The organism is Priestia sp. SB1 (assembly GCF_038898415.1).
This window is the reverse complement of the sequence record NZ_JBBJSS010000005.1, coordinates 508,184-554,122: the sequence shown is the minus strand read 5'-3', so window position 1 is coordinate 554,122 and position 45,939 is coordinate 508,184. Positions and strand designations below refer to the sequence as shown.

General features: G+C 39.2%; 51 protein-coding genes, 1 pseudogene, 2 riboswitches and 3 other annotated features (1 of these 57 running past the window's edge). Of the genes and pseudogenes, 37 read left to right on the top strand and 15 right to left on the bottom strand.

All coding sequences use genetic code 11. From position 1 onward, the window contains the following. Positions 1–116 precede the first annotated feature (116 nt). Complete coding sequence (locus WKH56_RS21535; RefSeq protein WP_255219782.1) at positions 117–251, bottom strand: hypothetical protein; 135 nt, start codon at positions 249–251, stop codon at positions 117–119. A 318-nt stretch (positions 252–569) separates the two neighbouring features. Between WKH56_RS21535 and WKH56_RS21530 the strand changes: the two genes are divergently transcribed. After that, positions 570–1,250, top strand: coding sequence for an FHA domain-containing protein (locus WKH56_RS21530; protein WP_033580601.1), 681 nt, complete (start codon positions 570–572; stop codon positions 1,248–1,250). A gap of 15 nt (positions 1,251–1,265) precedes the next feature. Here the strand turns inward: WKH56_RS21530 and WKH56_RS21525 are convergent, their stop codons facing one another. The 3 genes from WKH56_RS21525 to WKH56_RS21515 all read right to left on the bottom strand — a co-directional run bounded on the left by WKH56_RS21525 (position 1,266) and on the right by WKH56_RS21515 (position 3,079). Next, the gene (locus WKH56_RS21525; protein ID WP_028414366.1) at positions 1,266–2,033 is read right to left on the bottom strand and encodes a class I SAM-dependent methyltransferase; all 768 of its coding nucleotides are present in this window, start codon (positions 2,031–2,033) and stop codon (positions 1,266–1,268) included. Between the two features lie 188 nt (positions 2,034–2,221). Beyond that, positions 2,222–2,683: a DinB family protein gene (locus tag WKH56_RS21520; protein ID WP_048018983.1), complete on the bottom strand. Its 462-nt coding sequence runs from the start codon at positions 2,681–2,683 to the stop codon at positions 2,222–2,224. Positions 2,684–2,803: 120 nt separating this feature from the next. Then, complete coding sequence (locus WKH56_RS21515; protein WP_013057736.1) at positions 2,804–3,079, bottom strand: AbrB/MazE/SpoVT family DNA-binding domain-containing protein; 276 nt, start codon at positions 3,077–3,079, stop codon at positions 2,804–2,806. Positions 3,080–3,498: 419 nt separating this feature from the next. Here WKH56_RS21515 and rpsN point away from each other — a divergent pair, with 419 nt between their 5' ends. Continuing rightward, a complete protein-coding gene (gene rpsN / locus WKH56_RS21510) occupies positions 3,499–3,768 on the top strand; it encodes a 30S ribosomal protein S14 (RefSeq protein WP_028414364.1) in 270 nt (89 codons plus the stop codon). A 29-nt stretch (positions 3,769–3,797) separates the two neighbouring features. Here the strand turns inward: rpsN and WKH56_RS21505 are convergent, their stop codons facing one another. Further along, positions 3,798–5,549, bottom strand: a complete 1,752-nt coding sequence (locus WKH56_RS21505) for an N-acetylmuramoyl-L-alanine amidase family protein (protein WP_310883930.1) — start codon at positions 5,547–5,549, stop codon at positions 3,798–3,800. 571 nt (positions 5,550–6,120) lie between these two features. Between WKH56_RS21505 and WKH56_RS21500 the strand changes: the two genes are divergently transcribed. Next, on the top strand, positions 6,121–6,654 hold the full coding sequence (locus WKH56_RS21500) for a GrpB family protein (protein WP_310883929.1): 534 nt from the start codon (positions 6,121–6,123) through the stop codon (positions 6,652–6,654). Positions 6,655–6,690: 36 nt separating this feature from the next. Here the strand turns inward: WKH56_RS21500 and WKH56_RS21495 are convergent, their stop codons facing one another. The 4 genes from WKH56_RS21495 to WKH56_RS21480 all read right to left on the bottom strand — a co-directional run bounded on the left by WKH56_RS21495 (position 6,691) and on the right by WKH56_RS21480 (position 9,069). Then, positions 6,691–7,371, bottom strand: a complete 681-nt coding sequence (locus tag WKH56_RS21495) for a DUF4397 domain-containing protein (RefSeq protein ID WP_221832625.1) — start codon at positions 7,369–7,371, stop codon at positions 6,691–6,693. A gap of 115 nt (positions 7,372–7,486) precedes the next feature. After that, on the bottom strand, positions 7,487–7,924 hold the full coding sequence (locus tag WKH56_RS21490) for a hypothetical protein (RefSeq protein WP_310883928.1): 438 nt from the start codon (positions 7,922–7,924) through the stop codon (positions 7,487–7,489). 93 nt (positions 7,925–8,017) lie between these two features. Next, positions 8,018–8,755: an oxygen-insensitive NADPH nitroreductase gene (gene nfsA / locus WKH56_RS21485; protein WP_016764733.1), complete on the bottom strand. Its 738-nt coding sequence runs from the start codon at positions 8,753–8,755 to the stop codon at positions 8,018–8,020. Between the two features lie 29 nt (positions 8,756–8,784). Then, complete coding sequence (locus WKH56_RS21480) at positions 8,785–9,069, bottom strand: putative quinol monooxygenase (RefSeq protein ID WP_013057729.1); 285 nt, start codon at positions 9,067–9,069, stop codon at positions 8,785–8,787. Positions 9,070–9,273: 204 nt separating this feature from the next. On the opposite strand from WKH56_RS21480, the gene WKH56_RS21475 reads away from it, so the two are divergent. Then, entirely contained in the window at positions 9,274–9,588 is a 315-nt protein-coding gene (locus WKH56_RS21475) for an ArsR/SmtB family transcription factor (RefSeq protein WP_013083811.1), read from the top strand. A gap of 19 nt (positions 9,589–9,607) precedes the next feature. Here WKH56_RS21475 and WKH56_RS21470 read toward each other — a convergent pair whose 3' ends face one another. Then, positions 9,608–9,943 carry a CHY zinc finger protein gene (locus WKH56_RS21470; protein ID WP_176343832.1) on the bottom strand — a complete coding sequence of 112 codons (336 nt, stop codon included), beginning with the start codon at positions 9,941–9,943 and terminating at the stop codon, positions 9,608–9,610. Positions 9,944–10,120: 177 nt separating this feature from the next. Between WKH56_RS21470 and WKH56_RS21465 the strand changes: the two genes are divergently transcribed. From WKH56_RS21465 to WKH56_RS21390, 17 genes are all read left to right on the top strand, one after another. Then, entirely contained in the window at positions 10,121–11,188 is a 1,068-nt protein-coding gene (locus WKH56_RS21465) for an undecaprenyldiphospho-muramoylpentapeptide beta-N-acetylglucosaminyltransferase (protein ID WP_029714620.1), read from the top strand. A 199-nt stretch (positions 11,189–11,387) separates the two neighbouring features. After that, positions 11,388–11,530: riboswitch (cyclic di-AMP (ydaO/yuaA leader) on the top strand. A 72-nt stretch (positions 11,531–11,602) separates the two neighbouring features. Then, entirely contained in the window at positions 11,603–11,740 is a 138-nt protein-coding gene (locus tag WKH56_RS21460; RefSeq protein WP_155404449.1) for a hypothetical protein, read from the top strand. A 15-nt stretch (positions 11,741–11,755) separates the two neighbouring features. Next, positions 11,756–11,896: riboswitch (cyclic di-AMP (ydaO/yuaA leader) on the top strand. Between the two features lie 291 nt (positions 11,897–12,187). Beyond that, on the top strand, positions 12,188–12,274 hold the full coding sequence (kdpF, locus tag WKH56_RS35165) for a K(+)-transporting ATPase subunit F (protein WP_080754503.1): 87 nt from the start codon (positions 12,188–12,190) through the stop codon (positions 12,272–12,274). Positions 12,275–12,298: 24 nt separating this feature from the next. After that, on the top strand, positions 12,299–13,960 hold the full coding sequence (gene kdpA / locus WKH56_RS21455) for a potassium-transporting ATPase subunit KdpA (protein WP_310884529.1): 1,662 nt from the start codon (positions 12,299–12,301) through the stop codon (positions 13,958–13,960). 21 nt (positions 13,961–13,981) lie between these two features. Next, positions 13,982–16,057 carry a potassium-transporting ATPase subunit KdpB gene (gene kdpB / locus WKH56_RS21450; RefSeq protein WP_310883927.1) on the top strand — a complete coding sequence of 692 codons (2,076 nt, stop codon included), beginning with the start codon at positions 13,982–13,984 and terminating at the stop codon, positions 16,055–16,057. A gap of 13 nt (positions 16,058–16,070) precedes the next feature. Next, positions 16,071–16,637 carry a potassium-transporting ATPase subunit KdpC gene (gene kdpC / locus WKH56_RS21445; protein ID WP_310883926.1) on the top strand — a complete coding sequence of 189 codons (567 nt, stop codon included), beginning with the start codon at positions 16,071–16,073 and terminating at the stop codon, positions 16,635–16,637. Between the two features lie 53 nt (positions 16,638–16,690). Then, complete coding sequence (gene kdpDN, locus WKH56_RS21440; RefSeq protein ID WP_168760979.1) at positions 16,691–17,839, top strand: KdpD-like non-kinase potassium sensor; 1,149 nt, start codon at positions 16,691–16,693, stop codon at positions 17,837–17,839. Between the two features lie 29 nt (positions 17,840–17,868). After that, entirely contained in the window at positions 17,869–18,303 is a 435-nt protein-coding gene (locus WKH56_RS21435; RefSeq protein WP_048018991.1) for a CBS domain-containing protein, read from the top strand. A gap of 254 nt (positions 18,304–18,557) precedes the next feature. Next, complete coding sequence (gene lepB, locus WKH56_RS21430) at positions 18,558–19,112, top strand: signal peptidase I (RefSeq protein WP_013057720.1); 555 nt, start codon at positions 18,558–18,560, stop codon at positions 19,110–19,112. Positions 19,113–19,202: 90 nt separating this feature from the next. Continuing rightward, positions 19,203–20,297, top strand: coding sequence for an oxidoreductase (locus WKH56_RS21425; RefSeq protein ID WP_168761381.1), 1,095 nt, complete (start codon positions 19,203–19,205; stop codon positions 20,295–20,297). Positions 20,298–20,546: 249 nt separating this feature from the next. Next, a complete protein-coding gene (locus tag WKH56_RS21420; RefSeq protein ID WP_033580612.1) occupies positions 20,547–21,434 on the top strand; it encodes a sulfite exporter TauE/SafE family protein in 888 nt (295 codons plus the stop codon). A 170-nt stretch (positions 21,435–21,604) separates the two neighbouring features. Then, positions 21,605–21,757, top strand: coding sequence for a hypothetical protein (locus WKH56_RS21415; protein WP_198017458.1), 153 nt, complete (start codon positions 21,605–21,607; stop codon positions 21,755–21,757). Positions 21,758–21,871: 114 nt separating this feature from the next. Next, positions 21,872–22,333, top strand: coding sequence for a hypothetical protein (locus tag WKH56_RS21410; protein ID WP_033580613.1), 462 nt, complete (start codon positions 21,872–21,874; stop codon positions 22,331–22,333). A gap of 116 nt (positions 22,334–22,449) precedes the next feature. Beyond that, complete coding sequence (locus tag WKH56_RS21405; protein WP_048018993.1) at positions 22,450–22,908, top strand: hypothetical protein; 459 nt, start codon at positions 22,450–22,452, stop codon at positions 22,906–22,908. Beyond that, on the top strand, positions 22,908–23,228 hold the full coding sequence (locus WKH56_RS21400) for a hypothetical protein (protein ID WP_028412772.1): 321 nt from the start codon (positions 22,908–22,910) through the stop codon (positions 23,226–23,228). Before WKH56_RS21405 ends, WKH56_RS21400 begins: the two co-directional genes overlap by 1 nt. After that, the gene (locus tag WKH56_RS21395; protein WP_048018994.1) at positions 23,228–24,487 is read left to right on the top strand and encodes a glutathionylspermidine synthase family protein; all 1,260 of its coding nucleotides are present in this window, start codon (positions 23,228–23,230) and stop codon (positions 24,485–24,487) included. The genes WKH56_RS21400 and WKH56_RS21395 overlap by 1 nt, the downstream gene beginning before the upstream one ends. A gap of 15 nt (positions 24,488–24,502) precedes the next feature. Further along, the gene (locus WKH56_RS21390; RefSeq protein ID WP_033580616.1) at positions 24,503–24,919 is read left to right on the top strand and encodes a DUF350 domain-containing protein; all 417 of its coding nucleotides are present in this window, start codon (positions 24,503–24,505) and stop codon (positions 24,917–24,919) included. Between the two features lie 18 nt (positions 24,920–24,937). Here WKH56_RS21390 and WKH56_RS21385 read toward each other — a convergent pair whose 3' ends face one another. Beyond that, complete coding sequence (locus WKH56_RS21385; RefSeq protein WP_165351762.1) at positions 24,938–25,084, bottom strand: hypothetical protein; 147 nt, start codon at positions 25,082–25,084, stop codon at positions 24,938–24,940. Between the two features lie 189 nt (positions 25,085–25,273). Between WKH56_RS21385 and WKH56_RS21380 the strand changes: the two genes are divergently transcribed. Next, positions 25,274–25,699: a DUF6843 domain-containing protein gene (locus WKH56_RS21380; RefSeq protein ID WP_033580617.1), complete on the top strand. Its 426-nt coding sequence runs from the start codon at positions 25,274–25,276 to the stop codon at positions 25,697–25,699. Between the two features lie 41 nt (positions 25,700–25,740). Here the strand turns inward: WKH56_RS21380 and WKH56_RS21375 are convergent, their stop codons facing one another. Further along, positions 25,741–26,193, bottom strand: coding sequence for a hypothetical protein (locus WKH56_RS21375; RefSeq protein ID WP_028412776.1), 453 nt, complete (start codon positions 26,191–26,193; stop codon positions 25,741–25,743). Between the two features lie 172 nt (positions 26,194–26,365). On the opposite strand from WKH56_RS21375, the gene WKH56_RS21370 reads away from it, so the two are divergent. Both WKH56_RS21370 and WKH56_RS21365 read left to right on the top strand, forming a co-directional pair. Then, on the top strand, positions 26,366–27,703 hold the full coding sequence (locus WKH56_RS21370) for a sodium-dependent transporter (protein WP_342836671.1): 1,338 nt from the start codon (positions 26,366–26,368) through the stop codon (positions 27,701–27,703). A 304-nt stretch (positions 27,704–28,007) separates the two neighbouring features. Beyond that, entirely contained in the window at positions 28,008–28,409 is a 402-nt protein-coding gene (locus tag WKH56_RS21365; protein WP_224980258.1) for a hypothetical protein, read from the top strand. Between the two features lie 217 nt (positions 28,410–28,626). On the opposite strand, the pseudogene WKH56_RS21360 reads toward WKH56_RS21365, so the two are convergent. Continuing rightward, positions 28,627–30,151: pseudogene (locus tag WKH56_RS21360) on the bottom strand (catalase); the annotation flags it as partial. Positions 30,152–30,604: 453 nt separating this feature from the next. Between WKH56_RS21360 and WKH56_RS21355 the strand changes: the two are divergent. Both WKH56_RS21355 and WKH56_RS21350 read left to right on the top strand, forming a co-directional pair. Continuing rightward, entirely contained in the window at positions 30,605–31,780 is a 1,176-nt protein-coding gene (locus WKH56_RS21355; RefSeq protein ID WP_028412780.1) for a C40 family peptidase, read from the top strand. Positions 31,781–31,904: 124 nt separating this feature from the next. Continuing rightward, positions 31,905–32,219, top strand: coding sequence for an MTH1187 family thiamine-binding protein (locus tag WKH56_RS21350; RefSeq protein WP_310883925.1), 315 nt, complete (start codon positions 31,905–31,907; stop codon positions 32,217–32,219). Positions 32,220–32,283: 64 nt separating this feature from the next. Here the strand turns inward: WKH56_RS21350 and WKH56_RS21345 are convergent, their stop codons facing one another. Next, positions 32,284–33,867, bottom strand: coding sequence for a PucR family transcriptional regulator (locus tag WKH56_RS21345; protein ID WP_310883924.1), 1,584 nt, complete (start codon positions 33,865–33,867; stop codon positions 32,284–32,286). 306 nt (positions 33,868–34,173) lie between these two features. Between WKH56_RS21345 and allC the strand changes: the two genes are divergently transcribed. From allC to WKH56_RS21290, 11 genes are all read left to right on the top strand, one after another. Next, positions 34,174–35,415, top strand: a complete 1,242-nt coding sequence (gene allC, locus WKH56_RS21340; RefSeq protein WP_310884528.1) for an allantoate deiminase — start codon at positions 34,174–34,176, stop codon at positions 35,413–35,415. Between the two features lie 12 nt (positions 35,416–35,427). Further along, a complete protein-coding gene (locus WKH56_RS21335; RefSeq protein WP_028412783.1) occupies positions 35,428–36,678 on the top strand; it encodes a pyridoxal-phosphate-dependent aminotransferase family protein in 1,251 nt (416 codons plus the stop codon). A 41-nt stretch (positions 36,679–36,719) separates the two neighbouring features. Continuing rightward, positions 36,720–38,330, top strand: coding sequence for a gamma-glutamyltransferase (gene ggt / locus WKH56_RS21330; RefSeq protein ID WP_047750556.1), 1,611 nt, complete (start codon positions 36,720–36,722; stop codon positions 38,328–38,330). 24 nt (positions 38,331–38,354) lie between these two features. Continuing rightward, the gene (locus tag WKH56_RS21325) at positions 38,355–38,939 is read left to right on the top strand and encodes a chromate transporter (RefSeq protein ID WP_028412785.1); all 585 of its coding nucleotides are present in this window, start codon (positions 38,355–38,357) and stop codon (positions 38,937–38,939) included. Beyond that, positions 38,936–39,466, top strand: a complete 531-nt coding sequence (locus WKH56_RS21320) for a chromate transporter (RefSeq protein ID WP_014459451.1) — start codon at positions 38,936–38,938, stop codon at positions 39,464–39,466. The genes WKH56_RS21325 and WKH56_RS21320 overlap by 4 nt, the downstream gene beginning before the upstream one ends. A gap of 58 nt (positions 39,467–39,524) precedes the next feature. Next, positions 39,525–39,983, top strand: a complete 459-nt coding sequence (locus WKH56_RS21315; protein WP_310883923.1) for a GNAT family N-acetyltransferase — start codon at positions 39,525–39,527, stop codon at positions 39,981–39,983. A 200-nt stretch (positions 39,984–40,183) separates the two neighbouring features. Then, positions 40,184–40,389 (top strand) — a binding site (T-box leader). Positions 40,390–40,459: 70 nt separating this feature from the next. Then, positions 40,460–40,666, top strand: a binding site (T-box leader). 126 nt (positions 40,667–40,792) lie between these two features. Further along, a complete protein-coding gene (locus tag WKH56_RS21310) occupies positions 40,793–41,866 on the top strand; it encodes a bifunctional 3-deoxy-7-phosphoheptulonate synthase/chorismate mutase (protein ID WP_013057698.1) in 1,074 nt (357 codons plus the stop codon). 6 nt (positions 41,867–41,872) lie between these two features. After that, positions 41,873–42,073: a binding site (T-box leader), on the top strand. A gap of 48 nt (positions 42,074–42,121) precedes the next feature. Beyond that, entirely contained in the window at positions 42,122–43,288 is a 1,167-nt protein-coding gene (aroC, locus tag WKH56_RS21305; protein WP_047750559.1) for a chorismate synthase, read from the top strand. A gap of 20 nt (positions 43,289–43,308) precedes the next feature. Next, complete coding sequence (locus WKH56_RS21300) at positions 43,309–44,166, top strand: prephenate dehydrogenase (protein ID WP_310883922.1); 858 nt, start codon at positions 43,309–43,311, stop codon at positions 44,164–44,166. A gap of 15 nt (positions 44,167–44,181) precedes the next feature. Then, a complete protein-coding gene (gene aroA / locus WKH56_RS21295; protein WP_099000317.1) occupies positions 44,182–45,453 on the top strand; it encodes a 3-phosphoshikimate 1-carboxyvinyltransferase in 1,272 nt (423 codons plus the stop codon). Between the two features lie 135 nt (positions 45,454–45,588). Beyond that, entirely contained in the window at positions 45,589–45,840 is a 252-nt protein-coding gene (locus WKH56_RS21290) for a hypothetical protein (protein ID WP_225518904.1), read from the top strand. A gap of 42 nt (positions 45,841–45,882) precedes the next feature. Here WKH56_RS21290 and WKH56_RS21285 read toward each other — a convergent pair whose 3' ends face one another. Then, positions 45,883–45,939, bottom strand: partial view of an FAD-dependent oxidoreductase gene (locus WKH56_RS21285; RefSeq protein WP_342836659.1) — the 3' end only. 1,488 nt of this gene lie beyond the right edge of the window; the window shows 57 of its 1,545 coding nt (coding positions 1,489–1,545); its start codon lies off the right edge, out of view; the stop codon is at positions 45,883–45,885.

Genomic DNA, 45,939 nt, shown 5'->3' with positions numbered 1-45,939 from the left:
CCCTCTCGAGTTCAGGGCTAAAGCCGTCTAGTGTTGTTTTTATTATTTTCACTGTCTACTTGACAGGGGGCAATTCAACAAAACCATGTCTTTTTTCTTTATTTTATAAAAAAATCTTATATTTTTAACATCATAAACCAATAAACGCTAAAGCTAGCACCTGTTAAAATAAATGATCCAATAATTAACAATACCAGTGCAACGCGTCGTTTAATCGCTTGAATTTCTCTATCTTTTGGCAAACGTCCCATTGGTCTTCCTCCATTATGTAAATATTTCACGTATTTTCCTATTTTACTCCGCTTTAAAAAGAGAGAACATATGTCAAAGTTACTAAAAAACAAATTATTTTACAAAAAAATTGTATCCACGTTACAGCAGGGCAAAGAATACGTATTTTTTCAGTTAGAAAAGGACTGCTCTAAAGGTTTACTTACATGGCAACAACCTTTATCATATAACTGACTATACTATGATGTTATCCAAAGTTGGAAGAAATCTCAATAAATGTGAGTGTTATAATTACATGATAAGAGTCAGAAAATTTTAAAAAAGAGTGTGAACAAACAATGAACGGTATGTTGATTATTCGGAACGGTGCTCCTTTTTATGAAGGAGCTTCCGTGCCTATTCCAAAAGATAAAGCTTGTATTATCGGACGAAGCAGTGAAGAATGGGAGCCTTATCTGGCCTTTCAAAGTGCTTACATTTCACGCAAGCATTTTGAAGTAACGTACGAAAGCAATGCATTTTTCATTACAGACTTGTTTAGTAAACACGGGACAAAAGTAAACGGAGAAGAGTTACAGCCTGGAACCCCTCGTTTCTTGAAAGAGCAGGATGTCATTACCTTAGCAAATGAGGAGGCAGCTTTAGTATTTAGAAATGATGATATGGATGCAACCCTCGATTTAGGACCTTTGCTAAAACAAATAAATAAGCCATTTTACACATTAGATCCAATTTTGCAGAAAGTAAAAGTAAAAGAGGAAACGTATATTCTGTCAGATAAAGAATACGCGTGCTTAGCTTACCTTCTAGAATATAACAATCAATTTGTTTCAAAAGAAGCATTAAAAAAAAGCGTTTGGCCTGAACGAGTAGAGTCAAATGGAGAAATTCTGGTAGCAGCGGAAGAGCTGAATGCGCTGATTTACCGGGTTCGCAAAAAAATAGGAACATATTTAGAAATCGAAGTGATTCGGGGAAAAGGATATTGGCTGCACTTTAACGAAAATGGACGTGAATAGAATCACGTCCATTTTTTAATCTCGTTTTACAGCATGTACACGTATATGTTTAGCTTCTGCTAGCCAAGATCCGTTTTGAAATAGTTTGTCTTGCATTCGATTTTCTAAGCGCGTAATGAGGACATTTTTAGTTTCTGTCGTCACGTGAGCAAAAAGAGGGGCTGCATTTGTTTCGAGCCAATTACGCAAGCCGTTTTCCCCTTTTAACAAGAGGGGCCGGCTGTAGTGTATGGCCGTGGTGACTTGAAAATTCTGTGATTCCAAAAGAGAAGAATATTCAGCTACAGAAGGGAAGTACCATGGGAAATCTACATCGTTATAAGGGATATCAAACGTTTTAAATTGACGAATGATTTCTGTGAAAATTTCGTCCATGTTTCCTTTTCCCCAAAATTCTGCTACAAATCGGCCATTTGGTTTTAAAGCATTGTAAATATTTTTAATGACAAGGTGAGGGGGACGGATGTCGTGTAAAGTTGCATTGGAAAAAACTGCGTCAAATTGTTCGTAATAAGGAAGGTTAAGGGCGTTTAACTGTTCAAAGGATAGAGTCGGGTACTGATGACGAGCCTGTTCAATCATATTTTCAGAGCAATCGATGCCCGTTGCACGGACATGAAGCTTATTGAGCTGCGAAATAAATTCGCCAGTGCCACAGCCAATATCTAAAATATGTTCGCCAGCTTGAGGAGAAAGAAGGTTCATAGCACTTCCTCCAAATGAAGAAACAAACGGAAGATGATACACTTGAGCAATTTTTTGTTGATTAACAGTTTGACTCATGAAGTGATTCCTCCTTTGTAAAAGATGATAACGATCGTTTTATAAGAAGAAACAAGCTTTGAATAGTAGATATGAAGTTATTGATAGAATTATACCATATATCTTACTTATTATGCCGAAAACTCCAAAGAAAAAGCGCACCAAACTTCTAGCTTGGGCGCTTACAAGCACGAACTATTTTCTAACCATTAACCGAACTGAACAAATAGAGGAAGGTCTGTATGACCCATCTCACGTACGTAGACGTATAAATTTCCTTTATGATGAATTTCATGATCAATGGCCATTTGTAAAAGCTGTCTTCCGGCAAGCTTTCTTCCAAACGCTGCAGTTGCGTCGATAGTCTTGTTTAAATCATCTTCGCTAAGTGAGCGTAATACGTCTACTGTTTTTTCCGTATATTCAGCTGCAAGGTCCGATAATGACTTACCGCTAAAATCAGCTTTTTGACCAAGCGGAGATAAATCACCGGATTTTACCACTGATGCAAATGCATAAAAGGATGTTAAAATATGCGTAGATAAGTCAAAAGCGGACATAGATGTCGGGGCAGGCTTGTATTCGTAGTGACCTGCTTCAATTTTGTTGATTAATTCATTAGTTACGTTTCGATGTGCTAAAAAGTGATGAGTAATTTGTTCAACTGTCATGATAAAAGGCTCCTTTATTATGTATTCGCTTCTGAGTATATCATCTGAAAATCAGAAAGCGAAGAAAAAACTTTATCAAACAGAAAAACAGCTGCATATGAGCAGCTGCTTTTCTTTTTATTAGAAATTACGTTGTTTTAACTCTTCAAGCAATAACTCCATACCTTCGCGGCTTAAAGTTAATTTGCCATCTGCGATTGTTACATTGTCAGAAGATACTTCGCCAGTAATCGCACAAGCACCGTTCGGCTCATATTTCTTTAAAATAATTCGATCTGTTTCGACAAAAATTTCAACAGGATCTTTTACATCTATTTCAAGAACACGTCTTAACTCTTTCGGAATTACGATACGACCTAAATCATCTACTTTTCTTACAATACCAGTCGATTTCATTTTTTAATCACCTTTACTTTTATATTTTATTGAGTACACAAAATATTATTTTTGGAATTTCTAAGATGATTATATACTAGATAACCGCTAAATTTGTCGAAGTTATTAATATGTAAATGAACTGTAATATTATTGAAATATTATCTGTAAATACAAATCCTCCTAAAAAATGGAATATGTAGGGCTCTTTGTATGATATAGGAGATGAAGGAATTAATTACATTTGACATACAATTTTATTTATGTTTATACAGCAATCCGGGGGTAAGGGGAGGCTACATGTAAGCGCAGGAGTAAATAAGTTGAAAGAATAAAGAAAATATGATTAAATTTAAAAAGTAACCTTCTCAAAATAATTAAATCGTAATGATTACGTATTTCAAATAAAAAATTGATAAAGCGAAAGGATGACAAAGAGTTTGGCTAAAAAATCAAAAGTTGTAAAAGAACAAAAGCGCCAAGAGATAGTAGCGAAATATGCGCAATTGCGCCAAGAGTTGAAGGAAAAAGGAGATTACGAAGCGTTAAAAAAATTGCCTAGAGATTCTTCACCAACGCGCTTAAATAATCGCTGCCGCGTTACCGGTCGCCCTCGAGGCTATCTTAGAAAATTTGAAATGTCACGCATTGCTTTTAGGGAATTGGCCTACAAAGGACAAATCCCAGGTGTTAAAAAAGCAAGCTGGTAGTATAAAAGCCCTCATAATGAGGGCTTTTATTATTTATTAGCTGCAAAGTATCGAGCAATTCCTTGATAAATACCTGTAGATATTTGCTGCTGATACGCATTAGAAGAAACAATTTGCTCATCGTGAGCATTTGATAAAAAGCCTAATTCAAGAAGTACAGCACGCTGGTTGTTTTCTCGAGTAACATAATAATCTCCAAAACGAACCCCCATATCCTTCATAGAAGGCGCATTTTCAGCCATGCTTTCTTGAATATATTTTGCTAATTCTTTATCTTTGGATTCACTGTAATAAAATGACGCAATGCCGTTTGCAGAAGATGAAGTAGAAGCGTTATAGTGAATGCTGATAAACGCATCTGCATGCTTTGCTTCACTAACGTTCACACGTCCGCTCAGTGAAATAAAGGTATCGTTTGAACGCGTCATAAATACATTTGCTCCCGAATTAGCTAAGCGGCTTGCCACAAGTTTTGCGGTTGTTAACGCTAGTTTTTTCTCAATCGATGACTTGCCTGAAGTACCAGGATCATATCCGCCGTGTCCAGCGTCTACTACAATAATTTTATCTTTTAAAGCAGTAGATGGGGAAGGCAAACTAGCTGAAGTTGTAGAACCAGCTGCAGCTGTTAACCCTTTTGACACCCATGCTGTTTGACTTGCAGAGTACTGAATTTGCACCCAGTCATTCGTTTCGCCTACTTTTTTGAATCGTTCGCCCGCTTTTGCTACACGGATAATGCCCGCGCTTAAGCTCGGCTGACTGCGTAAATTTGAAGCTTTTGTAATTTGAATCGACTGGGCTGTTTGTGAAGACTGTCCGGAATCAGCTTGTAAATACTGACTTGCTACCCAGCCTGTTTGACCTGATGCTGTTTTAATCTGTGACCAGGATCCGCTCTCTTTTACCGCCGTTACTTTGGAACCCCGGGATAAGTTCGTCACGATAGACGCGCTTGTGCTTGCAGAAGAGCGAACGTTTAATGAGCTAGCGTTAACAACAGCTGACTTGGATGTTGTAGAACCCGAGTTACTAGTCGGTGTAGAAGAACCGGAGCCTGCTTGTAGGTACTGACTCGCTACCCAGCCTGTTTGACCTGATGCTGTTTTAATCTGTGACCAGGATCCGCTTTCTTTTACCACCGTTACTTTTGAATTGCGCGGTAAGTTCGTCACGACCGATGCGCTTGTGCTCGCAGAAGAGCGAACATTTAATGAGCTAGCGTTAACAACAGCTGACTTGGATGTCGTAGAACTCGAGTTACTAGTCGGTGTAGAAGAACCGGAGCCTGCTTGTAGGTACTGACTCGCTACCCAGCCTGTTTGACCCGCTGCCGTTTTAATCTGTGACCAAGATCCGCTTTCTTTTACCACCGTTACTTTCGAACCTCGGGATAAGTTCGTCACGATAGACGCGCTTGTGCTCGCAGAAGAGCGAACATTTAATGAACTGGCGTTAACAACGGCTGACTTGGATGTCGAATTTGCCGTAGACGTACTGTTTGTTTGTGTTTTGTTTATGTATTGAGATGAAATCCAAGCTTCTTTACCGTTATACGTAATTTTAGCCCATCCCTTGCTTTCATCTACTATATTAACGGTGTTTCCCTTCGTTACTTTTCCAACGATAGCGCCGCTTGTACTAGGCGTTGCACGTACATTTAACGATGTAGCAGTTACTTTGGCCGATTCAGCTGCATCTGCGTCAATCGAATGCAAAAGCAATGAAGAGCTTAAAAGAACAGAAGAAACGGCTGTGTACATGACATGTTTTTTATTCATTTTTTCCTCCTTGCAAATTACAAATTTCAACATAAGTTAATTAGTATACAAAGCATATATCGGCAAATAGCCCAAAATTTTGAGTTAAATCTACTATTATCTCATAATGCCGATATTATCCATCATACTATATGTCGAATTTCAATTGTATAATGAATTTGAACTATCTGCCATCCTTAACGATAAAATTTTACATTAATGTAAAATATAATTATATCAAAGGTGAAATGTAGGGATATTAAGGGCATTTAAAGGTCTTTAGCCCTTTGTTCACCGATGTTTTGAGGACATGTTTTATACTAGAAAAAATGTAAAATAGTATAAAGCAGCTGAATGTGAATATGATAGAGGAGAGATAGCAAATAAAAGAGTATCTATCTTTTGGAGGAGGAAACATCCACAATTATGAAACATTCAGAATAAAAATAACAAAAATATATAAAATAATATAAAGCCTGGGTATATCGATGGAAAAGCTCATAGCATAAACAAAAAGTAAATAGTTAGAAAATTCTTTCTTTTTATTTTAAAACATGGTACAGTATAAAAAAGTGAAAGGGTGGAAACTGATATGCGAAAGATTGTTCAGTATGAAACAAAGTGGTCGCTTTTGTATCAAATGGAAAAAGAAGCGTTACTTAATACACTAAAAGATTTTTCAGTAGACATCGAACATATTGGAAGCACGTCCGTTCCAGGATTGGCAGGTTCACCAATCGTTGATATTTTAATCGGCGTCAAACGCGAAGAAGACATAAATGAAGTGCGCGCTATATTAAAAAATAAATCTCACGTATACGTAGCGGAAAAGGAGATGTTCGTCTTATTAAAAGAAGGCGTTCCAGCTTCACACTACCCTCCAATTATGACAGCTAAAAATGCCCGTAAGCTCATTCCACATGATGCTAGAAGAAGTCATGTGTACGTAACGGTCAGTGAATCACCTTACTGGAATGAACGAATTGACTTCAGGGAGCAGTTACGCTCGAGCGAACGTGCTAGAAAAAAATATGAAGGTATGAAATACGAGCTTTCAAAACGATTGTGGAACGATATTTCTACCTATGAGTACAAAAAAGAAGAATTCATTCAGCGCAGTCTATAAAAAAACGTCATTTCAATTGAAATGACGTTTTTTTAATTAATTATCTTGTAAAACAATGGTCTCAAGCTTATCAGCAGTATTTACTGCGAGAACCGTATAGTTTTTACCGCTTTGAAGATTTGTTCCAGGAAGATTTAGTATTTCTTTTCCGTCTGCTGTGGAAACAGATAAATCATACGAACCCGGATTTACTACTTGATAACCTGAAATGCTTTTAAAAGACAGATCTTTAAATAAAGGAGCAGCCCCTTTAGGACCTACGTTTACCGCAGGAGCATCAGGAGATAAATGAGCAACACGTAAGCTTGCTTTTCCATCCATCCCTTGCTTATTATTCGTGAAAGCCTGCAGTTCAAGATTTTCGGCTTTATTTACAGCGGCTACTGTATACGATTTTCCACCGTCTACAACAAGAGTAGCTTCGATGATGGAATCTTTTGTTCCTTTTGTCTTCGCTTCGTATACTTCTACTTTATGAGAACCAGCTGACAAAGGCAGGGAGTTGGAGACATCTTTAAACTTTGCTCCTTCTACTAAAGCTTTGTCATCCACAAAAATGTCTACAGCTGGAGCATCCGGTGAAGCATGAACGATACGAACTTCTGCATTTTGAGCTGGTCGCTCATCTGCAGCAGGAGGTGTTTCAGCGGCAAATACTAACATGCGGCTAAGTGCCAAGAAGGCAATCACTGCTACCATTACGAATAGTCGTTTCATCAAGTATCACTCCTTTTTTAGTATACACAGCTTTATGTAAAGAGAAGGACTGTGCAGTTGTTAGCGTATACTAAATAAAATCAACTATTCGTTTGTTTGTTAACTTTTAACGTGTTTACTGAGATTTCTGACGGAAAAATCGAAGAATAGCCAAAATATTGTACAAGGTTGTTAAGAGCCACGTCAATAAGAAGCCTAGGCCAAGTCCGATATTGGCATCTATATACGTATGCGTGAAGTCATCATATACGACGTAGGCAAGAGGAGCAATTGACAGTAAAAGGAGAAGAAAAAACAAAAGTGTTTTCCATCTGCTTAAAGTGAAGGTTAGATAAAAGAAAAGGAAAGCGGAAAACAATAAAAGACCGTCTCGAATAGCCCAAGGTAAAACGCCGATATGTGGATTAGCGAGAAGAAAGGTTGGAACAATTGAAAGGAGGAAAAGGAGAGACAGCAAAGTCACGTGAAGGGTGTTCTTTTTTGTAAAAGCCGGCATCAATAAAAACGCTGCCGTTGCACCTAAAAGAAAATTACAAATTAAAATAAACTCCATCCAAACACCTCATTTATCGAGTATTACTTTTAGTCTATTCAAGACGCTGTTAAAGTAGATAAAAAAAGCTGCGATGAACATCGCAGCTTTTGATCATTCGAATTTAAATCCTTGTTTTTCAAGCATCGCTCGAACTTCTGGATAATAAATGGTTTTGTAAATAGCGGATACAGTTTGTGACCAGTTGCGGTCATCTGCACCGTTTGTTCTCTTTTTCATATACTCTGCCATTTCAGCATCATAGTCTTGAATCAATGACTTTAAGTCATGATTATAGCTTTCACGATGGTGCACAGCAGCTTGTGGCAATCGAGGCTTTTTCGCAGAATGATCTGCCGGATGTCCAACGACAAGACCGCTTACTGGGAATACGTATTCCGGTAAATCTAGGAGCTCAATGACTTCTAGTGGCTTTCTGCGAATTCCGCCGATTGGTACTGTACCTAAACCGAGTGACTCTGCTGCAACTGTTGCTGCTTCTAAAGAAATTCCAGCATCGGTTGCCCCCACTAAAATTGACTCAAGTCCATCGGTTACGCCAAGAGGCGCATCGTTAAGCTCAGCTGCAATCTTAGCACGATTAAAATCTGCACAAAAGATTAAAAATAGAGGAGCTTGGTCAATCCACGCTTGGTTGCCTGCAAGCTCTGAAAGCTTTTTCTTCTTTTCTTTATCTTGGACGCTAATAATAGTTACTTGCTGTCCGTTAATAGAAGAAGCGGCTGACTGAGCAGATTGAATAATTGTATCTAAATGCTCGTCGCTTACTGCTTCGTCTGTATATTGACGGATAGAACGATGATCTTGAATTGTACGAATTGCTTCATTCATGATGCGTCATCCTTTCAAAGAAGTTATTTTTAGCCTTGTAATGTTTTTACATCTAAAGGTGCTACAAGTACGCCAGTTTGAGCAAATGCTACAAAACTTTGGAAATGAGCTGATTTATTGTGTGCTTGAATTGCTTCTTCGCTTTTCCACTCTTCAATCATCATAAATGTGTTAGGTGTAAAAGCATCTTCAAATAGTTGATAGTTGCTGTTTCCTTCTTCTTGTAAAGAATGCTTAATTAGTTCTTGTACGTTTTCTAAAAATTCTTCTCTTTTTGCTGGGTTAACTTTCATTGAAGCTTGTAAATGAATCATGGATGATTCCTCCTTTAATAATGATGGTGCTTTATATTATTTGTTTTGTTTTTAATCTTTCATTCAATTTACGATTAAAATGAAGATAAGTTCGAATATCATCGAACAATGAAACTATAACACCGATTAAATAACAGTGCAAGGAATTTAGTTCGAAAGTTATCGAACATTGATACACAAAAGAAGCTGTGTTATATTTTAAGCATGAGAAAACCTTATCAACCACCGAAATCTGAAATTAAATTAACGCCTATTTTACATGCATTGAGTGATCCTAACCGGCTGCGAATTGTACAGTGTTTAGCGACAAGAAAGGAGCAGACCTGTTCGTATTATCAAAAATTAAATGTATCAAAATCAACGCTATCACATCATATTAAAGTACTTCGCGAAGCTGGAATTATCAAACTACGTATAGAAGGTACGCAGCACTATTATTCCTTGCGTTTAGAAGAACTTGAGGAACTGTTCCCAGGTCTGCTTCCTTCCATTATAAATATAGATGAGCAATTATTTTAAAAGCTGAACGATGTTTTGTTCAGCTTTTTTGTTCAAAATAAATGTGTCCATGCAGGCTGCATCCAGGATTAAAAGAAGAACGACAGTGAGGGCAAGTCGAGTTACAGGTTAAGTATTCATTAATTGAGAGCTCATGTTTACATACTCCGCAAAGAATAGCTTTTTCATTAAACATAAATGTTGGCCATCTTTTAATGTCGTGATCCGCATGTGCGTTATGACATTGATAGCATGGATAATATGTATGACAGCAATAAAATTTTATTGCAATAATATCTTTATCCGTATGATAGTGCGTACAGCGCGTTTCGGAATCCACTGTGTCACCTTTTACTGCAGGTACAGATTTGTTCATTATCATCACTCCTTATGAAAAGTATAGCATGCTTTTATACGCCTTATCATACATATGTAAAAAGAAAAATGCTATAATAAAACCATCGTTTTACATGTCAGATTGCATGCTAAAAAGATCAGATAAAAATTGATGTCAAAACAGATCGATTAAGTGAAGTAAAGAGAGGAAGAAAAAATGAGTAAGCAAGTTATCGTTTTTACCGGAGGCGGAACAGCTGGACACGTAACACCAAACATTGCCATCATGAAAGAATTAGACAGTGAAAAATGGGATATCCATTATGTCGGTTCTCACAATGGTATTGAGAAAGAATTAATTACAAAATTAAACGTTCCATATCATGCGATTTCAAGCGGGAAGCTGCGTCGATACGTAGATATGGAAAATGTAAAAGATGTATTTCGAGTAGCAAAAGGGGTTGGCGATGCACGTCGCGTGCTGAAAAAGTTAAAGCCTTCTCTTGTTTTTTCAAAAGGCGGTTTCGTCACAGTTCCTGTGGTAATGGCTGCTAAATCTTTAAACATTCCCGTGTTCATTCATGAAAGTGATTTAACACCGGGACTGGCAAATAAAATTGCGCAGAAATTTGCCACTAAAATTTTCACTTCTTTTGATGAAGCCGCAAACTACTTTCCAAAAGAAAAAGTGCAGGTTGTTGGTTCACCTATTCGAAAAGAGCTATTTAGCGGAAGCGCAGCGAACGGGGAAAGCTGGCTACGCTTTTATGATAAGCGCCCCATTTTAACGATTATGGGCGGAAGTTTAGGAGCACGCCGTATTAATGAAATCGTTCGAGAGTCTTTGCCTGAACTGCAAAAGAAATTCCAAATTGTACACCTTTGCGGAAAAGGCAATATTGATACAAGCCTTGAAAAAGAGTCGGGATACCGTCAGTTAGAATACGTAAACGAACAGCTTCCTGATGTTCTAGCGGCAACTGATTATGTGATTACACGCGGCGGATCCAATGCCATTTTTGAGTTTTTAGCTCTTCATAAACCGATGATGATTATTCCTTTATCAAAAGCACAGAGTCGCGGAGATCAAATTTTAAATGCACAATCCTTTAAGAAAAAAGGCTACTGTATGGTTGTAGAAGAAGAGCAGTTAACAAAAGAACTGTTTTTGCGTGAAGTAAATGAGCTTCAGCAGCAGGCAAGTACGATGAAGCGTACAATGCGTGAAGCAACAAAAACGGATGCCATTTCAATTCTTGTAAATGAAATTGAGAAAATGAGCTAAAAAAGAGGCTGAAACAGACGTATGTTAGCCAAAGTGAAAAACGAACCATTGATCAAGGTATTTGATTAGTGGTTCGTTTTTTTTGAATCTATTATTTTAAAATAATGAATAAACATAGAAAAATAAAGCTTTTAAAATTTCAAAAAATGTTGTTGACAGTAAATTTTAACAGGAGTAAGATTACTCTCATGAAACGTTCCACTGTGAAACGCTGAGTCTTTTCTGAAAGAGAAGGAAAGAGCGGAGGACCCAATTATCAGGGGTGAATCTCTTAATTGAGTAGGGTTACTTTCTTGACCCGAACCCGTCAGCTAACTTCGTAAGCGTTAAGAGAGAGGATGGTGTAATCGTGGTCGTTTTCTATAACAGCGGATAGTACGCTCCTTTCAAAATATAGGTGAAAGGAGCGTCAGGATGCATTTATCTAAGCAAATGATTCAAATGATTGAATATCGGGCCATGTGCGATCAGCAATCTTTTGATCTAGCAAACCGCTATTTGTCTACGTTAGTTAATCAAAGTTTTAAACGCAGCAGTAAAAACTATTATTAAGTCTAAAAATTAAATAACAAAGATACGCTTAATCAATTATGAGCGGGGGACCCAATATTTTGTACGTATGTACTAGGGGTGAATCTCTTAACTGAGTAGGGTTACTTCCATAACCCGAATCCGACAGCTAACTCCGTAAGCGTTTTGGGAGTAAAAAATTCGTGTCAATTACGGCTTATTTGTCGTGCATTAAACCGCGGAAGAGAACTCTCTTCTGCGGTTTTTTAGTGGAAAAAAATAGCATCACGTCTCGCCTTTAGCTTTCTTGGACGTGATGGTTTATGTAAAGCAATAGTTACTAAGCTTAGAAGCTATCATTTTTGTTAGGAAAAAGTCAGGAGGGAGCAACGTGGATATAATCATGCTTGGAACACTTGCCATATTAACAGCTGCTATGTACGGAATTATTTGCTGGTCGTCTCATGTAGTAGACGAAAGAGAGGAGAAGTGAACGTGTCGTTCATTTTGTTAGGTATTTCAGTTCTCGTTTTAATTTATTTAGTATATGTACTGTTAAATCCAGAACAATTTTAATAAGCGGAGGAATAAAACGTGGGGATTTTTCTACTATCAGTTGCGCTGCTGCTTGTTTTTGTAGCGCTTATTGCAAAGCCCGTAGGTATTTATATAGCGAATGTGTTTTCAAACGATAAAAACACTAGCTTGGTAGGAAAGATAGAAACAGTTATGTTTAAAGCAGCAGGAATTAAAGGGCATAATCAGACGTGGAAGCAATATGCATTGGCTCTTGTGTTAACAAATACGTTTATGATTTTTGTAGTGTATCTTATCTTCCGGTTTCAAGAGGTACTGCCGCTTAACCCAAGCCACATTAAAGGAATGGATCCGGCTCTTGCTTTTAACACGGCCATTAGTTTTATGACAAATACGAACTTGCAGCACTACAGCGGTGAATCCGGTTTGTCCTATTTCTCGCAAATGGCAGCCGTTGTATTTATGATGTTTGCTGCACCAGCAACGGCACTTGCAGTAGCAATCGCTTTTATTCGCGGGCTAGCAGGGAAGGAAATGGGAAACTTTTTTGTTGACTTTGTAAAGTCAATTACGCGTATTTTACTTCCTATCGCTTTTATAACAGGCATTTTATTTGCGTTTTTAGGTGTCCCTCAAACGTTAAGCGGGACTGTGACTGCCCATACATTAGAAGGAGCAACGCAGCAAATAGCAAGGGGACCAGTTGCTTCTTTTCTTTCAATCAAAGAGCTAGGCAACAACGGAGGGGGATTTTTTGGTGTCAATTCAGCTCATCCATTTGAAAATCCTAATGCGTGGAGCAATGTATTACAAATCGTCCTTATGCTGTTATTGCCAACAGCCCTTCCTTTTACGTACGGAAAAATGATTGGACAGCGTAAACAAGGCCGCATCTTGTTTGTAGCGATGAGTATGCTGTTTATCGTTATTTTAAGCACAGCGTTTGTAACAGAGTGGGGAGGCAATCCAAGACTTGGTGCTTTTCATCTAAATGAAGCGAGCGGTTATATGGAAGGGAAAGAAGTCCGTTTTGGTGTCGGCATGTCGACGCTTTACGCCATCGTGACGACAGCAAGTGAAACAGGTGCAGTCAACACCATGCACGATACCCTGACGCCTCTTACCGGGTTATTAACGCTTGGAAATATGCTGTTAAATACCGTATTTGGCGGTGTCGGAGCAGGATTTATGAATGTTATGATGTACGTCATCATTGCCGTATTTTTATCAGGTTTAATGGTTGGAAGAACACCAGAATACGTAGGTAAAAAAATTGAAGGAAAAGAAATGAAACTCATTGCCGTGACGCTTATTCTGCAGCCGCTGCTAATTTTAGGAGGAACAGCCGTAGCACTTACCACTCATTTAGGAATGGAAGGTATATCAAACCCTGGCTTTCACGGGTTAAGTCAGGCACTGTACGAATTTACGTCGTCAGCAGCAAACAATGGGTCCGGTTTTGAAGGACTCGGTGACGCAACGCCGTTTTGGAACATTTCTACGGGAATTGTTATGTATATTGGACGCTACTTCGGACTAATTACAATGCTGGCGGTATCGAGCTCACTAGCATCTAAGCAGCTTGTTCCCGAAACACCTGGAACATTTAAAACGGATACGTCTTTATTTAGCGGCATTTTAATTGGAACTACCGTTATTGTAGGAGCACTTACGTTTTTCCCAGTGCTTGTGCTTGGGCCGGTTGCTGAGTATTTAACACTGTAATCAAGAAAGCGGAGGATCATAATGAATAAACGGAATTTTGCAAATAATATTGAATTGGATCACAACAGTCATATTCAAGGTTCTGTAGATAAACAAGCTTCATCGATTTTTATTCAATCAGTAAAGCAGGCGTTTATCAAGCTCAGCCCAAGAACGATGATAAAAAACCCTATCATGTTCGTAGTAGAAATCGGGTTTGTAATTACGCTTTTTTTAGCCGTTGTTCCGGACCTTTTCGGAGAAAGTACAGTAAGCACAGGATTTAATGTTGCCGTATCTCTCGTGTTATTTTTCACCATTGTTTTTGCTAATTTTGCAGAAGCATTAGCAGAAGGACGAGGAAAAGCACAGGCAAACTCATTAAAGAAATCTAAAGGCGATATTACAGCTAATCAGCTTCAAAACGGGCAAATGATACAAGTTTCGGCCTCGCAACTAAAAAAAGGAGATATTGTCGTCGTTTCACAAGGCGAAATGATTCCTGGAGATGGAGAAATTATTAAAGGACTGGCGTCCGTTGATGAATCGGCCATTACGGGGGAATCGGCACCTGTTATGAAAGAAGCAGGCGGGGATTTTAACTCTGTAACGGGAGGTACAAGAGTTGTCAGCGATGAAATTACAATTAAAATTTCGTGTGAGCAAGGTGAATCATTTTTAGATAAAATGATTTCGCTTGTTGAAGGAGCAGAGCGTCAAAAAACGCCAAATGAAATTGCGCTAAACACGGTTTTGACAAGTTTGACGATTATTTTTTTACTAGTTGTTGTGACGCTTCCTGTCTTTACAAACTATTTACATTTTCAACTCGACACGGCTATTTTAATTTCACTGCTCGTCTGCCTTATTCCTACGACGATTGGAGGATTATTATCGGCCATTGGAATTGCTGGAATGGATCGAGTCACGCAGTTTAACGTGATTGCTATGTCAGGAAAAGCAGTAGAAGCAGCTGGTGACATCAATACAATTATTTTAGATAAAACCGGCACCATTACGTTTGGAAACCGAATGGCTCATCAATTAACGACTGTAGAAGGCGTAGACGAACGTGAACTGTACAAATGGGCGTTTGTTTCTTCTCTTTACGACGAAACACCAGAAGGACGCTCAGTGGTTGATTTTATCCAAACTCGCATGGGAGTAGAAGACCTTAGAAAAACGCAGGGAACGTTTGTAGAATTCAAAGCTGAAACGCGAATGAGCGGCATTGACTTACAGAATGTATCTGTACGAAAAGGGGCAGTGGACGCCGTCACGGCATGGGTAGAGTCAAATGGCGGGATAATTCCCTCTGATTTACAGCAAAAAGCAAACGAAATTGCAGGAGCTGGTGGCACGCCGCTTGCCGTCGCCGCTGATAATAAAATTTACGGTTTGATTTATTTAAAAGACACGGTAAAACCAGGAATGAAAGAACGCTTTGATGAACTTCGTAAAATGGGTATTAAAACAGTCATGTGTACAGGAGATAATCCTTTAACCGCAGCAACCATTGCAAAAGAAGCGGGAGTAGATGAATTTATTGCGGAATGCAAGCCAGAAGACAAGATTCAAGTGATTAAATACGAACAGCAGCAAGGCAAGCTAGTTGCGATGACAGGTGACGGGACAAACGATGCCCCTGCACTTGCTCAAGCTGATGTTGGCTTAGCAATGAACAGCGGAACTTCAGCTGCCAAAGAAGCAGCAAATATGGTGGATTTAGATTCTGACCCTACTAAAATTATTGAAGTCGTTTCAATTGGAAAACAGCTATTAATGACAAGGGGTGCCTTAACTACATTCAGCATCGCAAACGATATTGCTAAGTATTTCGCGATTATTCCAGCGATGTTTACCTTGGCGATTCCGCAAATGGAGGCTCTTAACGTAATGAAGCTGAATTCACCACTATCTGCGGTGTTGTCAGCGCTCATTTTTAATGCGGTCATTATCCCGCTTCTAATTCCCTTAGCCATGAAGGGAATTGCCTATAAGCCGATGAGTTCTAACGCACTGCTGCGAAAAAATTTGTTCATTTACGGATTAGGTGGGGTATTAGTTCCATTCATTGGGATTAAAGCGATTGACTTATTACTTTCATTTGTGATGTAGAGGAGAAGAAACGATGATACAAACAGAACGAACGGGAAGCATTATTGTTCGCTTAACAATTATGATGATGATACTTTGTGGTCTTATTTATCCTGTTGTGATGACAGGTATTGCTCAAACAGCTGTTCCAAGTAAAGCAAACGGCAGCCTAATCTATTCAAACAAGCATCAAGTTATCGGTTCTAAGCTGATTGGGCAGCAGTTTACAAGCAATGCATTTTTTCACAGCAGAGTCTCTAGTATTGATTATAACGGGGCAGGATCTGGGTCGTTGAATTTAGCACCTTCAAATAAAGATCTTACGAATCGTATCGAGAAATCCGTAGCGGCGTGGAAAAAAGAAAACGAAGTGCCCAAAGAAGGAATTCCAATTGATGCCGTCACAAATTCGGCTTCTGGACTCGATCCTGACATTACGCCACAAGCTGCATATGCACAAGTAGAGCGTGTGGCAAAAGCCACACATATTAAAGCCAACACGCTAAAACAGTTAATCAAAGAACATACTCAGCAAGGGGCTTTTAGTGAAAAACGAGTAAATGTAGTAGAGCTAAATTTAGCTGTTCAACGAGAGCGCTAGTTACATGCACTCGCTTCATGTACTGAAGCGAGTGTGATAAAGGGGCACAAACAATGAAAGAAAAAGAAGCTCATCCATACTTTCGAAGAAAAACTCCGGAAGAACTATTGCGTGAACTTCATAATCAGAAGCGCGGAAAGCTTAAACTTTACATCGGTGCCGCGCCGGGAGTAGGAAAGACGTATAAAATGCTTCAAGATGCGCACGATTTAGTCAAAGAAGGCATAGATGTCGTAGTTGGATATGTAGAAACACACGGCAGGGATGAGACTAAAGAGATGATTGGAAATCTAGAAGTAATCCAAAGAGAAACCATTTTTTATAAAGGAAAAGAATTACAAGAGCTTGATTTGCTGGCGATTGTAAGAAGGCGCCCAAAAGTTGTAATTATCGATGAACTTGCTCACACAAATGTTCCGACAAGCCGCCATAAAAAACGTTTTGAAGATGTTTCTTACCTGCTCAACCAAGGTATTTCAGTTATGTCAGCAATGAACATTCAGCATATGGAAAGCGTACATGACCTCGTATATGCTGTTACCCAAGTAAAAGTTCGTGAAACGGTGCCAGATTTATTTATTCAGCAAGCAGATGAAATTCAGCTTGTCGACGTTACGCCGGAACAGCTGCAAAAGCGGCTTCGTGAAGGGAAAATATACGAAGTCCATAAAATTGAACAAAGCCTGCAGTCGTTTTTTAAGCTTGCGAATCTCCATGCCCTTCGTGAATTAACGCTCAGAGAAATAGCGGATGAAGTGGACGGCAAGCTGATTCATGCGCATGAAATTGGCGTAACAGGTATTTGTGAACGCATTTTAGTCTGCATTCAATACAGTGAAACAGCTGAAAAATTAATTCGGCGAGGCTGGAGAATGGCGAACCGATTGAAAGCAGATTTACTGCTGCTGCATGTTTTTACAGGCGAGCAAACTGAAAGGCAAAAAGCCCAAATCAAACACTGGCAGGCATTCGCTGACCGTTTTCACGCATCGTTAATTGTTGAAGAAGCTAAAAAGCAGAAACCAGCTGCAGTGATTGTGAATGTAGCCAAGCATTATCGCGTTACTCAAATCTTACTAGGGCAATCAGCAAGGACAAGGTGGGAAGAGATTCGAAAAGGGTCTATTGTGAATACGATTATGAGACAGACTCATAACATCGACATTCATATTGTTTCAGATTCAGCAAAGCAACAACAATAAAATGCATATATAATAAAAGGAGAATATGAGTGAATATTGCGTTCTTTTTGCTCCCTAAAAAAGAAGTCGTTACACTATCGACACAGTCAACGATCCGTCAAGCATTGGAGAAAATGGAGTATCATCGCTACTCTTCTGTACCGCTCATTAACCATAAAGGAGAATATGTAGGGACTTTGGCAGAAGGAGACTTGTTATGGAAGCTAAAAAGCCTAGAACATATAGAACTCCATGAGTTAGAACACCTACGAATTGAGGAGGTTCCAAGACATCGCGATTACGAAGCTATCACCATTAACGATGAAATGGAAAGTATTTTGTCACGCGCGTCTGAACAAAATTTTGTGCCAGTTGTAGATGATCAAAACATTTTTATTGGACTCGTGCGGCGAAGAGAGATTATAGAGTATTGCATCTCCCAACTTTTTATACATGGAGAAACGCCTTTAAATGTGAAGATTTAGTTAAGTTTGCGTAAAAAACATAATTTTTACATAAAAGGTAGTCTCTTTTTATATAATTAATGTTATAATAAGAGATGTAAAGACGAAACTTGCGTAATGTAAGCCTCTAACATTTGTTAGAGGTTCTTTTTTTACATAACATAAAACATTTGATTTCAGTTCTTTCTATGGTTAAGTTAGAATAAGTGTTAAAGTAAGAGGTTTCTTGCTTTTTTACATAAGAAAAGTGAGCTGTACAAAGGAGACAAAGCATATTGACTACGGAAAAAACAAAAAGCGATCAATTACGCAGCATATTCAAAACTATTATCTTCGCTATCGCTCTAGTATTTATGATTCGCGCATTTTTATTTTCTCCGTATATTGTAGAAGGTGCTTCAATGAACCCAACGCTGCATAACGGAGAGCGGTTGTTTGTGAATAAACTGTCGTATTCGCTCCATGATATTCGCCGCGGAGATATTGTGATTATTAAAGATGAGGCTAAGAATAAGCATTATGTAAAAAGAGTAATCGGTCTGCCAGGTGAAAAAATCGAAATGAAAAAAGATCAGCTTTATATTGATGATAAAAAAGTAAGTGAACCTTATTTAAAAACGAATCGTCAAATTGCCAACAACATGGATATGGAGCTTACGGGAGATTTTGAACCCGTTCAAATACCTAAAAACGAAGTATTTGTAATGGGTGACAACCGTCTGTACAGTATGGATAGCCGCAACGGTCTAGGTCTCATTGATGAAAAACGGATTGTCGGAAAAAGCGAATTTGTATTTTACCCCATTAAAAAAATAAGAAAAACAACGTAAAAAGAAATGCCGGCGAAGGTATTTCTTTTTTTGTGCCTATGTCTACTCGGTTTCTAGATGGGCAAGCTAAGGAAAAAAGGTGTGAATTAATTGAAGACAGCCTATGAAAAATTATTTAAGCATTTTAAATTTGTTGATGCTCTTGAGATGAAAAACCGATTAGCAATGGGACCTATACTCACATACGCTTCACGAGAAAACGGGGAAATATCCGATATCGATCTGACTTTTTACGAAAAACGAGTAGGGGGCGTCAGCACGGTAATTATCGGCCCCGCGTTTATCACAGAAAATGGCCAAGTAGCACATGGTCAAATCGGAATTCATCGTGATCAGGTCATACGAAAGCTTCATCAACTAACCCAAATGATTCATAGAAGAGGAGCTAAAGCGATTCTTCAACTATCGCACGGGGGAAGAAAGTGCGTAGAAATGGAAAGTAAGTGGCAAGCAATTAGCCCTAGTGAAAAGCCTCACAAACGTAAAGGAAAAAAGCCTGTTCAAATGACCGAGCGCGATATAACTTATATTGTTCAAGCGTTTGGCGAAGCTACCACAAGAGCTATGGAAGCAGGATTTGATGGAGTGGAAATTGACGGAGGAAATGAATGTTTACTGCAGCAGTTTACGTCAAGGCAAGCCAATGAACGAAGTGATTCTTATGGAGGAAGCGCAGAAAACCGCTTCACTTTTGCACTTGAAGTTATTCGTGAAGTGACGCGTCGAGCAGCACATGCGGGCAAACCATTTATTGTGGGATATACATTAGCGCCCAAAGAAAAAGGCTATTTAGGAAATAAAGTGGAAGATACATTTGAGTGGATTGATCGTCTTGTTCATACAGAAATTGATTATTTACATATCAGTGCTTTGCATGAACCTACCTCAAAAAGGGAAGAAAATCCTTCACTGCTTTCTTCGATCATTAAGCATGTCAATTACCGGGTCCCTCTTGTGGGTACAGGAGGACTTACGGCAACGGAAGTCGCAGAAGCTTTTGAGCAAGGTCTGGCTTTAATTACGATTGAACAAGCGTTAGTCGTACAGCCAGATTGGGTAGAAAAAGTGATAAATAGCGATGAGCCTACTTCTATGGATGTGACGTCATTAGATAAAGATGTGAGTTTACCACCTGAAGTGCTAGCTCACTGGCAAGACATGCATAAAAATGACCGCCCTTATTAAGTGAGCGGTCGTTTTTATGTTGTTGACTTAACAAGAAGAATTTTATTTTACTGATACTATAACCAAGCAGCATACATAGACTAAAAGAAAAACTAAAAACACAGTTGACTTCTAGGAATAGTTAGAATTACAATATAAACAACTTATTTATAAAACGGACAGCTGATCGGACATACCGAAGGCTTCTAGCAAACAACTGTTGGAGGCCTTTTTGTGCTCTCTAACAGAAGATTAAAGTGGAGGGACAACATGAAAAAGTTAATTACGTTTGCACTTATTGGCTTTTTAGCTCAGTTAATTGACGGATCACTTGGAATGGCGTACGGGGTGACATCAACTACCCTACTTTTAACGTTTGGAATTGCACCAGCTGTGGCTTCGGCATCTGTTCACTTGGCAGAAGTTGTAACAACAGCAGCGTCTGGTGTTTCACATATTAAATTTGGCAACGTAGATAAATCGATGGTTTTAAAACTGATTATTCCTGGTTCCATCGGGGCTTTTGTAGGAGCCTGCTTTCTAAGTAATTTACCTGGAGATGCAGTAAGACCTTACGTTTCAACATTCTTATTGCTCCTAGGAGTTTATGTGTTATTTCGCTTTTTATTTACGTTTAAAACAAACGAAGAAAAGAGCACCAAACCTTTATCGACGAAGCAGTCCATTCCGTTAGGATTAATTGCTGGATTTGCTGATGCTACAGGAGGAGGCGGCTGGGGGCCGATTGCAACGCCTGTATTGCTAGCTAAAAAAGGCACAACAGCACGGAAAGTCGTTGGAACCGTTGATACAAGTGAATTTGCTATTGCCGTCTCGGCTACACTTGGCTTTTTAATTTCTCTTGGCTGGGAGCAGGTAAACTGGTTCTGGGTAGGCGCTCTTATGATTGGCGGAATTATCGCGGCTCCGATTGCTGCATGGTTTGTTCGTATTATCCCGGCTCACTTGCTTGGTTCGCTTGTTGGTGGGTTTATCATTTTAACAAATGCTCGAACACTCTTAAATACATGGGTATCAAGCAGCTCAACGCAGATAGCTGTATACGCATTTATCCTTATTGTATGGGCAGCAGCAATCGTTTACTCATTTTTACAAGGGAAAAAATATAATCAAAATCGAAACGTAGAAGTTTCGTAATAAAAGGATGGAATAAAAATAGCTTAGTTAAAGGAAAAACTGAACGCATTTGATTCTTGATGGAGAATCAAATGCGTTCAGTTTTTTTATGGTTAGGGTACATGTATGTAAGTGCTTCTAGCTGTTGACTAGAGGGCAAGGCGAAGTCTCCTGCGAGAAAAGCGGAACAGATGAGACCCGACAGGAGCGGCCGCCCTCGGAAAGCGAAGCCTTACACGGAAGTCAACAACGGTGTAACAAGGGAGCATACTAGCGTATTTATCTCATGTTCGTCTTTAGATTGGGATGATTTTGTTATGTCTCAATCTCTTTTAGTAAAATAGACGAGCGTAGATATTTTTTTTACGTCTTATGATACAATAGACGAGTTCATTCATGAGTGGGAATACTTTCTAACACATATAAAATTCATTGAATCGTCGAGGTGTGAAGAGTAAGTGGTCTATTTTATTTTAGTATTAGTAGCAGCTATCGAAGTAATTGTCTTGTTGATTAATCGACCTGTATTTGCAAACATTCCGTATGTGCAAGTATATATTGTTCCTTTGTTAATAGTAATTGTCATAACGATGTTACTTTCGCGAAATCCAAAGAGGTTTATGCGGTGGTTTAAACAAGGGCTTATTACGATTTCAGTCGTTGTACTTGTATTCGTACCGGTTCTCTATGCCAAAAATCTCCCGCTGTATGGTTATAATGAAGCAAAAAAAATGCTTGCGCAAAGAGAACAGCTCTTGCTAAGTCAGTTCCAAAAAGGAAAATACGTATATCCAGCAAAAGACAGCCCTAAAAAATACAGGTATCTATTCAAAGTTCATCGTGGAAACGGCATGCTTGAATATGTATTCGACCCATACACAGGCGGTTATGAAGTTGTGACAGATGTGATAAAAAAATAAAGGTTTAGCTTATTTAAAGCTAAGCCTTTTTATATGAGAAAAAATTGAAACTTTTTGAAAATCTGTGCGTATTTACTAAAGAGCGTTCACAAAAAAGTCACAAAAGGAGTTGCACAATGGCAAAATTAGAATACCGACTGCTAAAGCCTGATGATACGTTTGTATCTATTTATCACTATCAGTCTATTGAACTTGAACAAATTTTAGCAAGAAGAGAATGCGAATTTTTTGTTAAAGAAGGAATAACGTATAAACAAACTTCATCTGCAGTCGAAGATGATATACATATTATTTATGTGAAAGAACATGAACATGGACCGAAAGAGCAAGCAGAAGGTGATCACAGAGAGATTACGTTAGAAGTCCGCGAACTGAATTCTCTTCAAGGACATCCGATTTTATTCGCCTCTTCATTTTATACGCATTTGGACGTATTAAGCTATATCGGAACTGTTTATACGTACTATAATGGATTGGAATGGGAAAGAGACTCTGCGGAAATTGATGAAGACCGCAGCGTATACAGTTTATATGTAACAAAAACAGGCGTAACGTATGAAAGGGGAAAGGCTTAATGTCAAAAACAAAAAAAATGATGGCGGGGGTTTTGACCACTGCTTTAATGACATCGCTCGTTGCCTGTGGTTCAACTGATCAGGCAAGACCAGCTAAACCGAAAGATAAATCGTGCGACAAGTGGAAATGGGATGAAGATACGAAAACGTACTACTGTTCAGATTCTTCTTCTTCGCACAGCGGTTCATATTATCACGGAGGGCGCTACTACGGGTCTAAAAAACAGCTGACCTCATCATCGTCCTATAAATCATTTAAATCAAGCAGCTCGTATAAATCTGGAATTGGGAGCGGCTCTAAAGGCGGTTTTGGCGGGTAATGCATAAAGAAAAGCGAGAAATGTTTTATAAAGAAATTCAAGATTTTTGGTATGACTTATATGGAACAGAGTATGCTCTTTATGACGTCCATATGGAGTCTTCTCACATCATTCATTCTATTAAAGAAGCAGCAAATCAAATCGGGGAACTATTTTTTAAAACGGCACCTTTACTTCGTTCATTAGATGATCAGACGCTTCTTTCTTTAGGATTTCCAAAAGCCAGTTTACCGTACCTGCGGCTGAAAACGATGGAAACAGAAAGTGTTATTTCACGCCTTGATTTTGCTGTTACGGCTGATCAAATCAAGCTTCTAGAACTAAACGCGGATACGCCTACATTCATCAAAGAATTATTTCATGTAAATGAGTTAGTCTGTCGGCATTTTCAGGTTCAAAACCCTAATAAGCTTGAAGAAAAAAAGCTTGCTTTAGCATTAAAACACGCCATTTTTGAAGCTTATAACGAGCTCGATAGAACGAACTATCCAAACGTCGTTTTTTCTTCTCATGATACACATGAAGAAGATAAGCTAACGACTCTTTATTTAATGAAGCTAGCCGATGTAGATGCTACATACGTTCCGTTATCGCAGCTTCGAATTGTCCCTGCCTCTACAGTTGAAGAAGGTGAACATATAGAAGCGGGCGTGTATGATCAACATGGACAAAAAATAGACGTACTCTATCGCCAAACTTATCCGCTTGAACATTTAATTGAAGATGAAGATCCGAGTACGCATGAAAAAGTCGGACACATGCTTTTAACATTGGCACAGCAAAAACAAGTAGCCATAATCAATCCGCCTTCTGCATTTTTACTGCAGTCTAAAGCCGTGCAAGCACTCATTTGGGCTTTGTATGAACAACATCATCCTTTCTTCACTAAAGAAGAGCATCACATTATTGAAACATACTTTTTACCAACGTATTTAGAAGAAGATCCATTTATTGAAAGAAAACAAGCATTTGTGAAGAAACCATCGTTTGGTCGTGAAGGAGATACCGTTGAAATTTATAATGAAGACGGAATCAAAATAGACGAAGATCAGCATAAGACATATCAAAAATACACGGCTGTATATCAACAGTTTATTCCTTTGCCAACTGCAAAAATGAAGACGCAAACGAAAACAGTAGAGGCTCATATCATGTACGGGTGCTTTTTATTAAATGGAAAAGCAAGCGCAGTAGGAATTCGAGCTGGAAATCAAATTACAGATAACGAATCGTATTATTTGCCGATTGGATTAAAATGAAAAGGGGAACTAAAAATGACACAATGGATTGATTGGGCTAGTATAGGGAGTTTTTTATCTCACGTAGCGGTAGGATTAGGGCTATTATTTATCGGAGTAATCGTATTTGAATTAACAACAAAATTTAATGATCGTGAACTTATAAAAAAAGGAAATGTCGCAGTCGCTTTGAAGTTATGGGGAAAAGGAATTGGGCTTGCTATTGTCATTTTCACTGTGTGGAGCAACAGCTTAAATTTGGTAGATGCAACTCTTTGGGGAGTAGTAGGTATCATTACTCAAGTAGTGACATATTGGATTATTGAATTTATTATGACGCCTAAAACGAGCCTAGCCAAAAAAGTAGAAGAAGGAAATGTAGCGGTTGGAGTAACTCTTTTTGCAGCATCGATAGCCGTTGGCCTTATTGTCGCTGGAAGCTTAACATATTAAAAGAAGGCGATTCCTGTTTTACGGGGAATCGCTTTTTTTATGTCCAGACTGCTCGTGTTCACTTAGTAATAATATACGTGTATTTTCACGGTCGGCACGAACAATTTTTTGCTGTGTGTAAAGCGGAATGACAAAGAGCAAAATAAATAAAAAAACATAGCTCATTTTTGTTATCCTCCCATGTAAATTGTAAACGCCTGCTAATAGTGTGTGACAAACAATACGTAAATATAGCATATTTGACTGGATAAACTGGGAAAAATTGAGGGGTGCAAAAAGAATATAATCTTACCTTCAACAAAAACTAAAAGCAGTATAGAGACACGTCTTTTATTAAGAAAGGAGTTGGGAAAAGTGAAAAGGTGGCTCATTTTGTTTTTATTGATCGTAATCGCATCTGGATGTGGACGTCCAGATGAAACGTCTCAACCGAGCATTTTCCTTATACCAGAAGGGTACAAAGGATGGGTTATGGTCGAATATGATAAAGATAACGGAAATCCTAGCAAGACAGAAGGAGACTACACTGTATTTAAAGTAAACGAGCAGGGAGTCGGGAAAACCAAAACGCTTTTAAGCGGCGGCGGCTGGGCAAGAAATAAATATTTCTATGTAAATAAAAATGGAGAGCGAAAGCAATTGAAGCAAGGGAAGATGATTCATGGCACGACTCAAGGTAACAAAAATCATACGGTAACCTACTTTTTCGTCGGCACCGCAAAAGAGTTCGACAAGGCCGGGGACTATCGAAGAAAACTTACCGAAGAAAGTTCTTCGTAAAAAAGAAACGCTGCCTCTTTGGCAACGTTTCTTTTCTATCTTCATTTGAATGTGCAAAAGACGGTGTCTTTTAAACGTTGAATTTCGTTTAGTGCTTCTTCCTGCTTATGAATTACCCAATCTGGCAATGAGTGTTCAACCGACAGCTCGTCGAAACAAGCCCCGCATGTTTTAACTTCAATATAAGATTCAATATATTGAAGGTGATCTAAGTTATAAGCCCAAAGTCGACGTTCAGGGCAGATTGTTTCCAAGTAAAGCGGAAGCTGAAAAAAAGGATCTACTGCTTCAGAAAGTTCTAACGGTCCTTGGCCCTCAGCGCTGATGACGTCTAGATAACCACAGTGAGGACACGTGCATGAGTGCGTTGACCCGCTCAATTTTTTATCCAGTTTTACAACTCGCGCACATAGTTCGCAGTTTGGACATTTTACTAAGATAAAGTCAAGGAACTTATCTAAAAATTGCTGCTGTATTACTTGTTGATTTGTCATTTTTTGTACCTCTAACTGTCAAACTTTTTTTAGTTACGAAAATAAATAATGAAACCTACATACTATTCATAACACATGATGGGGGTTAAAACAACAAAAACCCTTTTCGACAGCAGGGTTGTATGATATAGTATGACAAATCAGAATAAATAAAGAAAAATGGTGAGAAAACATGAGTCAAAACGAACAATGGACATCAAAACTCGGCTTTATCTTGGCATCTGCCGGTTCCGCAATTGGAATCGGAGCCATTTGGAAACTGCCTTATGTAGCCGGAACAAGCGGAGGAGGGGCCTTCTTTTTACTGTTTATCTTGTTTACAGCAATTATTGGTTTGCCGCTTTTGCTTGCTGAATTTGTACTAGGTAGACATACACAAAAAGAAGCAATTCGTGCTTATGATGCAGTTGCTCCCGGTTCTCTATGGAAAGGAATCGGGTATTTAGGTGTGATTACATGCTTCATTTTATTATCTTTTTATAGTGTAGTAGGAGGGTGGATTTTACAATATATTTTTGCAAGCGTCACCGGTCAGCTGAATGGAGTAAGTGACTACGGGAGTTTATTTAACTCGACCATTGCTAATCCAACAAGTGCTGTTATCTCTCAATTTGTTTTTCTTCTTTTAACAATTGTTGTAGTAGCAAGAGGTATTCAAAATGGTATTGAAAAAGCAAACAAAATTTTAATGCCTGCTCTCTTTATTTTATTTATTATTATTATTATTCGTTCTTTAACATTAGACGGAGCGATGGAAGGCGTATCTTTCTTTTTGTATCCAGATTTTTCAAAGCTTACCTCCCAAACCATTTTGTTTGCAATGGGACAAGCATTCTTTTCGCTTAGCGTAGGCGTTTCGGTTATGGTTACGTACAGTTCGTATCTGTCTAAACAGCAAAACTTGCCAAAATCGGCTATTTCAATTTCAGCGTTAAATATTTTGATTTCTTTACTAGCAGGTTTGGCAATTTTCCCTGCAGTCTTTTCAATGGGCGTAAAGCCGACGGAAGGACCAGGTCTTTTATTTATTGTATTGCCTTCTATTTTTGAACAGCTTCCGTTCGGAATTGTGTTTCAAACTTTCTTTTTTGCGCTGTTTTTATTTGCTACTTTAACATCTGCGTTTTCGATGTTAGAAATTATTGTTGCTTCATTAGCCAAAGGAGAGCAGCATAAGCGCATAAAGCTATCTTGGATTTCGGGCTTACTAATCTTTGTGGTAGGAATACCTTCAGCACTATCGTATGGTTTATTAAGTGACGTATCGATCTTTGGAAAAAGCATCTTTGACGCTTTTGATTTTCTTGTAAGTAATATCCTTATGCCTCTCGGTGCTCTTTTAATTGCCATCTTTGTTCCTTGGAAGATGAAAAAAGATGTGTTAATTGAAGAGTTTAAGCATGGTTCGACGAATGTGAAGCGCTGGTTCTCTTTATGGCTTCTTGCTATTCGATACATCGCACCTGTTTTAATTATCATTGTATTTATTAATATGCTAGGCTTTATCTAACGAAAAAACGCTGTTAAAACGCTTGGTTTTAACAGCGTTTTTTTTGGAGGAAAAGGAGGAGTATGATGCTTGATTTCTTGTACGATATGTTTGTAGGAGCAGGGGTATTTATTTTATTATTCGTTCTTTTGCTAGTAGCGAGAACGTCGGGGAAACGCAAGAAATAGGCGGGTATAATTCCCAGTGTAAAAACCTCAAAAAAGACTAACACCACAGAATTAAACTATGATAATATATTATCCTATGAGCATAACCAATGCTCACATATGTTGTGATGAAGCGTTTTTTAGAAAGAGGGAGCATCTTGAGTGGAGAAGTTCTTGTCAAGATTTTATCTCAAGCGTATGAACAAAAAAAGACATTACCAATCGTCTCATTCTCGTCTTTTTTTGAACAAAAAAAGGTGGGCTTTCGTTTAAATAACGATGTGTCCGCTGATATCATCTACCATACGCTTACATGTATTCAGAGAAAAACGTGTGTCCAAGATGTGTTAGTGGAAGTACTAAAAGTTGATAGTCCAAACAATGACGGGGCATTTTCTGATTGTGTATATATTTTAGCAAATGGTACAAACCAGCAAGTGAAAGAATGGGTTCAACCCTTACATCCTAAAAGAGTTACGCAAGGATATCAGCACGGGACACCCATTGATGCGCCACAGTTAAAAAATGACTACCACGTGTTTGCCGTTACTTGGTCATAAGCGTTTAACCCAAAAAACATCCTGCTGTCGCTGCAGGATGTTTTTTGTTAATAAGGACGGGCGTCTTTTCCTTTTTCATTAGCTTCTTCTACCGCATCAGCAGCTTTGTTGCTTCCTAACGGTGAACCGCCTTCTTTTGGCAATTTCCCATATGTAGGAGTCATTTCTGCTCCCATTTCAATTTCTAAAGAACCATCATCATGCATGAGAAGACCGATACCATTAGCTACTCGATTGCCGTAGTCAAAATCACATTGAGTTAAAAGCTCAATCATCTTTGTTTGAACGGTATGGTGGCAGCACTTTAAACCGTCTACTAAGTTTTGAATAAGCTCATCACGTTCCCAGTCTTCTAATAAACGATAGCGTTCACCAGCTTGCTTAAAGTCATTTGTACGGTCAATTTTTTCTTTTTTTACATTCCCTTCAACATAAGGCTGATGAGGTTTTGGATGATCATGCGCTTCTTGAAGACCTCCAAGAGAAGATGGCTCATAATTCACATGCGGGTTCTGACCAGGAGCTGCATCTACATGATAGGCCATTTGACCATCTCGTTGATTTGTTGCTACATGTTTTTTCGGCGCGTTAATAGGCAGTTGCAAGTAGTTTGTTCCCACACGGTGACGCTGCGTGTCGGAATAAGAAAACGTTCTTCCTTGCAGCATTTTATCATCAGAAAAATCTAGCCCATCCACAAGCACACCCGTACCAAATGCGACTTGCTCCGTTTCAGCAAATACGTTGCTTGGATTTTTATCTAGGACCATTTTACCTACTGGAAGAAATGGAAACTGGTCTTCCGGCCAAATTTTCGTGTCATCAAGAGGATCGAAATCTAGTTCGGAATGCTCTCCGTCTTCCATGACTTGCATACAAAGTTCCCACTCAGGGTAGTTGCCGCTCTCGATCGCTTCATACAAGTCTTGAGTAGCGTGACTGATATTTTTAGCCTGAATTTCTTCTGCTTGTTTTTGGGTCAAATTTTTAATTCCTTGTTTTGGTTCCCAATGGTATTTAACAAGAAAGGCATCGCCATCTTTGTTTACCCACTTATATGTATTAACACCGGAACCTTGCATTTGCCGATAGTTAGCAGGTATTCCCCAAGGTGAAAATAAAAAAGTAATCATATGCATAGCCTCAGGTGTATGAGAAATAAAATCAAAAATACGCTCGGTATCTTGACGGTTTGTCACAGGATCGGGCTTAAAAGCATGAATCAAGTCAGGGAATTTAATAGCATCGCGAATAAAAAATATTTTAAGGTTATTTCCTACTAAGTCCCAGTTCCCGTCTTCTGTATAGAACTTTACAGCAAATCCCCTTGGGTCTCGCATCGTTTCTGGAGAGTCCTTTCCATGAGTTACGGTAGAAAATCTGACAAAAACGGGCGTCTGTTTGCCTGCTCCTGAAAAAACTTTTGCGCGGGTGTATTTTTCAACGGGCTCGTCCCCAAGTTTTCCGTACGTTTCAAAATATCCATGAGCTCCCGTTCCTCGGGCATGAACAACACGTTCCGGTATACGTTCACGATCAAAATGCGAAAGTTTTTCAATCAGCTGGTAATTTTCAAGAGTAGCAGGTCCTCTGTTGCCTACCGTTCGAGAATTTTGGTTATCACGAATGGGGTGACCTTGACGCGTCGTAAGCGTCTGCTCGTTCTCTCCGCTTGCATAGCGTTTGTCTTCCGAGTCACCTGATCCGCTAACATTTGTACCATGAATGCCTTTATGGCTCATAAAATAATCCTCCTTATTTAAAACATAACCAAGACTATTTTTTTCAGCACGCGCTTTTTTATTCATTAATATGGAAATAATATAAATTTTTAGAAGAAAAGCTGTTTTGCTGAAGAGGGGAACAAATCCACTAAACGAATAATTTTAAAAAAAGTTTCACATTTCAAAAAAAAATAAATTGTTTTTTTTGAAATATAAAGATAATGTTACAGGTGATTTTTTACCTATTATTAGTGTAGGAAAAGGAATAATATTGGAATATATTAGCTTTTTTGTCGAACTTATTAAGTGTTAAACGACAATAAACTACGACAATATACACCATACGGCTGCGCTACTGTCGTTTCCTGTAACATAAATGTAATATTAGTGATGTTATTTTGTAATAATGTGTTGTTACAATGTAAACGTCTTATAGATTAGTAGATTATGGCATTGGAGGAACCTTTTTTTATGAAAAAGTTGATATATTCGTTAGCGTTATGTGGATCTTTAACAGTAGTACCTACAATTAGTGAAGCTGCTTTAGGAGATGCTACGCTGCACCCAGGAACAAGTAATTCAGATGTGAAAGAATTACAGCAAAAATTAAAAAACAAAGGTTATTTTACATACGGTACAACAACAAACTATTACGGTTCAATCACGACTAGCGCAGTAAAATCGTTTCAGCGCGCAAATGGTTTATCAGCAGATGGTATTGCAGGTCAAGCTACATTTAATAAACTGCTAGGAAGCGGAAGCTCATCAAGTTCATCAGTTAGCTCAAGCTCATTGCTGCGCGTTGGTTCAACAGGACCAAACGTACAATCTTTACAGCAACAGCTAAAGAATAAAGGCTATTTTAAAGGAACTACAACTCAATACTTCGGTTCAATTACAAAGAATGCAGTAATGGCATTTCAACGTGCAAATGGACTGTCTGTGGATGGAATTGCGGGTCCAGCTACGTTAAGTAAATTAAAAAATGGGGGTTCTAGCGCTTCAACTGGCGGTTCTAGCTCTAGCAGCTCAACTATTTTACGTCAAGGTATGAAAGGTTCAGCAGTAAGCAGCCTTCAGCAAAAACTAAAAAATAAAGGTTACTTCTCAGCTGGTGTAACAGGATACTTTGGCTCAATTACAACAAGTGCAGTAAAATCATTTCAACGTGCAAATGGTTTATTAGTAGACGGAGAAGCGGGTCCGGATACGCTAAATAAATTAAACTCAAGCAGCTCTAGCAGCTCAAAACCTTCAACATCAACAGGAAGCAGCACAAGCTCAAGCTCAGCTTCAAAAGTTATTTCATACGGTAAACGTTTTATGGGAACACCTTATGTTTGGGGCGGAGCTGCGCCTGGAGGATTTGATTGCAGTGGTTACCTTAACTATGTATATCGCAATGCAGTAGGTGTAAGTCTTCCTCGTACAGTTGCTAGTATCTATCAAACTGGTACGCGTGTAAGTTCACCTCAGCCTGGAGATATCGTTTTCTTTGAAACGTACCAACCAGGAGCTAGCCATGCTGGAATTTATATCGGAAACGGTCAATTCATGCATGCAGGTTCTTCAACAGGCGTAACAATCACATCATTAAGCAACTCTTACTGGTCAAAACGTTACTTAGGAGCAAAGCGTTACCTATAAGAGTGTAACAAAAAGGAGTAGTTGTATAACTATTCCTTTTTTCTATGCACCGTAAACGTAAAAGTAGGAAATTTTTGTGTCGTTTGGTATGATAATTGGAGAATAAACAAAAGGAGTGTATAACATGGCTATTGTAGATGTAACCATTATTCCGGTAGGTACGGAAACGCCAAGCGTGAGTCAGTACGTAGCTGATATTCAAAAAGTGCTGGCCAAGCATGAAGATGAAATTACATATCAATTAACCCCTATGAATACATTGATTGAAGGGGAATTAAGCAAGCTGCTAAAAATTGTTCAAGAGATGCATGAAGTACCTTTTGAAAATGGTATTCAGCGCGTGTGTACAAATTTACGAATTGATGATCGCCGTGATAAAGAAAATCATACGATGGCTGGGAAATTACAATCAGTACAGTCTAAATTAAAAGCGAAATAAATAATATGCACTACAATAAAAAACGCTTGAGTATCTACTCAGGCGTTTTTTATTGTAGTTATACTTAATTGGCATGCACAAGAGAAAAAATTTGAAAAGCTACGCGCAGCCGAAGGGTTTCCTCTGACGTGTGAATAGGTCTTTTTAGTAACTCTTCGCATTTTTCGATTCGATAGATTACCGTGTTCCGGTGAACGAATAACTGCTTAGCAGTCTCTGAGATTTGGCAATTGGAATTTAGATATGTTTCAAGCGTGTCAAGTAAGATGGAGCGATCTTTCTTATCGTACTGCAGCAAACCTTCTAATGTTTGAGAATAGTAATCCTGTAAATCGTTTGCTGGAAGCAACCTCAGCAGCTCTTTGAACTGTTTTGGCTGATAAAATTGAATAAGCTTTGACTGATCTTTAAAATGGATGGTTTCAAGAGCTTCAACAGCTTCTTTATATGAGTCAGCGATTGTAAGTAGGGATTGGCTTTGGTTTCCAATTCCAAATGACATTCGCTTATCATAGTGACGGTAAACAGCTTCCTGCAAGCGATGCAAGCATTCTATAATCATAGGTTGAGAATGAGGTGTAAACAAGAGAATGTAAAGATTGTCATAGAAAAACAAAACGGCCTCTGTAGGACCTGCTGATAACTCATATTGAAGGAGCTCATAGATCATATCATCATCGCTGTAAGGCGTGAATGTAGAATGAATTTTCCCAACGGCGCAAATATAGCTGTTTCCTGCTGATAAGCCCATTATCTGTGCTTGAAAGGAAGCATCCTCAGGCGTTTTATAATAATTGTTAACAAGCTGATTGAAAAAATCGTTTTTTCGTCGCCGTTCAGCTTCATACAAAGCCTGCTGTCTCATCATTTCGAAGGATAAAACGTTTGTCGCTTGTTCAATCGTTAGGAGCGCTGAATCGGATAAAGAAACTTGGTGTTCAATAAATAAATAACTGTACTTTCTTGTATGAGTAGCAATCGGAAAAAGCGTAACGGTTTTTTTTGTGTTCAAAAAGGAAAAGGTTGTATATTTTGACGTTCGTAAAAACAGCTGCTTAGCGCCCGCTACCGCTTCTTCCATTGGGAGCGAAAAAGGTTCGCGTTTGTTTGTGTAAAAGAGTTCATGGCCATGGGTATCAAAAAGGGCAACGTGAGCATTGCATAACGTTTGAATGGATTGCATAATTTTCTCAATGCCTTTTCCTTGTAAGATGTAGGAGGAAAATAGCTGATGTGTGACCATCGCTTGCTGAAGCTCGGCTGTTTTTTTATCTAAAATAAAGCTGAGAGATTCATTAATAACCGCGCCTAACGTTTCGTCCGTTTGGAAATCAATGATTGGAAAGTGAAGTTCATCAGCTAGCTGACAAATAGAAACAGGCACGTGTTCGAAAAAACGCTTCGTTTTTATGGCCAATCCTGCACATTTCTTTTTAGCCATTCCTTCTACAAGTTTTGCTAAGCTTTCTTCATGTTCTTTGAAGTGATAACCCGTTGTAATTAAAAATTCTCCTTCTTTTAAAAAAGATAAAATATCGGGTGCGTCCATCATATTGACGTTATGTACTTTGCGGGTGACCCCTTTTTGTCCGGCTACTACAGATGCTTTCTCATAAATCGGGATGCGTAAAAGAGTTTGTAGTTCCATTATTCATTACTCCTTTTGTTAAAAATTCTCACATTTCCCTGCGCGTATTTTTATCTACCTTCTATTTTATAAGAAAGTTTAGTTAAAATAAATAAAATTTTCAGAAAAAAATGTATAAATTGTTAATGAAGAAGTTTATTTAATTCTGTAAGATAAAATAAATAACATATAACGTTAGAAAAAGTAACGTATATAAGACTTTGTGTATTTAGTGATAATAGCCAAAAAAACACTAAATCATTGTAGGAAGTGTTAATGAAAACAATCAGTCATTTTCTTAAAATGAAGATAGCAGGAGGGATAGCAATGGTTGCAGATATGACGGGAAAATCTAAGCTTTGTCAGCAAATCGAAGAAAACATTAGCTGGTTGTCACAGTTTGGGTTAGATGAAAAAGAAGGTGTCACGAGGCTTTTATATACGGAACAGTGGAATGCAGCTCAAAAGGCATTGGAAGAAAAAATGAAGGGACTTCACCTCAAAACGTATTACGATGATGTAGGAAATTTATTTGGACGGTTGCAAGGAACGGGTCCAGAACAACAAGTTATTTTAACAGGATCCCATATCGACACCGTGATAAACGGAGGAAAATATGACGGGGCGTTTGGAGTTGTGGCAGGTATCATTGCTCTGCAGTACCTATATGCGCATTATGGCTCCCCTACAAAAACCTTAGAGGTCGTATCACTTTGTGAAGAAGAAGGCAGCAGATTTCCTCTTACGTATTGGGGATCGGGTAATGTGAATGGATTACACAGCAAAAGTGATGCAAAACATGTTATAAATAAAGAAGGGGTTAAGCTAGATGACGCAATGAAACAGCTCAATTTCGGAGAAGGCCTCCACAGCGAGCCATACCGCACGGACATCGCTTCTTTTATTGAACTGCATATCGAGCAAGGAAAGCAGCTTGAAATGTCTCATTGCGATATCGGAATTGTTTCTAGTATCGTCGGGCAGAAACGATTTACAGTATCTGTTAAAGGTGAAAGTAACCATGCGGGCACCACTCCGATGAACATCAGAAAAGATGCATTTTATGTAAGTTGCAAACTCGCTAAAGCATTTATTGAATTGAGCGAAAAATATCATAACGCTTTATACGTAACGGTTGGCAAAATTACACTTTCTCCAAATGCACCGAATGTAATACCAGGATATGTAGAATTCACAGTCGACATAAGACATCATGAGTATAAGGTTTTACAAGAAGCAGAACGAGAAATGAAGGAAATTATAAAGCGAACAGCAGGGGATTTAGAAGTGAATCTCAACTGCTGGATGGATGAAAAACCTGTTGCCATGAGCGAAAAATTATCTGAACTTTCCAAAATTATTTCCTCGGAAAAGAATATCTCCTCCCGAGAATTAGTAAGCGGTGCAGGACACGACTCGCAGGTATTCGGGCGAAGAGTTCCCACATGTTTGTTATTCGTCCCGAGCCAAGATGGAATCAGCCATTCCCCAAAGGAATTCACCAAAGGAGAACAGTTAGAAAAAGGAGTAAGGGTCTTAATAGAACTATTATATAAACTTGCCTACTAGGAGGAATTTGACATGACTATAACAAAACAGCTTCATACACCGCCGCGTACGATTATGACACCAGGCCCTGTAGAAGCAGATCCACGCGTATTAAGAGCATTAGGAACACCTATTTTAGGTCAGTTCGACCCCGCATTTACGCGCATTATGAACGAAACGATGGAAATGCTTCGTGAGCTATTTCAAACCAAAAACAAATGGGCTTTTCCCGTTGATGGAACGTCTAGAGCTGGGATTGAAGCAGTTCTTGCAAGTGTAGTTGAACCGGGCGATAAAGTATTCGTCCCGATTTTCGGCCGCTTCGGCTATTTATTAACGGAAATTGCCGAGCGCTACGGAGCTGAGGTACACAATATTGAATGCGAATGGGGAGAAGTGTTTGACCCTGAGACCGTAATCCAGGAAATAAAAAAAGTAAACCCAAAAATCGTTGCAATGGTTCATGGCGAAACGTCTACAGGGAGAATGCAGCCTCTTAAAGAAATTGGTGCTGCATGTCGCGACCAAGATGTTTTATTTATCGTCGACGCAGTAGCTACTATCGGCGGTACGGATGTAAAAGTAGACGAGTGGAACATTGACGCATTGATTGCAGGTACACAAAAGTGTTTATCTGTTCCGTCGGGTATGGCACCTATTACGTACAATGATCGTATTGAAAAAATTATCATGGAACGTAAAAAAGTTGAAAAAGGAATTGCGACAAAAGCAGATGCTCAAACTGTTCGTCTGCGTCCAAATATTATCAGCAACTATTTTGATTTGAGTCAGCTTCAAGACTATTGGAGTGAGCGCAGGCTAAATCATCACACGGAAGCAACGTCCATGCTCTATGCTTTGAGAGAAGGGCTGCGCGTTATTTTAGAAGAAGGGTTAGAAGAAAGATTTGCAAGACATCGTCTCCACGAAAAAGCACTTGTAGCCGGAATTAAAGCAATGGGATTATCTTTATTTGGCGATGAGCACTCAAAAGTTCCAACCGTTACGTGCGTCTTAATTCCATTAGGAATTGACGGGGAAGCAGTTCGTTCTACGCTTCTTGAACAATTTGGAATTGAAATCGCAAGTTCTTTTGGGCCGATGCACGGAAAAATATGGCGTATCGGTACAATGGGATACAGCTGCCGTAAAGACAACGTTCTCTTTACATTAGCCGGTCTTGAAGCAGTGCTTATTCGAAACGGGGCAAGCGTAAATGCAGGTTCTGCTCTGCAAGCAGCTTTAGAAGTTTATGAGGAAGAAGTAGCGTTGTCTAGTCTGTAAAGATTCGTTATTCACCATATAAAGAAAAGAGGAGATTTTCTATGAGCGAATACTTTTTCACACACCCATATGCATCGCAGCGTACGTGCACGTTTGGAAAAAACGGAATGGTAGCAACTAGTCAGCCTCTTGCCGCTCAGGCGGGTCTTGAAATGTTGAAAAAAGGAGGCAATGCAGTAGATGCTGCTATTGCCTCCGCAGCTTGTTTAACGGTGGTAGAACCTACTTCAAATGGAATTGGCGGAGATGCATTTGCTCTTGTGTGGATAAATGAAGAACTATATGGCCTCAACGCGAGCGGTCCTGCTCCTGCTTCTATCTCTATTGAGGCTCTGCGCGCCATGGGGATAAAAGAGATGCCGGCTCGCGGTTTTGTTCCTGTTACGGTCCCAGGTGCCCCGAGTGCGTGGGTGGAGCTGTCAAAACGCTTTGGCCGGCTACCGTTAAAAGAAGTGCTGCAGCCGGCTATTTCTTATGCGCAAGAAGGGTTCCCAATCTCCCCAATTTTAGGGTACAATTGGGAACGAGCGTTTGAACGATTTACACACGCGTTAAAAGGTGACGAATATAAACACTGGTTTGAGACATTTACTAACAATGGATCTGCTCCTAAGGTAGGGGAAATGTGGCGATCACCAGACCATGCTGCTACGCTGCTTGAAATTGCCGAAACGAATGGAGAATCTTTTTACAGAGGGGATTTAGCTGATAAAATAGCAGCTTTTTCGAAAAAACACGGCGGATTTTTAGCAAAAGAGGATTTAGCAGCTTTTAAAGCAGAGTGGGTAAAGCCGATTTCAACTTCTTACCGAGGATACGATGTGTGGGAAATACCGCCCAACGGCCAAGGCCTTATTGCGCTTTTAGCTCTAAATACGCTAAAAGGTTTTTCTTTTGATGCCAAAGATTCTGTCGATACATACCACAAGCAAATTGAAGCTATGAAGCTAGCGTTTGCAGATGGACAAAAATTTATTACAGATGCTGATAAAATGACAGTAGCAGTTGAAGATTTGTTGAATGATTCTTATGCAAACAAGCGCAGAGGGCTGATTGGTGAAAAAGCGCTTATTCCCGAAGCCGGACAGCCGTCTCATAGCGGCACGATCTATTTGGCTACAGCTGATGGAGAAGGAAACATGGTATCATTCATTCAAAGTAATTACATGGATTTTGGCTCAGGACTTGTCGTACCTAATACGGGCATATGCCTGCAAAACCGCGGGCATAATTTTTCGTTAGACCCACAGCACCATAACCGATTAGAGCCTGGAAAACGAACCTATCATACCATTATTCCTGGATTTTTAACAAAGAATAAAAGTGCTGTAGGTTCATTCGGTGTAATGGGTAAATTTATGCAGCCGCAAGGACATGTGCAAGTCATCATGAATATGATTGATTTTCATCTAAATCCTCAGGCAGCTTTAGATGCACCAAGATGGCAGTGGATTGAACATAAAAAGGTTCTTGTGGAAAAAGAAATGCCTTCACATATTGTAGAAGCATTAGAACGCAAAGGGCATGATATTCATGTGGCTACGAGCAGACATACGTTTGGAAGAGGACAGATTATTTTAAGAGATGAACAAACCGGTGTATTATACGGCGGCACAGAAGCGCGAACAGACGGAGCCGTCGTTGCTTATTAGATCACAGAGAAAGGAGCGCGAGAAATGCGACAATTGGATATTTTTATAGCGTTTTTTCGCTCAGGTATGCTCGGCTACGGAGGAGGACCTTCAGCTATTCCACTTGTAAAAAAAGAAGTAGTCGATACGTACAAGTGGATGGATGACGATGAATTTGGCGATTTATTAGCAATTGCCAATACGCTGCCTGGTCCTATTGCGACAAAGCTGGCGGGATACATCGGCTATCGAGTCGGCGGTATCTTAGGTCTCGGTACAGCTTTATTTGCAGCCGTTATTCCAACCGTTTTTTTAATGGTATTACTGTTGACCACTTTAACGCAATTTAAAGATCAGCCCTGGGTTATGGGGATGACCAAAGCAGTAGTTCCTGTAGTGGGAGTGATGCTCGCAGTTATGACATGGGACTTTTTCAAAAAATCAACGTCTGGTTTAGGCTGGACGCCAGCTATTATCTTACTCATTATTAGTTTAGGACTAATGGAATTTGCCCATATTCATCCAGCAGTTATTATTATTGTACTTATGGCAGCAGCTTGGATTCCGCTAAAACGAAAAGGAAAAAAAGGCGAAAGTGATGAGCACAAGCAAAAGAGGGAATCGGTATGATTTATATTCAGCTATTTATGGCGTTTTTTGTTTCAAATATTTTAGGCTATGGAGGAGGACCTGCGTCGATTCCGCTCATTCAAAAAGAAGTTGTAGACCGCTACCATTGGCTTACCGTTAAAGAGTTTAGTGAAATGCTGGCAATTGGAAATGCGCTTCCAGGTCCAATTGCGACAAAAATGGCGGGATTTATCGGATATCAGCAGGCAGGGATTTTAGGCTCGGTGATTGCTCTTTTTGCAACGATTGCTCCGTCGGTTTTGCTTTTAGTCATTTTACTTCGAATATTATTTAAGTATAAAGATTCACCAAATGTTAAGAAAATGACCAACTACATTCGTCCCGTAATCGCTATTTTACTTGGCTTAATGGCGTATGAATTTTTTATGAATTCATACGGTGATTCAGGTATATGGCAAACTCTATTTTTAGTAGCAGCCAGCTTTCTTTTATTGGAAAAATTACGTGTGCATCCAGCGTTCGTTATTGTCGGAGCACTCGTATACGGAGCTGTTTTCCTTGCTTAAATGAAGCTCTCAAATGCTGAGAGTTTTTTTTGTAAAAGAGACGAAAAGAGGGAGAACAATGGTTGAAAAAGCACTATTAGAAGACGTGCAGGACCTGGTTAACCTGCGAATGCTGCTCATGAAAGAACTGGGAGAACTAAATGGGAGTGAGGAGCTGTTTCGAAAGGCGACAGAAGAATATTTTACTGCGAATATAAATAGCCCAAATAATTATACGGCTATTTTAAAAGTCGATGGAAAAGTTGTATCAGCAGGAAGCATCGTCTTTTTTATACGTCCGCCTTCACCGGGTAACCTTCAAGGAAAAGAAGCATATGTTATGAACATGTATACAGCTTTTGATCAACGAAAGCACGGCTATTCTTCCGCTATTTTAAAGCACTTGATGCAGTACGGCCAAAAAAGTGGTGTAAATCGAATATGGTTAAATGCTTCCGCCGCTGGAAAAAGCTTGTATCAAAAACATGGATTTATTGAATATGACTCTAAAATGGAATACGTGTTTGAAAAAAATTAAAGTGACAAAACTCTTGATAGAGAGAGGTTTGAAGGGGCAATGGTTTTTAAAAAATAAAAAAAATTAATAAAAAGTGTTGACGAAGATAAAAAAACCATTCATAATACAAATCAACATCACACAACATTACACACAACTTGGAAGCGACAAACAGTTTCAAACGATCGGAACTGATTATCCAAGTACGCATACATAGTCAATACTGAGCGTTGATAGGAGCACGAGTAGAAAAAATTTCCCTGTATCAGAGAGCTGACGGTTGCTGCGAGTCAGAACAAAAATTTTTTCGAAGTACATTCCTTGAGCATCTTTTCCGAGCAGGAAAAGACGGCCTGGCCGTTATTTTAATGAAGAGGCAAGCAAAATGCTTGCAACTAGGGTGGTACCGCGAATTTTCGTCCCTACTGACTCTTAAGAACAATCTTAAGGGTGAGTAGGGACTTTTTGTATTTCGGTCCATTATAATTTTATATCCATTACAAGCGATGAAAAGAGCATAGTAGCAAAATCTTCCCTGTATTCAGAGAGCTGATGGTTGGTGCGAATCAGTACAAAAGAGATTGTGAATTACATTCTTGGAGCTTTCTTTTGGCAATAGTCAAAAGCGGCAATAGCCGTTATCTTAATGAAGAGGCAAGCAATGCTTGCAATTAGGGTGGTACCGCGATCAATTCGTCCCTACTGATACAATCAGTAGGGACTTTTTGTATATCCGCATAAGCGGCTGTGTAGGTGTAAAACGGATTTTTAAATACAAACTAAACGAAAAGATCCGTTCAAGGTTGTAAAATCAAAGGAGGATTTTTAAAATGACAAAATCACTAGAACAATTACGAGGACAAATCGACGAAATAAATTTAGAAATTTTAGAATTATTAAATAAACGCGGTGAAATTGCACAAGAAATTGGAAAAGTAAAAGGTACACAAGGTGTGAATCGCTTTGATCCAGTTCGTGAACGTAAATCATTAGATCAAATCTTAGCTAACCATAATGGTCCATTCGAAGCTTCAACAATTCAGCATATTTTCAAAGAAATTTTCAAAGCAAGCTTAGAACTTCAAGAAGACGATCACCGTAAAGCACTTCTTGTATCTCGTAAAAAGAAATCAGAAGATACAATCGTTGACATCAACGGCACAAAAGTAGGACCTGGAAACTTAGAATTCGTAATGGGACCATGTGCAGTAGAAAGCTACGAACAAGTAAAAGAAGTGGGCTTAGCGCTTAAAGAACAAGGCATTACATTAATGCGCGGCGGAGCGTTCAAACCACGTACATCACCTTACGATTTCCAGGGTCTTGGAGTGGAAGGATTAAAAATCTTACGTCAAGTAGGAGATGAGCTAGGTCTATCAATTATCAGTGAAATTGTTTCTCCTCAAGATATTGAAACGGCTCTAGACTACGTAGATGTGATTCAAATTGGTGCACGTAACATGCAAAACTTCGAGCTATTAAAAGCTGCAGGTTCTGTAGACAAACCAATTCTTTTAAAACGTGGATTGGCAGCAACAATTGAAGAATTCATTAACGCTGCTGAATACATTATGTCTCGCGGAAATGGAAACATTATTCTTTGTGAACGCGGTATCCGCACATACGAGCGTGCAACACGCAACACATTAGATATCTCAGCTGTTCCAATCTTGAAAAAAGAAACGCATTTACCAGTTGTAGTAGACGTAACGCATTCGACAGGACGCAAAGACTTACTATTACCATGTGCAAAAGCAGCGATTGCTATCGGCGCAGATGCTGTAATGGCAGAAGTTCATCCAGACCCAGCAGTAGCACTATCAGATTCAGCACAGCAAATGAACATTCCTGAATTCCACAAATTCATGGAAGAATTAAAAGGTGCAGCAGTAAAATTATCTTAATTTCATAGTGATACAGTGATAAGAAACTAGTAGCAAACATTTCCCTGTCTCAGAGAGCTGACGGTTGGTGGAAGTCAGTACACAAATGTGAGCGAATTACACTCTTTGAGTACTCTTTTACAGAGCGGTCAGCGGATCGTTAACAATTCGAGGTGGCAAGCAATGTTTGCAACTAGGGTGGTATCGCGAGAAAAACTCGTCCCTATGACGTAGGGGCGAGTTTTTTATTTTTTATAACAGAAAGGAATCGATAATATGAGATATTTAACAGCAGGAGAATCGCACGGACCTCAATTAACAGCGATTATTGAAGGAGTACCAGCAGGACTTGAGTTAACAGCCGAGCATATTAATGAAGACTTAGCAAGAAGACAAAAGGGACATGGGCGCGGACGCCGCATGCAGATTGAAAAAGACCAAGTTCAGATTAAAGGCGGTGTTCGCCACGGTGAGACGCTTGGTTCACCAATTGCTTTAGTCGTTGAAAACAAAGATTTTACGCACTGGAGAAATATTATGGGTGCTGATCCAGTTGATCATGATGAAGAAGTAAAGAGACAAATTACAAAACCTCGTCCAGGTCACGCGGATTTAAATGGAGCGATTAAATACGGCCACAGAGATATGCGAAACGTATTAGAACGTTCATCTGCTCGTGAAACGACGGTACGAGTAGCCACAGGCGCAGTTGCCAAACAAGTATTAAAAGCTGTAGGTGTAAATATTGCATGTCACGTACTTGAAATCGGCGGTGTGAAAGCTGAAAAAACGGCATATGAGTCGCTAACAGAACTTCAGGAAAAAACTGAAGCGTCACCTGTTCGCTGCTTAGATGAAGAAGCGGGACAGAAAATGATGAAAGCAATCGATGATGCAAAAGAAAATGGAGACAGCATTGGTGGCGTAGTGGAAGTAGTAGTAGAAGGAATGCCTACTGCAGTAGGCAGTTACGTGCACTATGATCGTAAGTTAGATTCAAAGCTAGCTGCTGCTATTATGAGCATTAACGCGTTTAAAGGCGTTGAAATCGGCGTAGGCTTTGAAGCAGCTCGCAGACCGGGAAGTGAAGTCCATGATGAAATTCTATGGGATGAACAAAACGGCTATACGCGTAAAACGAATAATGCAGGAGGTTTAGAAGGAGGCATGACAACAGGGATGCCGATTGTGGTGCGAGGGGTCATGAAACCTATTCCTACCTTATACAAGCCGCTGCAAAGTATAGATATTGATACAAAAGAGCCGTTTGCTGCAAGTATTGAACGATCAGACAGCTGTGCAGTACCGGCGGCGGCGGTTGTAGCAGAATCAGTGATTGCTTGGGAACTAGCATCTGCTATTATCGATCAATTTGGGGCAGATCGAATTCAGTTAATTCAAGAAAATGTAAAAAAACACGAAGAATACGCAAAGCAATTTTAAAGAATAGAGGAGAATGAAAGGTGAAAACACGTGTATTACTTATTGGCGTTGGCCTTATTGGAGGATCATTAGCGCTAGCTATGAAGAAGCATCGTCACGTAACAGTCGTTGGAGCTGATATCAACACAAATGAAGTACAAGTAGCCAACCAGCTAGGTATCATTGATTATGTAGCTGAAGATATAAAAATAGAAGCAGCCCAAGCAGATTATATCGTGCTTGCTACTCCAGTAGAGTATACGACAGCATGGATACACGACCTTTCTACTTGGAAGCTTAAAGAAACGGTTATCGTAACGGATGTCGGAAGTACAAAAGGTGAAATTATGAAAGCAGCCCAAGCGCTGAATAAAAAACGTATTTCATTTATTGGGGGGCATCCGATGGCTGGTTCTCATACGAGCGGTGCAGTCAATGCACGAGCGGATTTATTTTGTTCGGCGCGCTATATTTTAACGCCGTTTGAAAATGAGCAAAAAGAAAAAATAGATGCGCTTATGCATTTGCTAGAGCCTACAGGTGCACAATTTGTACCGCTTGATGCAGCTACTCATGACCAAATCACCGGAGTTGTCAGTCATTTACCACATGTGATTGCAACCAGTCTAGTAAGACAAGTCAAAGGCTATTCAGCAAATAATCATCTTGTTACAGAAATGGCGGCAGGCGGTTTTCGAGATATTACGAGAATTGCTTCAAGCAACCCTCATATGTGGAGAGACATATTGAAGCAAAACCGTTCTATGCTTTTAACATTGCTCGATGACTGGATGAAAGAAATGGAACAAGTAAAACTATTAGTAGAAAAAGGTGACGGACACGAGTTATTTGATTACTTTTCAGATGCTAAAGAATTTCGTGATTCGCTTCACGCATAAAAGGAGAGACAGATTGTGACAGTAAAAGCTTTACGAGGAACGATTCAAATTCCAGGAGATAAATCCATTTCTCACCGTTCCGTCATGTTTGGTTCAATTGCAGAAGGAACAACAACAATTAACGGATTTTTGCCGGGAGATGATTGCCTTAGCACCATTTCCTGCTTTCAAAAACTAGGTGTAGATATTCAAATGATTGATGAACAAAGCGTCGTGGTAAAAGGAAAAGGTATACAAGCGCTAAAAGAGCCATCTGATATTTTAGATGTCGGAAATTCGGGCACCACGATTCGCCTCATGATGGGGATTTTAGCAAATACACCCTTTCATTCAACGTTAATTGGAGACGAATCTATTGCCAAACGCCCTATGAAGCGTGTGACTGGTCCGCTTCGTGATATGAATATTCATTTAGACGGCCGAAAAGACGCTAATTTTACACCGCTTGTTATTCGAGGTGGGAAAGCAAAAGGTATACACTATACATCTCCTGTTGCAAGCGCACAAGTAAAATCAGCTATTTTACTTGCTGGACTGCAGGCGGAAGGAACAACTTCTGTAACGGAACCGGCGAAATCGCGTGATCATACAGAACGTATGCTAGAGGCGTTTGGAGTTAAAGTGAAAGAAGAAGGATTAACCGTTTCAATTGAAGGCGGTCAAACGTTAAGAGGAACGCATGTAGAAGTGCCTGGTGATATTTCGTCAGCTGCATTCTTTTTAGTAGCGGGGGCTATTATTGCAAACAGTCGCATTGAAATTCAAAAAGTTGGGATGAATCCGACTCGAACGGGTATTTTAGAGGTGCTTTCAAATATGGGGGCTTCGATCGAGACAGTCAAAGAAACAAAAGAAACGGCGGAACCCTATGCAGATTTAGTTGTAGAAGCTTCTCACTTAAAAGGTACGGAAGTAGGCGGAGACTTAATTCCGCGTCTAATTGACGAAATCCCAATTATTGCACTAGCTGCCACACAGGCAGAAGGGATTACCGTTATTAAAGATGCTGCAGAGTTAAAAGTCAAAGAAACAAACCGTATTGATACGGTAGTGAATGAGTTAACCAAAATGGGAGCTAACATTGAAGCAACGGAAGATGGAATGATTATTCACGGAGGTACAAAACTTCATGGAGCAAATGTAAACAGCCACGGAGATCACCGTATCGGTATGATGCTTGCTGTTGCCTCTTGTATTGCAGAAGGAGAAACAATTATTGAAAATCGTGACGCGGTATCCGTTTCGTACCCGCAGTTTTTTGCTCACTTAGAGTCTTTACAGCAGTAAATTCCCTTATTATGTTAAAATAGCAGTTTGAAAGTTGTAAGGAATTTATAAAATTAAAACCAATGACTCTATATTTCGCCGGAGAAATCCGATATAATCATTACAACACCTCTAGTATTAAATAGAATTTGGTGAATGATTATGTTTTTGATGATTGTCTACATCGGGGCCATTTTATTTTTTATAAAAATGTTTATGGATCGAGATTTTATTTGGTTTTTGTTTCTATTGCCATTTTTGATGTTTGTTATGTTTTTTGAAACAGACTATCTTGATCATGTCCCTGAATCTGGAAGGTTAATTATCTTTACGTTTTCTTTTTTAGTCATTTATGCAATGGTTTTAGTGTATAATCGATACTTTAGAAAAGAAGGATGTAAAGAGTAAATTCAAATGTGAATCCATTGATAATGATAAAAAAAGCATGCCCTACGGCGTGCTTTTTTTATCGCTTGAATTGACATCCACTGGTGTAAGCGGCTTTTT

Coding starts and splice junctions, on each gene's coding strand:
- WKH56_RS21415 (WP_198017458.1), top strand. CDS start 21,605: ATGAGACCCGACAGGAGCGGCCGCCCTCGGAAAGCGAAGCCTTACACG.
- WKH56_RS21520 (WP_048018983.1), bottom strand. CDS start 2,683: ATGACAGTTGAACAAATTACTCATCACTTTTTAGCACATCGAAACGTA.
- WKH56_RS21390 (WP_033580616.1), top strand. CDS start 24,503: ATGACACAATGGATTGATTGGGCTAGTATAGGGAGTTTTTTATCTCAC.
- WKH56_RS21350 (WP_310883925.1), top strand. CDS start 31,905: ATGGCTATTGTAGATGTAACCATTATTCCGGTAGGTACGGAAACGCCA.
- WKH56_RS21290 (WP_225518904.1), top strand. CDS start 45,589: ATGATTATGTTTTTGATGATTGTCTACATCGGGGCCATTTTATTTTTT.
- WKH56_RS21475 (WP_013083811.1), top strand. CDS start 9,274: ATGAGAAAACCTTATCAACCACCGAAATCTGAAATTAAATTAACGCCT.
- WKH56_RS21530 (WP_033580601.1), top strand. CDS start 570: ATGAACGGTATGTTGATTATTCGGAACGGTGCTCCTTTTTATGAAGGA.
- WKH56_RS21370 (WP_342836671.1), top strand. CDS start 26,366: ATGAGTCAAAACGAACAATGGACATCAAAACTCGGCTTTATCTTGGCA.
- WKH56_RS21460 (WP_155404449.1), top strand. CDS start 11,603: ATGCATTTATCTAAGCAAATGATTCAAATGATTGAATATCGGGCCATG.
- WKH56_RS21320 (WP_014459451.1), top strand. CDS start 38,936: ATGATTTATATTCAGCTATTTATGGCGTTTTTTGTTTCAAATATTTTA.
- WKH56_RS21335 (WP_028412783.1), top strand. CDS start 35,428: ATGACTATAACAAAACAGCTTCATACACCGCCGCGTACGATTATGACA.
- WKH56_RS21480 (WP_013057729.1), bottom strand. CDS start 9,069: ATGATTCATTTACAAGCTTCAATGAAAGTTAACCCAGCAAAAAGAGAA.
- WKH56_RS21465 (WP_029714620.1), top strand. CDS start 10,121: ATGAGTAAGCAAGTTATCGTTTTTACCGGAGGCGGAACAGCTGGACAC.
- WKH56_RS21515 (WP_013057736.1), bottom strand. CDS start 3,079: ATGAAATCGACTGGTATTGTAAGAAAAGTAGATGATTTAGGTCGTATC.
- WKH56_RS21420 (WP_033580612.1), top strand. CDS start 20,547: ATGAAAAAGTTAATTACGTTTGCACTTATTGGCTTTTTAGCTCAGTTA.
- WKH56_RS21395 (WP_048018994.1), top strand. CDS start 23,228: ATGCATAAAGAAAAGCGAGAAATGTTTTATAAAGAAATTCAAGATTTT.
- WKH56_RS21405 (WP_048018993.1), top strand. CDS start 22,450: ATGGCAAAATTAGAATACCGACTGCTAAAGCCTGATGATACGTTTGTA.
- kdpC (WP_310883926.1), top strand. CDS start 16,071: ATGATACAAACAGAACGAACGGGAAGCATTATTGTTCGCTTAACAATT.
- WKH56_RS21535 (WP_255219782.1), bottom strand. CDS start 251: ATGGGACGTTTGCCAAAAGATAGAGAAATTCAAGCGATTAAACGACGC.
- ggt (WP_047750556.1), top strand. CDS start 36,720: ATGAGCGAATACTTTTTCACACACCCATATGCATCGCAGCGTACGTGC.
- WKH56_RS21325 (WP_028412785.1), top strand. CDS start 38,355: ATGCGACAATTGGATATTTTTATAGCGTTTTTTCGCTCAGGTATGCTC.
- WKH56_RS21500 (WP_310883929.1), top strand. CDS start 6,121: ATGCGAAAGATTGTTCAGTATGAAACAAAGTGGTCGCTTTTGTATCAA.
- WKH56_RS21495 (WP_221832625.1), bottom strand. CDS start 7,371: ATGAAACGACTATTCGTAATGGTAGCAGTGATTGCCTTCTTGGCACTT.
- kdpB (WP_310883927.1), top strand. CDS start 13,982: ATGAATAAACGGAATTTTGCAAATAATATTGAATTGGATCACAACAGT.
- WKH56_RS21470 (WP_176343832.1), bottom strand. CDS start 9,943: ATGAACAAATCTGTACCTGCAGTAAAAGGTGACACAGTGGATTCCGAA.
- WKH56_RS21355 (WP_028412780.1), top strand. CDS start 30,605: ATGAAAAAGTTGATATATTCGTTAGCGTTATGTGGATCTTTAACAGTA.
- WKH56_RS21315 (WP_310883923.1), top strand. CDS start 39,525: ATGGTTGAAAAAGCACTATTAGAAGACGTGCAGGACCTGGTTAACCTG.
- WKH56_RS21505 (WP_310883930.1), bottom strand. CDS start 5,549: ATGAATAAAAAACATGTCATGTACACAGCCGTTTCTTCTGTTCTTTTA.
- WKH56_RS21385 (WP_165351762.1), bottom strand. CDS start 25,084: ATGAGCTATGTTTTTTTATTTATTTTGCTCTTTGTCATTCCGCTTTAC.
- WKH56_RS21375 (WP_028412776.1), bottom strand. CDS start 26,193: ATGACAAATCAACAAGTAATACAGCAGCAATTTTTAGATAAGTTCCTT.
- allC (WP_310884528.1), top strand. CDS start 34,174: ATGGTTGCAGATATGACGGGAAAATCTAAGCTTTGTCAGCAAATCGAA.
- aroC (WP_047750559.1), top strand. CDS start 42,122: ATGAGATATTTAACAGCAGGAGAATCGCACGGACCTCAATTAACAGCG.
- WKH56_RS21345 (WP_310883924.1), bottom strand. CDS start 33,867: ATGGAACTACAAACTCTTTTACGCATCCCGATTTATGAGAAAGCATCT.
- WKH56_RS21525 (WP_028414366.1), bottom strand. CDS start 2,033: ATGAGTCAAACTGTTAATCAACAAAAAATTGCTCAAGTGTATCATCTT.
- WKH56_RS21310 (WP_013057698.1), top strand. CDS start 40,793: ATGACAAAATCACTAGAACAATTACGAGGACAAATCGACGAAATAAAT.
- WKH56_RS21490 (WP_310883928.1), bottom strand. CDS start 7,924: ATGGAGTTTATTTTAATTTGTAATTTTCTTTTAGGTGCAACGGCAGCG.
- nfsA (WP_016764733.1), bottom strand. CDS start 8,755: ATGAATGAAGCAATTCGTACAATTCAAGATCATCGTTCTATCCGTCAA.
- WKH56_RS21400 (WP_028412772.1), top strand. CDS start 22,908: ATGTCAAAAACAAAAAAAATGATGGCGGGGGTTTTGACCACTGCTTTA.
- kdpDN (WP_168760979.1), top strand. CDS start 16,691: ATGAAAGAAAAAGAAGCTCATCCATACTTTCGAAGAAAAACTCCGGAA.